Here is a 41,300-nt window from a genome sequence, read left to right as displayed (position 1 = left end):
CCAAGTGGTAAGGCAGCGGGTTTTGATCTCGCCATCCGTTGGTTCGAATCCAGCCGCCCCTGCCATTTTCCTGTAAAAAGATAGAACGTTCATTTGCAAGTTCGTGTTAATTTACCTTGACATAACCATGCAAAAATATTAAAGTTCTGCCGCATTAGGGGTATCGCCAAGTGGTAAGGCAGCGGGTTTTGATCCCGCCATTCGTTGGTTCGAATCCAGCTACCCCTGCCATCTCATTCCATACATGCCAACCGCCAAGGGTGCTTCATGCCCAATCTTGTCGTTTTTAGTGGAAACGCTCATCCACAATTCGCTCAAAAAGTCGTAAGCCATTTACACATTCCGTTGGGAGCTGCTTCTGTAGGCCGTTTCTCTGATGGTGAAATTGCAGTAGAAATTACTGAAAATGTACGTGGTAAAGACGTCTTTATTGTTCAGCCTACCTGTGCACCGACCAACGATAACCTGATGGAAATTCTGGTTATGGCTGATTCATTGCGCCGTGCAAGCGCTGGTCGTATTACTGCTGTCATTCCTTACTTCGGTTATGCTCGTCAAGACCGTCGTCCACGTTCTGCTCGTGTGCCTATTACTGCTAAAGTTGTTGCTGACATGCTCACCACTGTCGGTATAGACCGTGTAGTGATGATTGACCTGCATGCCGACCAGATCCAGGGTTTCTTCGATATTCCTGTAGATAATATCTATGGTACCCCTGCACTGCTTGCTGATCTTCGTCAACAGTCACATCATAACCTGATGGTGGTTTCACCTGACGTAGGTGGTGTTGTACGTGCACGCGCAGTTGCAAAACAGATGGGTGATATCGATCTGGCCATTATTGACAAGCGTCGTCAAAAAGCCAATGAATCACAGGTAATGCATCTGATTGGTGATGTAAAAGACCGTGATTGTGTCATTGTTGATGACATGGTTGATACTGCCGGTACGCTTTGTAAAGCAGCTGATGCATTGAAAACTTTCGGTGCCCGTAAAGTGGTTGCTTATGCAACTCACCCGGTATTATCTGGTAAGGCACTTGAAAACCTGAAGAACTCTGTGATTGATGAGCTGGTCGTATGTGACACAATTCCTCTTTCACAAGAAGCACTTGAGCTTGGCAAAATTCGTCAGGTATCGGTAGCTAGCATGGTTGCTGAAACAATTCGTCGTATCAATAACGAAGAATCTATTAGCGCAATGTTCGATAGTTACTTATAATAGCGCAGATTTTTTATAAACCCTGGCATAAGCTGGGGTTTTCTATTCACCAGACTGGTCGCAAGTCTGGTTTAACTTAAACTCAATGAGGAATATCTCATGGCTAATTTTACATTAAACGCTCAAGCGCGTGCTGCAGACGTACAAGGGAAAGGTGCGAGCCGCCGCCTTCGTCATGCTGCTCAACTTCCAGCAATTATCTATGGTGGTGATGCTGAACCTGTAGCAATTACCCTAGAACTTCGTCAGCTTGTAAAAGCTTTAGAAAACAATGCTTTTTTTGAAGAAGTTATTGAAATTGTTGTAGGCGACAAAACTGAAAGCGTAAAAATTCAAGCGCTTCAGCGTCACCCAGCTAAAAATACACCTATGCACGCTGATTTTAAACGCGCATAAGTGCTAAAAGGCAAAATTAGTGTCTAACATTTCACTGATTATTGGTTTGGGCAACCCAGGTACTGAGTATGCCCAAACCCGCCATAATGCCGGATTCTGGTTTGTCGAACGTCTGGCAGAACAATATGGTATTACTCTTAAAAATGATCCTAAATTCCATGGAATTAGCGGTCGTGGTCAAATCGAAGGACAAGATATCCGACTCTTGTTACCCACTACATTTATGAACCGTTCGGGGCAGAGTGTGGTACCCTTCGCAAAATTCTATCAAATTACTCCCCAGTCAATGCTAGTAGCGCATGACGAACTCGATATGAATCCTGGTATTATCCGGCTGAAAACAGGTGGTGGCCACGGCGGACATAACGGGCTTCGGGACATTACTCCGCATACCGGTCCTGACTTCCATCGTTTGCGTATTGGTATTGGACATCCAGGTTCTAAAGAGCGTGTTTCAGGACATGTCCTCAGCAAAGCCCCGCGCAGTGAGCAAGAGCTTATGGATGATGCGATTAGCCATACATTAAGTAAAATCAAGTTACTGGTTAATGGTGAAATACAGCAGGCCATGAACCAGATTAATGCTTACAAACCGGGCTGATAAAAACCTGCATTACTGAATAATCCATCTTGCCTTGACGCTCATTTAAGAGCAAAATGCGCAGCAGTTGCTTTATTGCACTCTGTATCAAGTGATTGATTTAACCCTAAGACCTATCCTGGTCGACCAAGGAGACGCTAGCCATGCTATCTCGTTTATTAAAATGCAAAATTCATCGTGCGGTAGTAACTCATGCTGAACTTCATTATGAAGGTTCTTGTGCAATTGATGGCGTTCTGATGGATCTAGCTGGCATCCGCGAATATGAAGAAATCCATGTATGGAACGTAACTAATGGCAAACGCTTTGCCACTTATGCAATTCGTGGTGAAGAAAACTCAGGGATTATCTCTGTAAATGGCGGTGCAGCCCATCAGGCAGATGTTGGAGATTTAGTTATCATTGCCACCTTTGGTGATTTTACCGAAGTTGAAGCCAATGCGCATAAACCGCGTCTCGTCTATGCCAATCCTGACAATACGGTAAATCACACTGCTAACTGTATACCGGTTCAGGTCGCTTAAAGTAAAAAAGATAATCTTAAAAAGCCCATGTATGGGCTTTTTTATATTTATAGCTGCACTTTACAGAAAAAGTATCTTAAATTTCATACAGTAATAACATACCCAAAAGGCATTTAGACTAATTTATTCTAAATATAGAACCGATCGTTCTATAGAAAAACATGATTATTCACTTAAAATTGCATTATAATTGAGCTACATCGCTTCAGGGCGGGGTGAAATTCCCCACCGGTGGTAAAGTTGTTTCAATATAAAATCAGCAAGCCCACGAGCGTATTACCTATTTAAAGTACTACGCAGATTTGGTGCAATTCCAAAGCCGACGGTATAGTCCGGATGAAAGAAGACGAGATTACCCTTATGTATATTTATATAGGGGTCGTTATATATTTCATATCTGTCCTGAAATGTTCCACTGTATTTTCATTTACGTGAGCGTTTCATATGTCTAGTTTAATTCAACCCGAACTGTTTTTTTCCGCTTTATCTCCTGCTGAGCAACGTATTCAGCAAGCTCTAGAAGATATTCGCCAGGGTAAGCCTGTACTGGTCATGGATGATTTTGACCGGGAAAATGAAGCTGATCTGATTGTAGCTGCTGAAACCCTCAATGTTGAAACCATGGCTCGCATGATTCGCGATGGTTCTGGCATCGTCTGTTTATGTCTTACCGAACAAGCTGCAGATCACTTAGAACTTTCGCCAATGGTGAAGCACAATTCCAGCCATTTTCATACTGCTTTTACAGTAACTATTGAAGCAGCTCAGGGGGTGACGACTGGCGTTTCAGCAAAAGACCGGGTAACTACTATTCATGCTGCAATTAAAGACGGCGCTGTGGCAAGTGATTTAAATCGTCCTGCCATGTTTTTCCCTTGCGCGCACGAGACGGCGGTGTGCTGGTTCGTCGCGGACATACCGAAGGTAGTATAGATCTGGCATGTATGGCTGGCCTTAAACCGGCAGGGGTGTTATGTGAGCTGACCAATCCTGACGGAACTATGGCTACAGGTATTCAGGTACTGGCATATGCCCAGACTCATCACCTTACCGTAATTACCATAGAAGAGCTGGTTCAATACCGCATGCAACATCAAATCTAAAACTTAACAGACTTTTAGAATAGCCTCTCAGGAGGCTTACTCATCATCTTCCATATACAGCAGATTTTGTCGTATATCCCCTGCCCGTAACCAAGCCAGTTCATAACTGGCTTTAGCCAAAGCCAATACTTTTTGCTCAAATAGTTGCCATAATGGTTTGATCTGCTCAGCACTGATACCCAAACCACTCTCTTCAGCCAGATTCTTATTTTTTTCACAGATTTTAAGTGCATGGTATAACTTGCGTCCCTGACTTGCATTTTCCAGCAGACGTACCCGTTTTGATAAAACAAACTCCTCGACTTGTGCCAGCTGGGCCATCGGGAGCATAGGTACTAAAATCTGGTCCAGCTGGGCATCAAGTCGTTGCCACACTGCCATACGCTCTTCAACTGTATACGTATTCCACTGGATCACTTCATGATTAAAACGCCGGCATCCCCGACAGACCTGATCACCAAATACAGTTGAACAACGTCCAGCACATGGTGTCAGGGATGGGATACGGCGTTCAGTATTCAAGACATGCTCCTTTCAATAAAAACCATAACAGCCATATGGTTTTCTCGCTTCTTCATAAAATTCGCGCTAAAATACGCGCCTTAATTTCCTATCTTAATACATTTGGAGTCTTCCATGAACGCTACTGTAGAACAGCTTGCACCTGTAGAACAGCAAGCGACCACTGACTGGGTTGTTGCCGCACTATATCAATTTAAAGAAGTTCAAGATCCAGCCGATCTTCAGCAGCGTCTTCTTGATCTGGTGCAAGCTATGAACTTATGTGGGACTCTTATTGTAGCAGGAGAAGGTATTAACGGGACTGTAGCAGGCGACCGCAATGCTATTGATACTCTTCATCAGTTTTTGCTAGGCGAAGGGTTTAACGAAATGGAATATAAAGAGTCCCATAGTACGGACAAACCATTTCGTAAAATGAAAATCAAGCTAAAAAAAGAAATCGTAACGCTCGGTGTACCGGTAAAACCACGTGACCTGGTCGGCCATTATCTTGACCCGAAGGAATGGAATGAGCTCATTGCACGCGATGATGTAATTCTGATTGATACACGAAACGACTATGAGTATAAGGCGGGTACATTTAAGGGCGCAATTGACCCTAAAACTGAAACTTTCCGTGAATTTCCCGAGTACGTAAAAAAGAACCTTGAACAGCATAAAGACAAAAAAATTGCGATGTTCTGTACCGGGGGCATTCGATGTGAAAAATCAACTTCATTACTTTTACAAGAAGGTTTCAATGAGGTTTACCATCTCAAAGGCGGTATTTTAAAATATCTAGAAGAAACACCACCGGAAGAAAGCCTCTGGGAAGGTGAATGTTTTGTCTTTGATGGGCGTACTGCAGTTACTCATGGCATAGAAGAAGGACAGCACAGTAAATGCCATGCATGTGGATGGCCATTAACGCCTGAGGAAATTGAACTGCACAGCTATGAACATGGCGTATCTTGCAAGTACTGTATAGATAAAACGACAGAAAAACAGAAGGCAGGTTTCCGTATGCGACAGTCTCAAATTGCTGCAGCAAAACGTAAACGTCTATAATTCTTTAATGTAATCTATATGTTAAAAACCGCATTAGTTTTGATGCGGTTTTTACGTTTTATCACATTCACTCGCAAACCCGCTATAGTTTTCTACATTTTCACTATCTGAAGCTTATTGTATTGCTCATTGATCTTGCTAATCTACACACTGTTAGGTTTTGTTACCTTCTATTCACCATAAAAAATTTATAAGTCTATAGATATTACTCTTATAGGCAAATATGTGAATAAAACCATTTAGATTCATTTGCAGGAAGGCCAGATTTATGGAAATTAGTGAGCATACTGAATATCCAGCTTCTTCAAGCATCCATTCTTTACAGTCTAATCAGATTCAGGCTGAGCTAGAAAAACAACCCCATATTTTTATAGTCTTATTAGGTGCAATGATCGGTATCATCTTTGCGCTGTTTATTGCCTATCATTTGGAAGGAATGTTTCTTTCCTTACTCTGTATTGGTACGCTGCCTTTGTGTTTTGCCTACTTCTTGCGAAAAGTCTATATTCATACTTTAGTCAATTATCAGGAATAAACTCATCTACTTACATGATTTAGACAGAATAAAATAAAAGATTGGTTTTCACTGCAAAGTATAAATACCTAAACTGAATGGCGTGAGCTGATCTATGAATCTTGATGAGTGGGTTATTTCAATCATGGAACAGTTAGGCTATCTGGGAATAGCCTTACTGATGTTTCTGGACAACATTTTTCCTCCTATCCCTTCTGAAGTTATTATGCCGTCTGCCGGTTATGTGGCGTCAAAAGGTGAATTGCTTCTAGTGGGTATCATTATTGCTGGTAGCTGTGGTTCATTACTGGCAGCGGCCCTACTCTACTGGATTGGCAGAAAAATTCCTCAGGACAGACTGCTTAATCTGGTAGACCGGTACGGTAAATATCTTTTCATCAAGAGAGCTGATGTTATTAAAGCCTTGAAATGGTTTGAACATTATGGGCATCGGATTGTATTCTTGGGTCGCATGGTGCCTGCTGTACGCTCACTGATCAGCATTCCCGCAGGCATGAGCCGAATGCCATTCTGGAAGTTCATGCTTTATAGTGGGCTGGGCACAGTGATCTGGACGACATTTCTTGCATGTGTGGGTTTCTATCTGGGTGAAAATCAGGACAAGATGCATGCGCTGATGAGTAATGTCGGCAATATGGTCTTGGCTATTGTTGTAATTATTGCACTCTGTTTTGTATTTAAGCGCTACTGGAAGAAAAAACATTTCTCTTAGCAGCATTTCTTATCATAGTCGAACTTCACAGCTATAATTTTAGTCTGCTAAATTTTGACGAAATTCCCTGTGAATTATAATTATACTCATGATAATTATCTGATTCTGGTAAAAAACTATAAAAAAACACCCTGCATGAGGGTGTTTTTCTTTAAGAGAAACTATTCTGGCGTATGGTACATCAGATAGAGTTCATTGAGATTCTCTGGAATTTCCTCTGCCAATTCATCCATCAACTGGCCATTACGACGGAAAGATTCCATCTGCGGATCTTCTTCATCAACGCCACTGAACACCATAATCGGCAAGGTTAAGTCCACCAACTGATCTTCAAACTCTGGCGTAAACCAGGCTTCCTCATTTAAGAACATGGCATCGACAAAACCAACTGACCAGTCGCCCAAGCTGGATTCTACATCAGCTTCCTCAATTTCAAAGGGAAACTCGATACCCTCTTCATTGGCAAGATTTTGCTGAAGTGAAGTCAACCAGAGCTTGATTTGGGTAATAATTTCTGCTGGCACTTTCTTGTGATTATTATCAAACAGCTCTTCAAGCCAGCGATCAAACTTCGGGCCAACCGCAATAGCACATAAAAAACCGTGAGTTGCTGCAAAATCTAGACCATACTCATTTTGGTCACCATCTAGATACTCGCTCAACAGGTCTAAATCTAAAGCACTCATCTTGAATCCAAATTAATAAATTAAGCCTAGAATAGCATTTCTCGACGGGATGCCCAATCGGGTTTATTCGTCATCGTCGAGATCATCGTCATCAAAATCGTAATCAAAATCTTTCAGTTCTCGTTCCAGGCGACGTTGAGCTAGCAGGTCATCGATCAGACGACGTTTTTCCAATGATTCTTTTGCGCTGATTTTACTCGACGCCTCATCAAAGCTGACATCATCATCACCGTAGTTATCATCTAATTCAAAATCTGTAGAAGACACTAAAACTACCTCGTAGTAGAAAAATGTGAATGGGCCTAGGCGCTATTTATCTTTCTTCATTTTAATTGTCAAGATTTATTTGTTTTTTTTGAGAATTCCAGTTAAATAACTCTTTTTTTTAACGGCAAAATTGTGTATTTATGGAGGACTAACTGAGTGATGGGTTTAACCTGACAAAATTTAGGCCATTCACTTGAAAAAAATAATTTTAGCCCAACATTCAACAATAATTGTGAAATGAAATCTATTTATAAAATCATGCTTGACTGATCAAATCAGAAAATTTTGATGCGATTTGTGCTATCATGCACGGTTTTTCACTGCCACAGATTCAACGAAGAGTAAGCAAAGATGAGCGATATGCATTCCCCTACTTCTCAAGTAGCGGCTCTGATTAGCCGAGGCAAAGAACAAGGTTACCTAACTTACGCTGAGGTTAACGATCATCTCCCAGACTCAATCACTGAAAGTGAACAGATTGAAGACATTATCCAGATGCTTCAGGATGTGGGTATTCCTGTACACGAACGTGCTCCTGAATCTGATGATGCGATGTTTGAGGATAACGCCGAAGCTGCCGATGAGGTAGCCGAAGAAGAAGCTGCAGCTGTTCTTGCTTCAGTTGAAAATGAGCCAGGCCGTACTACAGACCCTGTACGTATGTATATGCGCGAAATGGGTACTGTCGAGCTTTTAACCCGTGAAGGCGAGATTAGCATTGCTAAACGTATTGAAGAAGGTATTCGCGACGTTCTTCACTCTATTGCTTACTGGCCAAATGCAGTTGAAGTTGTATTAAAAGAATATAAAGATTATCAAGAAGGCGAACGTCGTCTGGCCGATATTCTTTCAGGCTATCTTGATCCGGAATCTGATGAAGAAATTCCTGAAGTGATAGAAGATGCTGTACTGGAAGAAGATGAAGATGAAACTGCTTCGAAATCGACCAAGGAAGTTAAACTTGATGACGATGAAGAAGAAGAGGAAGAATCTGAATCAGATGATGATTCAGAAGCAGATTCGGGCCCGGATCCTGAAATTGCCAAAGTTCGTTTCACCGAGCTTGAGACAGTCTGGCAAGAAACTAAGTCAGTAATTGAAAAGCATGGTCGTGATAGTGCAGAAGCAAAGGCTGCACTTGAGGCTCTGGCATCTGTATTTATGATGTTTAAGTTTACTCCGCGCCTCTTTGATATTATTTCTGAAATGATTCGTGGTACGCATGAGCAAATCCGTACTTCCGAACGTGAAATTATGCGCTACGCAGTTCGTCGTGGCCGTATGGACCGTACCCAGTTCCGCACCTCCTTTCCAGGACAGGAGTCAAACCCGGGCTGGCTTGATGAACAAATGGCAAAAGCATCTCCAGATATTAAAGGTCATCTAGAAAAAGTTCGTCCTGATGTTTTGGCATTCCAGCAGAAGATTGCTGATATTGAGAAAGAACTTGGTCTGAACGTTATTGATATTAAAGATATCTCTAAACGTATGGCAATTGGTGAAGCTAAAGCTCGTCGTGCCAAGAAAGAGATGGTTGAAGCCAACTTGCGTCTGGTAATCTCGATTGCCAAAAAATATACCAACCGTGGACTGCAATTCCTGGATTTGATTCAGGAAGGTAATATTGGCCTGATGAAAGCCGTAGACAAGTTTGAATACCGTCGTGGCTATAAGTTCTCAACTTATGCTACCTGGTGGATTCGTCAGGCAATCACCCGCTCAATTGCCGATCAGGCACGTACCATCCGTATTCCGGTGCACATGATTGAAACAATTAACAAGATCAACCGTGTATCACGTCAGTTACTTCAGGAAATGGGCCGCGAGCCAACACCGGAAGAGCTGGGTGAACGTCTGGAAATGGATGAGGTGAAGGTACGTAAGGTACTTAAAATTGCCAAAGAACCTATTTCAATGGAAACACCAATTGGTGATGATGAAGACTCGCATCTGGGAGATTTCATTGAAGACCAGAACATTACCTCTCCGGTAGATGCTGCAACTTCAGAAGGGTTAAAAGAAGCAACACGTGAAGTTTTAGAAAACTTAACTGAACGTGAAGCTAAAGTTCTGAAAATGCGCTTTGGTATCGACATGCCAACTGACCATACATTAGAAGAAGTGGGTAAACAGTTCGACGTTACCCGTGAACGTATCCGTCAGATTGAAGCCAAAGCTTTACGTAAATTGCGTCATCCATCCCGCTCTGAGCACTTACGTTCATTCCTGGAAAATGACTAACCGGGCTGGGACCGGTTTGAAATATAACCCGCTGCCCTCATATTTTAACTAACTGTTCAAGACGCCTGCTTCAGCAGGCGTTTTCTATCATTTTGAGGTGTCTTATGCTTGACCGTACCCCATCGCGTGAGCTGCGTGAAGAACTTTGGGTTTTCCCGATGGATTATCCTATCAAGCTCATCGGCAATGCTGGCGATGAACTGCGCATAGCAGTAATTGAAATTCTGCTTAAACATTTCCCTGATTTTGATGAAGCAACCTTAAAGATACAACCATCACGTACAGGAAAATACCACTCTCTTACTGCCCAGTTACGTTTTGATGAACTGGAGCAGGTTCATGCACTTTATGCAGACCTGGCCGCTTGCCCTTATATTAAAACCGCGCTTTAATTCAAAACCAGATATGAACAATATCTGGTTTTTTACTTTCTGATAGGGTCATTTTACTATGGCGGAACAAGTAACTGAATCTAAGCCCGCATTAACTGTACGCTGTTTTAAAGGATTACAGGACTATACCCCAACTTTTGAAGCCATGAAGCGCTTCACCGAGCAGCGGGATAAAGATACGCCCGATGAATTATGGTTATTGCAGCATAATAATGTTCTTACTCAGGGACAGGCTGGGAAACCTGAACATATCCTCCAGCGTCCAGATATGCCAGTAGTGCAGAGTGATCGTGGCGGTCAGGTAACCTGGCATGGCCCAGGTCAGCTAGTAGCTTATTTCATGTTTGATTTGAATCGATTGAAATGGAACGTGCGTACGCTGGTCAGTTTTGCCGAACAGTTCATGGTCGATCTGCTTAAAAAGTATGGAATTGAAGCATATGCCAAGCCAGATGCGCCGGGTGTCTATGTTGCTGACCGTAAAATCGGTTCTTTGGGATTCAAGATTCGTCGTGGCCGTAGCTATCATGGACTGGCATTAAATATTGACTGTCAACTGGACGGCTTTCATTGTATTAACCCTTGTGGTTATGCCGGTCTGAAAATGGTACGGTTAAATGATCTGCTGGATGACTACCCTACCTTTGAAAAACTGTGCCAGGACTTCATTGAATATCTAGACAACACCCATTACTTTAGTGAACTGCAAGTCAATAATGAATAAATGACTTTGCGAATGTTATAAAATACATTAGAGTATTTACTCTAAATAATAATATTTTTCAATAAAGGGATAAGCGAGTGATTTCTATAAACTCTGTAAAACCCGCTTTGCAGCAGGCTTATGTCAGGCTGATGATGGATATCATTGGACGCGGACTGGTCATGGCCAGTCAGGTTGACCATGAAATTCAGCAGGAAGTTGCAAAATTTCCAGAAGGATTTGTGTTGTCGATGACCGTATATCCAAATGGTCCGGCCTTTGTGGCACAAGTGACAGCAGAACGGCAACTTAAACTGTTAAATGATTTTAATGGCAAACCCGACCTGACCATCATGTTTAAACACCTGAGTCATGCATTCTTAGTTTTTTCCTTTCAGGAAAGTACTGCACAATCGTTTGCAAATGACCGTATGGTTGCCGATGGCGATGTAAGTTATGCAATTCGTCTGGTACGTTGCCTCAACAAAATGGAATCTCTGATCTTGCCAAAACTGGTTGCAGAGTTTGCAGTAAAACAATATCCGGCCAAACTTGGCTTAAAAGAAAAACTTAGTGGCGCTACCAATATTTATTTAAAAGTTGCCCAGTCCTATTTCAAACGGAGTACTTAACATGGCTAAACCTTATTATGAATTTTTCTGTCCAGTTAAAGTAATTGCAGGAAATGCCGCGTTAGAACATATTCCTTTTGAACTGGCTACTTTAGGCGCCAAGCGGCCGATGATCATCACTGATAAAGGCGTACGGGCTAATAATTTATTACAGCCGATTGAAGCAGCTTTTGAGTCAACTGACGCTGTGATTGGATGTATTTTTGATGATGTGCCACCGGATTCAAGTCTGCAGACTGTGCGTAATGCGGCACAGGCATACCGTGACAATAACTGTGATGCCATCATTGCTGTTGGTGGCGGTTCAGTGATCGACACCTCCAAAGCTACCAATATTTTAGTCTCTGAAGGTGGCGATGACCTGCTGAAATATTCCGGTGCACACAATCTGCCGAAAGCTTTAAAGCCATTTTTTGTAATTCCTACTACTTCAGGTACAGGTTCTGAAGTAACCATGGTAGCTGTTGTATCTGACACAGAAAAGAATGTGAAACTGGCTTTTGCTTCTTATTATCTGATGCCACATGCAGCTATTCTTGACCCGCGCATGACTTCCAGTTTGCCCCCCCATCTGACGGCCATGACCGGTATGGACGCACTTACACACTGTGTCGAGGCATACACCTGTCTCGCCTCCAATCCTCTAAGTGATGCTTATGCTGTCGCCGGTATCAAAAAAATCAGTGAAAACCTGTTTAAAGTTCTGGATCAGCCCAATAATGCACAAGGTCGTCTGGAATTGGCACAAGCCTCTACCATGGCTGGTATTGCATTTTCTAACTCTATGGTCGGTCTGGTTCACTCGCTTGGGCATGCACTGGGCGCGGTAGCTCATTTACCGCATGGTTTATGTATGAATCTGTTTCTGCCTTATGTACTGGAATATAACAAAAGCATTAATGGCAATAAAATCGGTGAGCTGCTGTTACCGCTTGCAGGTGCAGATACCTATGCCCAGACACCAGCAGAGCTGCGTGCAGACAAAGCTATTGCAACTATCCTGACCATGCGTGACCATCTATATAGCCTGACTAAACTCCCGAGAACCCTACGTGAAACTGGTAAAGTCACTGAAGAACAGCTCGATGAGGTGGCAGAAAAAGCCTTAAATGATGGCTCGATTATCTTTAATCCGAAAGAAGCCACTCTAGATGACCTGCGTGCGATTTTACAAAAAGCTTGGTAAAGGCTGGTTTATATAACTTTTGCGTCCAAAATTTAGACCAATTTTGGACGTTTTTCTTTTAAAACAGAAGACGACCTATCTGGGTAATATTTTAACTAACTAAAAAAATGCTAAAAAATCCTGCAAAGCTACTGACAATATAAATCATTTAAGATAGATTGGCGCGCACTTTGCTTTATTTCGTAGGGGGGATCGTTCGTCTCAAACGATCCTTAAATATAGCTGATCCTTGATCAACGATTATGAGGATAACGCCGTTGACTAATTTCACTGGGACGCAATCGGCAGCCAAACTGCAAAAAACGCTAGGCCTCTGGCACATTATTATTATTGGTTTGGCCTATATTCAGCCTATGACCTTGTTTGATACATTCGGTCTGGTATCTGAAGAAAGTCATTATCATGTACCTACTTCCTACATTATTGCCCTGATCGCAATTCTGTTTACCTCGATCAGTTATGGTCATATGATCCGTCGCTATCCATCTTCCGGGTCTGCATATACTTATGCCCAGAAATCCATTCATCCGAATGTCGGCTTTATGGTGGGCTGGTCATCCTGGTTAGACTATTTATTGTCACCGATGGTAAATATTATTCTGGCGGTCATTTATCTGGAAGCTTTATTTCCGGATGTGAATCACTGGGTATGGGTAATAGGCTTAACTGCCTTTATGACCGGTGTAAATCTGCGTGGTGCCAGATTTGTAGCGAATTTCAATAGTATAATCGTGTTTATACAGTTGGGCGTAATTGCCTATTTCACCTGGATGGTCTACAACCTCCTGATTGGTGGAGTAAATGCTGATGGTACTCTGGTCAATGCAAAATACCAGTTATGGAGTCTGGAACCGTTCTGGAACGAGATGACTAGCCTGGGTGCTTTAATTACCGGTGCAACTTTACTCTGCTTCTCATTTACCGGTTTTGACTCCTTAAGCTCACTGGCTGAAGAAACAAAAGATACTGAACGCACTTTGCCTAAAGCAATTTTCCTGACAGCTTTAATTGCAGGTGTGATCTTTATTATCAGCACCTACTTCATGCAAATCTATTTCCCGAATGATCCGAAGACTTACTTTGAAGATGTAGCGGCAACCCAGCCAGATATCCTGCAAGCTGTAGGCGGCGTGGCTTTCAAGACTGTTGTCCTTTATTTTGCAATTGTAACAGTCATGGCTTCAGGAATTTCAGCACATGCTGGCGTATCCCGCTTGATGTATGTCATGGGACGTGATGGAGTAATTAATAAAAAGATCTTTGGTCATATCAGTCCTAAAAGCTTCACTCCGTCTTACAATATTATGATTGTAGGTGCAGTTGCCTTAACTGCTGGGTTCATGGACCTGGATATTGTGATCTCAATGATCAGCTTTGGTGCGCTGACAGCATTTACATTTGTCAATCTGTCCGTAATTTCGCGTTACGCACTACGTGATGGCCGCAGCAAGAACCTCAAAGATATTTTTAACTTTGTAGTTATTCCAATGCTCGGTTTTATCAGCATTTTTGCAATGTGGCTAGAGATTGAAGAAACAGCATTGAAATATGGTTTATGGTGGGCCATGTTTGGTATTTTATACTTAGGTTATAAAACTAAAGGCTTTAAATACCCTGCTCCACAGCATAATGAATATGATGATCGCTGATCATAAAATATAAGAAAAGGAGGCGCATTGAGCGCCTCTTTTTTATAGGTTAATTTAGGTTAAAGCGGTTGAAACCCCTGCTGGCGCCATGCTTCATATACAATAACAGCAGTCGCATTTGATAAATTTAAACTGCGTGATTCGGGTGCCATTGGTAAACGAATCCAATGCTGTTCTGGAAACATCAGGCGTACCTGCTCAGGCAAACCACGAGTTTCCGGCCCCATCAGCAAAGCTACCGGACGGTTAAGATCAGCAGTATGCGGCGTTTCAAAGCCTTTAGTGGTTAATGGATAAACCGCATCTATACCAATTCCTTTGGTCTGCAAGTGTGCAAGGCATTCTTCAATATTTTCCCAGATCTGCATACGAGCCCATTCATGATAATCCAGCCCTGCACGTTTAAGCTTTTTATCATCAAGTTCAAAACCTAACGGTTTCACCAAATGCAGTTGAGCGCCAGTATTGGCACACAAACGGATAATATTTCCTGTATTTGCAGGAATTTCGGGCTCAAATAACACAACATGAATCACAAATATCTACTCTTTAAAATGGTACAGTTAAGTATTACTGCCACTGCAACTGTTCACGTAAACGAACAACTTCACCAATGATCGTTAAGGTCGGAGCCTGAATCTGATGTTCTGAAACTTTAGAGACAATATCTGCCAATGTGCCGATTACTACTTTCTGCTCTGGTGTAGTACCTTTAGAAACGAGTGCAACCGGCATATCTGGGCGCTGGCCATGTTCTATCAGTCTTTCACAGATTTTCTCAAGTCCTACCAGACCCATATATAGTACTAGTGTCTGATTCTCATACACCAGCTCTGACCATGGCAGTTCCGGTGAACCTTCCTTTAAATGCCCCGTCAAAAAACGTACACTTTGAGCATAATCGCGATGAGTTAATGGAATACCGGCGTAAGCAGAGCAACCAGATGCCGCAGTAATACCCGGCACGACCTGAAATGCGATACCTGCTGCAAACAGCTCTTCAATTTCCTCACCTCCACGTCCAAAAATAAACGGGTCACCTCCCTTAAGACGGCAAACCCGCTTTCCTTGTTGTGCGTACTTTACCAATAAGGCATTAATTCCTTCTTGCGGTACGGCATGGTGGGAACGCGCTTTACCAACATACACCTTTTCTGCATCACGTCGGCAAAGTTCCAGAATAGGTCCAGAGACCAGACGGTCATAAATGACTACATCGGCCTGTTGCATCAAACGCAGGGCCTTTAAAGTAAGTAATTCTGGATCACCGGGACCTGCCCCGACCAGGTAGACCTCACCTTTTGGCGTTTTCCAGGTTGAGAGGGCCTGCTCGATTAGCTGCTCTGCATCGGTCAACCTGTCATTAAACACCTGTTCTTTAAGCGGACTGGCATACAACTCTTCCCAAAATATTCGGCGCTCATCAGGATTGACTATTACTTCCTTAACGCGACTACGCCATTTTCCAGAGAATTCAGCCAGTTTACCCATTCCATAGGGAATAGCCGCTTCGAGCTGGGTTCGAATCTGGCGCGATAATACTGGTGATGTCCCGTTACTGGCAATCGATATTACCAAGGGTGAACGGTCAATAATTGCTGGCACCATAAAACGGCAATGTGGAGGGTCATCGACACTGTTCACTAAAACATGATCTGTCTCACAGTCCAGAAAAACCTGCCGGTTTACCTCTGCAACATTAGTTGCGGCAATAACCAGACGATACTGCTTTAATTTAATATCAGCCGGATAACTTAGTGCAATATGCTGTCCGGCTGTTTGCATGACAATCTCTGCCAGTGCCGGGTCAATATCGGGTGCCAGTACATCAATGATGGCACCTGCCTGAGAGAGCAAGACCGCTTTGCGGTAAGCAATCTTTCCTCCTCCTACAATCAGACAAGGTTGCTGCTGCAACTTTAAAGAGATTGGAAAAATATCCACAAATTTTACCCTCATATCACTGCAATATTTTATCATCATCCCTTTGAACCGGGATGTTAAAAAGTAAATAAATAGCAAAAAACTTGCCATTTTTGGTTTATCAGCTGGTGCAAAAATGGATAAAGCTTGAACTCAATTTGGATAGTCAAATTTCCTGATGATGTCGATGATAGATCTAATTATTCAGGAGATTACTATCATGGCTGGATCTTATATTGACGTCCAAACAGCAACAGGTTCGTTTAAAGCATATCTTTCCGTTCCAGAAGCAGGCCAAGGCCCAGGCCTGATTTTGTGCCAGGAAATCTTTGGTGTAAATGAAGTGATGCGCCAAAAAGCAGACTTTCTGGCGGAAGAAGGTTACACCGTAATCGTGCCAGACTTATTCTGGCGCATTCAGCCTAATGTTGAACTCGGTTATACCGATGACGATTGCCAGAGAGCATTCGACTTATATACCAAGTTTGATCAAGACACAGGTATTGAAGATATTCAGTCTACTATCAATACCCTTAAACACTTAGAAACTGTAAATCAGGAAACAGGTATAGGTTTAGTCGGTTATTGCTTAGGCGGGAAACTCGCTTATCTGGCTGCTTGCCGTATTCCGGAATTAGGTTGTGCAGTGTCGTACTACGGCGTAGGTATTGAACAGAATCTTGATGAAGCGAAGAATATCAACTCTAAGCTAGTTTTGCATTTTGCAAAACTTGACCAATTCTGTGATACCAACACACGGGAAAAAATTCTTTCTGCATTAAAAGATAATACAAAGATCGAAACCTATGTCTACCCAGGCGTAGATCATGCATTTGCTCGTCCGAACAGTATGCACTATGACAAACCAAGTGCATTAATGGCACATGAGCGCAGTATTACGGCACTCCGCAAAGCGATTGGTCCACACTATGACCTCGCTGCCCTATGGGAAGAACACGTCCGTTTCGAATTTGATACGCGAAATGTGCCAGATACGATGGCAACCATGGTTGCTGAACCTTATGTAAATCATATCCCAACTTTAACAGGTGGTGTGGGTTATAAACAACTTGCACGCTTTTATCAGTACCACTTTATACATAACAATCCGAAAGACATGAAATTAACTCCAATTTCACGCACTGTCGGCTCTACGCAAGTGGTGGATGAATTCATCATGAGCTTTACCCATGATGAAGAAATCGATTGGTTAATTCCAGGAATTAAGCCAACAGGCAAATATGTCGAGATTCCGATGCTCGGAATTATCAAATTCCGTGGACCAAAACTTTGCCATGAGCATATCTACTGGGATCAGGCAAGCCTGCTTGTACAAATCGGGGTACTAGACCCAACCGGCCTACCAGTTGCAGGTATTGAAACTGCGAAGAAACTTCTGGATGAAACGCTCCCCTCAAATGAATTGATGCCCACTTGGCCGTCAAGTGAAAACAAACCTGTTGGCGAATAAGGAATAAGGTTCTGACTCTTCGAGCCTCTATGAAGGAATATGATTATGCTGAATGTAATGACCCCAGTAATACAACTTGAACCACGGTCACTTCGCCAACTACTTGGTCAATACGCCACAGGTATTACTGTAGTGACTGCCCTGGATGTGAATCAAAGAAAAATAGGAATGACAGCCAACTCCTTCACATCAGTTTCACTTGATCCCCCGCTTATTCTCTGGAATATCGCAAAGTCAGCAACCCATTTTGAAGATTTCAAACAGGCAGAATACTTTGCAATCAATATTCTTAATGAAGATCATTATTTAGAATCAAAACATTTTTCTAAATCTGCGGATGACAAATTCGAAGGACTTGATGATGTAGATGAGTACATGGGCATACCAATTTTAAACAAGTCCCTCACGACTTTTGTGTGTCGTCAGTATGAACTGCATGAAGCGGGTGATCATTACATCATCGTTGGTCAAATTGAAGCGTGCCGCAATCAAATGGGTAATCCACTGGTATTCCATAACGGACAGTATAAACAGGCTAATGTACACCAGGCTTTTGCTGGTGTGTAACCCGGCTCATTTGTTTAAAGGATTTTTAGAATGAAACAACATCACTTTTTTAAAGATAACCGGTTTTTATTAGGTTCATTTGCTTCAAACTGTTCAGGTGGCATGACCGTTTCAACACTTGAAGATCGTTGGAATGCAAGTTGGGAGAAGAATTTAGAACTTGGTAAAATGCTGGATGAGGCAGGGATTGACTTCATGCTACCGATTGCACGCTTTACTGGCTATGGGGGGCAGACAGATTTCCAGGGTACAATTTTGGAAACCATGACGTGGGCAGCTGCTTTACTAGCCTTGACAAAAGATATTACTGTCTTGGCAACAATTCAGACAGTACCTAACCATCCTGTAGTTGTTGCCAAACAGATTGCAAAATTATCTGAAATCAGCCAAGGTCGTATTGGTTTAAATATTGTCGCCGGATGGAACAAACCTGAATATGAAGCTTTAGGATTATATTTACCCGATGACCATGAAACACGCTATGGGTATGCACAAGACTGGTATGATTTAATTAAAAAAGTATGGACCAGTGAAGAAAAATTTGATTTCGAAAGTAAGTTTTTCAAAACTAAAGGAACTTATGGAAAACCGAAACTCCTAGTCCACCCTCCAATTTTTAATGCAGCAGGCTCTAAAAATGGTCGTGAGTTTGCAGTAAACAATGCAGACTTCCTGTTTACGCCAGCCTCTGATTTAGGCCGGAGTAAAACTGAAATTGAAGAATTAAAACAAACAGGTCTTAAAGTGAATCGCAAGGTTAATGTGATGACCTGACCTTTTCACACGTGATTTGCCGTCCAACGCAAGAAGAAGCCCAGGCTGAATGGGATCGTCAACTCAACAATGCCGACGTGGTAGCTGTCGATAACTTGATGAGTCTAATGTTCGCGCATGCTCAAAGTTTTCCAAAAGAAGTTCAACAATCGATTCGTGAGGTCATGAGTGTTGGCCATGGGGGTTTTCCTCTGCTAGGGACCCCAGAACACGTTGCTCAAGGCATTATTGACTTACATAAAGCAGGCTTCAGGGGTACAACGCTTTCTTTCCTTGATTATAGCCGCGAGTTTCCATACTTCCGTGACCATGTTTTACCCATACTGGAAAAATATAATATTCGTTAACCCCCTAAACCGACACATTTACTGTCGGTTTATTTTTTTAAGGAGGATTTTATTGTGAAATTTTTATTACATGAGTTAAGTGCAGGTGTCTTATGCTGCTTTCTTACGACAACTACATTGGCGGCTAATTGGAGCAATACCTCTTTAGTAGCCAGTTATGGAAGAGACTTTTCTGAACCTTTTAAAAATGATGCACAAGGTAATGCGATTGATATTGAAAAGTACATATTTAGTTTGGTTCACTTAAGTGGCTATACCTATGGGACCAATTTTTTCCAATTAAATATGCACCAATCATCCAAATACCAATAAAGCATCTGGTCATGGAGCTCAAGAAGCTTATGTTATTTATCGGCACACCTTGGATATTCCAAGTATTACACAACACAAAATCGAAGATTCTGCCTGGTTAAAAAGCTATGGCTTCACTGTTGGTTTTGACTGGAATACCAAAAATGATGACTATGGTTCTAATCGTCAAATGTATGTTGCCGGTCCAAGTATCACCCTAAATGTACCTGGTTATTTAAATCTAAGTTTACTGGGCTATTATGAAAGCAATGATGCCAATGTTTTAACCAGTAAATACACGTATGATCCATATCTTGCCTTACAAGTACTTTGGGATTTTCCAGTAATGCAAAGTAATTGGAATTATCAGGGAATTGGTGTTTGGATGAGTCCTAAAGGCAAAAATGAAACCGGTGGCAAGACGGCAAGTGAAATTTTTGTCGATATGTCACTCATGTATTCTTTATTGAAAGACAAATCTGTTCACCAGCCAAAATTGAAAGCTGGAGTTGCCTATCAATACTGGAAAAACAAGTATGGTAATAATGAATCAGGGGTAGCAGGACGGGGAGCAACAGCAAGTAGCCCCATGCTTCGACTTGCCTATCACTTTTAAATGATAACTTACCTGCACTCTAATGAATTACCAGATCAGTATTTTTATATTATTTTGATTTAAATAATTTTATTTAAGATGAGATAAAACACAAAAGCAAAGATTATGGATTGATTTTTGCATAGAGAATATCAGCAAGCTAAGGATAGAGGTAATTATGTATAGTCAGCAACATAAGTCTATTTCTAGAATTCAGTCTCACACGCAGAATATTCATGATGCCAGGCACTGTCTTGATTTAATTATTGGTCCACATGATTTAGTTGACTCGAATAAATATAAACCTCTAGATTTTAGTTTTCATGGTTCACAGATCGGTCGTATGATTATTGGTGACTTAACTTACGGTAAAGATATTATTTTTAAAACCCATGACCAAGAGGATATGAACTATTTTTGTATTACGCGCCCTAAAAATGGACGTCCCCTATTTAAAAAAGATGGTGCTATTTTCTATGCATGTCATGATCAGGCTTCAATTGTTTCTCCTGAAGATAAATTTGAATTAATCATCGATAAAAACTGTATTCAAACCTTCATTTCTTTTTCAAAAACTTTTGTTGAAAAAATCTTATCCGATTTAATTTCTCAACCCGTAATACAACCTCTTATTTTTGAGAATGTAATGGATAGTCACAATCCCAAAATTAAAGCCTGGTGGGATTTAATCGATAGCATTAAGAACTTTACGCATAATTTTACCAATGCCTCTTTCTTTCAAGAAATGCGGTCAGATTTTAAATATATTATTGTCAAATCATTATTATTGTCACAGCCAAACAATTACAGTGATTTGATTTATAAAAATACTCTGGACTACCCCGATTTCCTTAATCGGTTATTAGAATTTATTCAAAAAAATATACAGCAAAAAATTGAAATTTCAGATCTGGAATACGCTTCGGGTTTAAGTAAAAAGAAATTAAATACAATTTTTAAAAAATATTTAAAATGCAGCCCGAATGCCTATATCCGACATTACCGACTTAAATGTATTTATAATGAAATTTCCCAATCAAGCTATAAGATTAATATTACTGAGATTGCATACAAATGGGGAGTCACGCATTTAGGTCGCTTTTCTATTGAATATAAAGAAGCATTTGGTGAAAAACCTAGCGAGACTTTAAAGAAAATTATAGAACGCTAATTAGCACATCATAACTTAGGTATTAATTCGAATTTATTGATTCATAAAAAAAGCTAAATCAGATGATTTAGCTTTTTGAATTGATCAATTAATCAATAAATTCTTGTCCGCCCATATATGGACGTAATACCTCAGGAATTTCAATCGAGCCATCAGCACGTTGGTAATTTTCCATCACAGCCAATAGCGTACGTCCAACAGCCAAACCTGAACCATTTAATGTATGCACAAATTCGGTTTTTTTCTGGTCTACACGGTAGCGGGCCTTCATACGACGAGCCTGAAAATCCCCCATATTAGAACAAGAGGAAATCTCGCGATAGGTATTTTGGCTAGGCACCCAAACTTCCAGATCATAGGTTTTAGTAGCACCGAAGCCCATATCTCCACCACATAGCAAAATTTTGCGATATGGTAAACCCAGTGCCTGCAAAATGCCCTCTGCATGGGCAGTAAGTTCTTCAAGTGCCTGCATGGATGTTTCAGGCTTAACGATCTGTACCATTTCCACTTTATCAAACTGATGCTGGCGGATCAGGCCTCGGGTATCACGGCCATAAGAACCGGCTTCACTACGAAAACATGGCGTGTGCGCTGCATATTTCAATGGAAGGCGAGCAGTATCAATAATCTCGTCACGCACAAAATTCGTTACAGGTACTTCTGCAGTCGGGATCAGGTAATATTCTTTTTCCCCCTGCAATTTGAATAAGTCTTCTTCAAATTTTGGTAATTGGCCTGTGCCACGCAGGGAATCAGCATTTACCAGATAAGGTACATACGCTTCGGTATACCCGTTTTTAAGGGTGTGCGTATCAAGCATAAACTGGGTTAAAGCACGTTGCAGCCGCGCCAGAGGACCTTTAAGTACACTAAAACGTGAACCGGTTAATTTGGTGGCAGTTTCAAACTCCAGTCCACCCATCCACTCGCCCAGGTCTGTATGATCCTTGATTTCAAAGTCAAACTGACGTGGAGTACCCCATGTTAAAATTTCAACATTGTCACTTTCATCTTTGCCTGCTGGTACAGACTCATCTGGCAGATTAGGAATATTCATTGATTTGGTTTCAAGCTCGGCTTGCAGTTCAGCCAGTGCCAGTTCAGCAGCTTTGATTTCATCACCAATTGCTGACATACGTGTCATAATCTCTGATGCGTCTTCACCTGCTTTTTTAAGCTGACCAACCTGCTTTGCTCCGGCATTACGTTCTGCCTGCAAATTTTCAGTCTTCTGCTGGATTTCCTTACGGCGCACTTCCAGAGCTGCCCATTCTTCCACATCAAGCTGAACACCGCGTTTTGCCAATGCTAAATTTACAGCCTCAATATTATTTCTGAGTAATTTCGGGTCAATCATAGCCAATCATAAATAAGGTAAAAAACTGGCTATAGTGTAAGCTCTTCAAGGCAAAAAATACAGACAGCACAGGAAGTTGTTCGGATGATTCGCATAATAAGCCCACAATTTCAACTATAGTACCCTTCCTTTCTATAGCGGATATATAAGAGAAATTGTAATGAAAAAGCTGCCCCAAGGCAGCTTTTTAAATTTAAAAGAATTTATTTACTGGTCAATAATATCGGTGCCTTTTGGCGGAGTGAAATTAAAGGTAGAGGCCGGGATAGAAGCATTAACTTTTACATTGCTAAATTTTACATAGGTGGTCTGGCCAAGTGAATCTTCTAAAATCATCAGGCTTGGAGCTTTGTTGGTACCAAAGCTAATAGTCAGGCTCTGAAAAGCCCCTTCATTATTCTTTGGATAAAGGGTGTAGTAGGTTTTGGCTTTATTTGGTTGCGTTACCCGATAAGACTGCATAATTTGGCTGGTATTACCAGAGAGCAGTAACGCTGGTGTATTTGAGACCTGTTCATCTAAAGACTGACGGACTGCCTGCTGAAGATCGGGGTCATAAATCCAGACTGTTTTACCGGTAGTAACAATTGTCTGTTTAGACGGGCTGCTGGTTTCCCAGAAAAATTTTCCAGGACGCTCAACTTTCATTGTACCTTTAAAGGTCTGGTTCATATGTTGAGCTGTCAGGCCTTTCTGCTTTTTAGGCGCATTGCCACTAACTTTAGTGGTCTGTTCAAAATTGGCGCTCAGACTTTGTATACCTTTGAGCTGCTGAACCAGATTTGCAGTTGCCTGCTGCTCCGATGCCGCCACAGGCGCAGCGATAACAGAGGTACTGATTACTGGCGCCAAGGTGGCTGCACCCACTGTCATAGCACATATGGTTTTACGAAGCATATTCATATAATCACCTTTATATTTGCCTGATCTCATTTATTTGAGTTTCATCTTAACTGACAAACTCTGGCCTAATCATTGAGAATATAAGATATTTTGTTATGTTCTTCATGCAGTTTGTTGAAATTTATCCATCATGATGAAGATTTTTTCTATAACTTTAGATATAAAAAAAGCCCACATTTATAGTGGGCTTTTCTCAAACAGTTTAAACTTATACAGCTTCAACTGTTACGTAGCGACGGCCAAATTGACCTTTCACTTCGAATTTTACTACGCCATCAGCAGTAGCAAATAAAGTATGGTCACGGCCCATACCTACATTTGCACCAGCGTGGAATTCTGTACCACGTTGACGAACGATGATGTTACCAGCAGTCACAGTTTGACCACCATAAATTTTAACACCTAACATTTTTGGGTTTGAATCACGACCGTTACGTGTCGAACCACCGGCTTTTTTGTGAGCCATGTCTCTTACTCCTCGTAATTAGCCTGAAATACCAGTAATTTTCAACTCGGTAAACCATTGACGGTGACCTTGTTGTTTACGGTAATGTTTACGACGACGCATTTTGATGATGCGGATTTTGTCGTGACGACCATGGCCAACTACTTCTGCAGTTACTTTAGCGCCAGCGACTACTGGAGCACCGATTTGAATGCTTTCGCCGTTCACAACCATTAGTACGTCATCAAACGTAATAGTTGAGCCAGTTTCAGCTTTCAACAATTCAACTTTAAGGGTTTCACCCTCAACTACACGGTGCTGTTTACCACCGCTTTGGATTACTGCGTACATGATGTACTCCAATCATGCCCGTGTCGTCGTGCCGGCAAAGGGATATACCGATCTTAAGACGAGCGCCACTGGGGTTATACAAGGCCAAAGATTTTAAGTGAAAACCGATCAAACAACAAGTAATTTACCCAAAATATTCAGACGACATTTGTATACACACTATTCTTTTTCCCTTACCGGTATTTTCAGTGATTTTTCTTTGCATTTTTAAGGCCACGCTGTATCTTGTCTGGCGCAACAGCATCATGGCAGCAGTTCTTTAGAAGAATATACTCAAAGGCAGCGGACCTTAAACTAAAGGCTCCCGTCTGGTTTAAGCCCTAGAATTTTGGCTACCTTCCTGGCTGCTTTAGGATACAATAGCTTTAATTTTTTAAGTATCAGCTATCTAAAGGCTGGTCACGGTGTTTAGACGTCTCACTGTTTAACTGTGCATCCGATTACTTTCGCAAGAGGTTCTTCTTCATATGGCCATCGATTTCAAGCAAGATATTCTCGCTCCTGTTGCTCAAGATTTTGCAGCGATGGACCAGTTTATTAATGAAGGAATCAGCTCCAAGGTCGCACTGGTCATGTCAGTCAGCAAGCATGTCGTTGAAGCAGGTGGAAAGCGCATGCGTCCGATTATGTGCTTACTGGCCGCTTATGCCTGTGGTGAAACCAATTTAAAGCATGCACAAAAGCTGGCGGCCATTATTGAAATGCTGCATACGGCGACTCTGGTACATGATGATGTGGTAGATGAGTCTGGCTTACGCCGTGGCAGACCAACAGCAAATGCGACATGGAATAACCAGACTGCGGTACTAGTGGGGGATTTTCTGATTGCCCGGGCATTTGATCTGCTGGTTGATCTGGACAATATGATCTTGTTAAAGGACTTCTCTACAGGAACCTGTGAGATTGCTGAGGGTGAAGTATTGCAGTTGCAGGCACAGCATCAGCCAGATACGACAGAAGCTGTTTATTTACAGATTATTCACGGTAAAACCTCACGGTTGTTCGAACTGGCGACCGAAGGCGCTGCAATACTGGCAGGCAAACCTGAATACCGTGAACCTTTACGTCGTTTTGCCGGACACTTTGGCAATGCTTTTCAGATTATTGATGATATTCTGGATTACACTTCAGATGCTGATACGCTCGGCAAAAATATTGGCGATGACTTGATGGAAGGCAAACCCACCCTGCCGCTGATTGCAGCAATGCAAAATACTCAAGGTGAACAGCGCGACCTAATCCGTCGCAGCATTGCCACTGGCGGTACTTCACAGCTTGAACAAGTTATTGCGATTGTACAAAATTCGGGAGCGCTGGATTATTGCCATAAGCGTGCTACTGAAGAAACCGAGCGAGCATTACAGGCACTAGAAATATTACCTGAGAGTACTTACCGGCAGGCGCTGGTTAACTTGACCCGCTTAGCTTTAGACCGAATCCAATAATATTATTAAAAATTTTATGCATTTAAACTTTCAAGATCTTTTTCTCAGAATGCACCAGCAGCTTGAGCAACCTCAAGCTGTATTAGATGAAAATATTCTTATTGAGCTGGTTAACCGTCTACGACCCGCTGATACCAAAAATACCGAAGAAATTGAAAGAAAATTTCGGGCATTTATTCAGTCGCTTTTAATTACCCCGGCCGCTGCCTGTACATTTCAAACTTTTGTTCTACGTATTATTAATCATTACCGGCAAACCGCACTTTATGCTGACAGCGGCATTTTATCGTTAGATGGTTTCTGGAATCAGTTTACCCAGCGTTTAGGTGCACACTTTTTGCCGCTGATCAATGATGAAACCCAGCTGACCGATCTGCTGCACCGCGTCTTTCATCAGCGTACCGACAAATACTGGCTAGAAAATATTGATAGCCAGGACTGGCAACTGTTCTTTAGCTTGATTAGCCGCAGTAATGGCAATATGGCAGAGAAGCAGTCAGTCCGTGATGAAATGATCCGTGGATTACTGTTTTATCTTACCGGATTAGTGGTATTGGACTCTATCCGGAGTTTATTAATGCCTATCCTGAACTGACCGAATACGAATCCCCCTTTCTGGTTCAGAATCGGGAAGTCGTGGAATTTATTGTCCGCTATAAAAAGCTGCTTCAAAATCTGGACCAGTTTGCCGTGATGGAGCCACCAGATGCATCACAGGCATTTGTGATGTTTGAACAGTGCCGGGATGTCGTGCTCAAGATTCGCCGGTCTACCAAGCGTATTGGGGTAAGTTTAAGCCTCGCCTATCTGCTTTCCCTGCTTGAGCAATGTGTGGACCGGATTGAATTGCTGCTGCATATCGTCACTGTAGAAGATATTTATACTTATGATGCACTCAGCCAGCTGCTGAGTGAGCTGGTCAAGGCACATTATAGTGAAAAAAGTGTACGGGCTTTATTGACCACTACCAGTGAGCTGATTGCCTTACAGGTAACTGAGAATGCCAGCCGGACCGGTGAGCATTATGTAAGTACCGATAAAAAGGGCTTTTTTTCAATGTATAAGGCCGCAGCAGGTGCAGGGGTAATTATTGCCACAATGGCAACCCTTAAAATCCTGATGGCGCGTCTGGCCATGGCTCCGCTCATGCAGGCCTTTATGTTCAGCATGAATTACTCTTTAGGCTTCGTACTGATTCATGTCTTGCATTTTACAGTAGCGACCAAACAGCCAGCTATGACCGCAGCAGCGCTCGCTGCCACGGTACAGCATAAGAAAGGCTCTCGCACCGCACAAATTGCAGAACTGGCAGCCCTGATTATTAATATTATCCGGACTCAGTTTATTGCAATCTTGGGTAATATCTCGATAGCCATACCAACCGCAGCGCTGATTACCCTGCTATGGGAAGCCGGGATGCAAGAACCTCTAATGACCCATATGAAAGCTACCAAGCTTTTGCATGACTTGAATCCCTTTACTTCCCTTGCTCTGCCCCATGCAGCAATTGCCGGTGTTTGCCTGTTCCTCTCGGGACTGATTGCCGGCTATTTCGACAATATGGCAGTTTACCGTAAAGTAGGACCACGCCTGAAAGCGCATCCCCAATTAAAAAATCTGATGGGACAAGACCGCCTAGACCGTTTTTCTGCCTATATTGAACGTAATCTAGGAGCACTTGCCGGTAACTTTCTATTTGGGATTATGCTGGGCAGTATGGGAACACTGGGTTTTATTTTAGGATTACCCCTAGATATCCGGCATATTGCCTTTGCATCGGCCAATTTTATTCAGGGTCTGATGAATATTAATGGCGGGCCAGATCTTGGCCTCATCATTGTTTCTTTTCTGGGCGTCCTGCTTATTGGCTTAACTAACTTGTTTGTCAGTTTTAGTCTCACCATTATTGTAGCTTTACGTGCACGACGGGTTCGTTTTGAGCAATGGAAACCTTTGGCAAAGTTAGTTTTGACACATTTTATGACCCGTCCTAGTGATTTTTTCTGGCCCCCTAAAATTGAGGAAGCGGCAAATTCTGTAGATAACTCGCTGTCTAAACCAGAAAAATAACTTAATTTTGTTGCGTTTATGTGATATTGCTTCTAACTGCTCAGTTAAAAATAAGATAATTCTAGAGACTTGAAAAAAAGTGTACCAGTCAGTACACTTTGCTTCAATTTATGGCTCCTAACTGATCAGTTAGAATACAAGGTTGCTGCATGCCCTACCTGTTCTTGCTTATTGCTTGCCTTATGCTTGTCCTTAGCGGACTGGTATCTTACATCCCTGCGCTTCAGGAATGGGATGTGGCACAAGTAAAGTGGTTCAGCCAGCACCGAACAGAATCCCTTAATATTGTTGCAATGTTCTTATCTAAAATAGGTGGTTCAGTTGTCATAGGATTTGTTGTACTGCTTTGGTGCTCAAGACTGGCATGGTATAAAAAATATAAAACCGTTATTTTTATTAGTTTCGGAATGATCGGCAGCGGCACGCTGGTCTGGTTATTGAAATGGTGGATTGCAAGGCCCCGACCCTTAGAAATATATCACCTGGTTCAGAGCTACGGCGCCTCATTTCCAAGTGCCCATAGTGCATATGCTGCAAGCTTTGCTTGTCTGTTGCTCTTCTTACTTCGCAAGCATCGTTATTATGTTTGGATTTTCCTTGCTGCGAATAGCTGGTGGATTATTATGGGAATTTCACGGGTTTATCTCGGGGTTCATTACCCAACCGATGTTTTAACGGGTTGGAGTATTAGTTTTATTTGGATCTCTCTGCTTTGGCTATGGTTTCGTCATAATCAGTCAGGCAAAAATAATTTATTTTTAGATAAAAATCTAAATGAGGTGGAACAATGACATCGGCAAAGCTTTGGGCACCGGCCCTTACCGCTTGTGCTTTAGCAACAAGTATCGCACTTGTGGGTTGTAGCAAAGATCCAAAGGATGCACAAACAGGCGCGGCTGCTCAACAAATGCCACCACCTGAAGTAGGGGTCCTGGTTGCTCAGCCACGAAGTGTAGAACAGTCTGTTGAACTCTCTGGACGTACCTCACCCTATCAGATTTCTGAAGTACGGCCACAGGCAAGCGGTGTAATCCAGAAACGTCTGTTTACTGAAGGAAGCTATGTCCGTCAGGGGCAGGCTTTATATGAAATTGACTCGCGTACCAACCGCGAAAATGTAGCAAGTGCTCGTGCTACATTGAACCGCCAGCAGGCAAACCTGAATGTTCTGCGTGTAAAAGAAGGCCGTTATCGTCAGCTGGTAGGTACCAATGCGATTTCAAGACAGGAATATGATGATATTGTAGCTCAGGTAAAACTGGCACAAGCTGATGTTAACGCCTCTCAGGCAGAACTGCGTAATGCAGAGATTAATCTGGGCTACTCTACTGTACGGGCTCCAATTTCAGGTCAATCTAGCCGCTCTTCAGTTACAGCAGGCGCACTGGTGACGGCCAGCCAGACTGAACCTTTAGTTACCATTCAGCAGCTTGATCCAATTTATGTCGATATTAACCAGTCAAGTGCTGAACTGCTGCGTCTGCGTCAACAGCTGAACCAGGGTAACCTGAGCAGCAGTAACAACACTAAAGTTAAACTGCGCCTTGAAGATGGAAGCGAGTATCCGATTGAAGGGAATCTTGCATTTTCTGGCGCCAGTGTTGATCCAGAAACCGGCACAGTGACTCTACGTGCAGTATTCTCCAACCCGAATCACTTGCTGTTACCGGGTATGTATGCGACTGCAAAAATCGTACAGGCAGTGATTCCAAATGCAATGCTGATTCCACAGGCTGCAATTACCCGTCTTCCGACAGGACAGGCGGTTGCCATGATCGTAAATGCTAAAGGCCTTGCAGAAAGCCGTCCGGTACAAACTGCCGGTGTGCAAGGTAAAGACTGGATTGTGACTAGCGGTATTCAGGCAGGTGAACGTGTCATTGTAGAAGGCATTGCCAAAGTTAAAGAAGGCCAAAAAGTGAACCCTAAACCTCTACAGCCTCAGGCAGCGGCCCAGGGAAGCAATAACGCAAAACCAGCTCAACAGGCCAAACCACAAGCTGAACAAAATGCTACTTCAAATACATAAGGGGTAGACTGAATGGCTCAATTTTTTATTCATCGCCCCATATTTGCATGGGTGATTGCGCTGGTGATCATGCTGGCGGGGGGACTTACTCTCACCAAAATGCCGATTGCACAGTATCCGACGATTGCTCCACCGACCGTGACGATTGCGGCAACTTACCCGGGCGCTTCTGCTGAAACTGTTGAAAATACAGTGACCCAGATTATTGAACAGCAGATGAACGGTCTGGACGGGTTACGCTACATTTCTTCAAATAGTGCCGGGAATGGTCAAGCGTCTATCCAGCTGAATTTTGAACAAGGTATTGATCCGGACATTGCACAGGTTCAGGTTCAAAACAAACTGCAGTCTGCAACGGCTCTGCTTCCTGAAGATGTACAGCGCCAAGGCGTGCGGGTAACCAAATCTGGTGCCAGCTTCTTGCAGGTCATTGCATTTTATTCACCTGATGATTCCCTGTCAGATGCTGATATTAAAGACTACGTTAACTCAAATATTTCTGAACCTTTATCACGTGTTGCAGGTGTGGGTGAGGTACAGGTATTTGGTGGCTCTTATGCCATGCGTATCTGGCTCGATCCTGCCAAACTAAGCAGTTTTCAGCTGACTCCAAGTGATGTAGCTAACGCCATCCGTAGCCAAAATGCTCAGGTGGCAGTGGGTCAGTTAGGCGGTGCGCCACTGACTAAAGATCAGGTGCTAAATGCTACAGTTACTGCACAAAGCCTGTTGCAGACTCCTGAAGAATTTAGCAATGTATTTTTGAAAAATACTGCAAGTGGTGCACAAGTCCGTATTGGTGATGTCGCCAAGGTGGAACTGGGCAGCGCAGATTACGGTTTTATTTCAAAATATAATAATAAACCAGCGGCCGGTGTAGCCATTAAACTTGCGACAGGCGCCAACGCACTCGACACTGCTGAAGCAGTCGAGGCACGCTTAAAAGAGTTACGTACCAGCTATCCTCAAGGGATGGTAGACGTGCTGGCATTTGATACTACTCCGTTTATCAAACTTTCAATTGAAAGTGTGGTTCATACACTGGTTGAAGCAGTCATTCTGGTCTTTATCGTGATGTTCCTGTTCTTGCAGAACTGGCGCGCCACTATTATTCCAACACTTGCTGTTCCGGTTGTTGTTCTAGGTACTTTTGCTGTAATTAATATTTTTGGTTTCTCGATTAATACCCTCACCATGTTCGCCATGGTACTAGCAATCGGTCTGCTTGTAGATGATGCGATTGTTGTGGTGGAGAACGTTGAACGTGTTATGGCAGAGGAGCATCTTGATCCGGTTACTGCCACAGAACTTTCAATGAAACAAATTTCTGGTGCCCTGATTGGTATTACATCAGTGCTAACCGCAGTATTCGTACCCATGGCGTTCTTTGGGGGCACTACCGGGGTCATCTATCGGCAGTTCTCGATTACTCTGGTTACCGCAATGATCCTGTCGTTAATTGTAGCGCTTACCTTTACGCCGGCGCTCTGTGCGACACTGCTCAAACAGCACGATCCAAATAAAGCACCAAGCAATAATATTTTTGCCCGCTTCTTCCGCTGGTTTAACCATAAGTTTGACCGGATGTCTCACCGTTATCAGAATGGTGTAAGCAAACTCCTGCATCACCGTATTATTTCTGGCGTGTTTTATGTTGTGGTGATTGGCATACTGGTGCTGCTGTTCCAGAAACTGCCTTCTTCATTCCTTCCAGATGAAGACCAAGGTGTAGTCATGACGCTGGTACAGCTTCCACCTAATGCATCACTAAGCCGTACTGAACAGGTAGTTGACACCATGACCGGCTTTTTCCTTGAGAATGAAAAGGAATATGTCCAGTCTGTATTTAGTGTTGCAGGCTTCTCGTTCACTGGTGTAGGACAAAATGCGGGTCTGGCATTTATCAGATTAAAAGACTGGAGTGAGCGTACTACCCCTGAAGCACAGATTGGTGCAATTATCCAGCGTGGTATGGCACTGAACGTTATTGCTAAAGATGCCAGCTACGTTATGCCTTTACAATTACCTGCCATGCCTGAACTGGGTGTGACTGCGGGCTTTAGCTTCATGCTGAAAGATGCAGGTGGTAATGGCCATGAAAAACTGATGGCTGCCCGTAATGCAATTTTAGGTATGGCTGCCCAAGACCCGCGCCTGATGGGTGTGCGTCCAAATGGTCAGGAAGATACGCCACAATATAAAATTTCGATTGACCAGGCTCAGGCCGGTGCAATGGGAGTAAGTATTGCTGATATCAACAGTACTATGAGTATTGCGTGGGGCGGGTCTTATATTAATGACTTCGTAGATCGTGGCCGTGTAAAACGTGTCTATGTACAGGGTCAGGCAGACACCCGGATGATGCCTGAAGATCTGGACAAGTGGTATGTGCGTAATAACCAGGGCCAGATGGTCCCATTCTCAGCCTTCGCAACTGGTGAATGGACTTATGGTTCACCTCGTCTTGAACGTTATAACGGTATCTCATCGGTTAATATTCAGGGTACACCTGCCCCGGGTGTGAGTTCTGGTGATGCCATGCTGGCAATGCAGGAAATCATGGCCAAGCTGCCAAGTATGGGTATGCAGGGATATGATTATGAATGGAGCGGTTTATCACTTGAAGAAAATGAAGCCGGCTCGCAAACTGCTGCATTGCTTGCCCTTTCAATCCTGATCGTATTCCTGTGTCTTGCTGCACTTTACGAGAGCTGGTCTATTCCATTCTCGGTACTCATGGTTATTCCATTGGGTATTGTGGGTGCCGTAATACTGACGTTCTTAGGTATGATGATTTCGAAAGATCCTAACCTCTCGAATAACATCTACTTTAAAGTTGCAATTATTGCGGTAATTGGTCTGGCTGCGAAAAATGCTATTCTGATTGTCGAATTTGCAAAAGACCTGCAAGAAGAAGGTGAAGAACTGTTAGAAGCTACGCTGCATGCCGCAAGAATGCGTTTGCGTCCAATTATCATGACCACATTAGCATTTGGTTTTGGTGTACTGCCGCTTGCCCTATCTTCAGGCGCCGGTGCAGGCAGCCAGCACTCGGTGGGTTACGGTGTTTTGGGTGGCGTCATCAGCTCAACATTACTGGGTATCTTCTTTATTCCAGTATTCTATGTATGGATCCGTAGCATTTTTAAACAGAAACCAAAAAACAGAAATAATCAGGAGCAAATATCGTGATGCAAAATTTCTGGACTTTAACAGGTCGCGGTTTTGCTTTGTCTGTTCTAGCGCTTGCCCTGACTGCATGTCAGAGCATGCGCGGTCCGGAGCCAGTCGCTAATGCCAATATTCCCAACAATTATATTGAAGCAGATAGTGGAACCTCGATTGCGGCACAGGGCTATAAAGACTTTTTTTCAGATGAACGCCTGAAATCGGTGATTGATCTGGCCCTGACCAATAACCGTGACCTGCGTACGGCGACCCTGAACATTCAGCGAGCCCAGCAGCAGTTCCAGATCTCTGAAAATAACCAGCTCCCTACCATTGGTGCCAGTGGTAGTGTACTACGCCAGGACAACCTGAACAGTCAGGGTCGTGGTCCGACTACTTCATACAATGTAGGGCTGGGTGTAACAGCTTATGAGCTGGATTTTTGGGGTCGTGTCCGTAGCTTGCGAGATGCAGCACTAGACACCTTCCTGGCTACGCAGACTGCTCGTGACTCTACCCAAATCAGCCTGATCAGTCAGGTGTCACAAGCCTGGCTCAACTATTCATTTGCCAGTGCCAATCTGGACCTGGCTGAACGTACACTGGCTGCCCAGCTTGAATCCTACAATCTGAACCGGAAACGTTTTGATGTCGGGATTGATTCTGAATTACCCGTCCGTCAGGCACAGATTTCTGTTGAGACTGCTCGTAATGACGTAGCGAATTATCGCACCCAGATTGCACAAGCCCGTAACCTGCTCAATTTACTGGTGGGTGAACAGGTTCCTGACAACCTGTTGCCACCAAAGCGTATTAGCCGTGTAACGAACCAGAATGTCCTGTCAACCGGTCTGCCAAGTGATCTGCTGGTTAACCGTCCGGACATCCGTACTGCTGAATATCAGCTGAGTGCCGCTGGAGCCAATATTGGGGCTGCACGCGCACGCCTGTTCCCGACGATCAGCCTGACTGGTTCGGCTGGCTATGCCTCAACTGACCTGAGTGACCTGTTCAAATCAGGTGCATTTGTCTGGTCGCTTGGCCCAAGTCTGGATATTCCAATCTTCGACTGGGGTACGCGTCGTGCCAATATTGCTATTACTGAAACAGATCAGCAGATTGCCCTGTCAGATTATGAGCGTTCAATTCAGGCTGCATTCCGTGAAGTTAATGATGCACTGGCTGTTCGTAAAAATATTGGTGACCGTGTCGCTGCACAGCGTCGTCTGGTAGAAGCCACCAATACTTCCTATCGTCTGGCAAATGCACGCTTCCGTGCCGGTATTGACAGCTATCTGACTGTACTTGATGCACAGCGTGCTTCATATGCAGCCGAGCAAGGCTTGTTGCTCCTTGAACAGGCCAATCTGAATAATCAGGTAGAACTGTATAAATCTCTAGGTGGTGGGGTTAAAACCACCAGTTCTGATTTGATTGCTCGCCCGGCTTCAACTGCTGAACAAAAAGCAAACCGTGAAGCGAAAGCTGTACAGTAAGCATAATTTATAAGAGAGCCCACTTCGGTGGGCTTTTTTATTGCTTTTCAAGTCCAAATTTTCTATCTTCAACTATGAACAAAAGGAAAATAAGATGTTATTAAGCAATCTAGAATCTGTTCCGGGTCACCACATTACCAGGCAAATTGATGTGGTCTATGGCAGCACGGTCCGTTCTAAGCATGTCGGACGTGACTTTATGGCTGGGCTGAAAAATATTGTAGGCGGAGAACTTAAAGGTTATACCGAATTATTAGAAGAATCCCGTCAGGAAGCCATGAACCGCATGATTGAAAAAGCCCAAAATCTGGGTGCCAATGCAATTGTCGGGATTCGTTTTTCTACCTCAAATATAGCACAAGGTGCTTCTGAACTGTTCGTATATGGGACTGCAGTCACCGTAACTCCAGTTGCACCTTCAATTCCAGATCCGTTCTCTTCATAAAATCACACAGGATGCCGGGTTATGGACGCTTTGATTTTTAAGATCGGAATTTTTATAGTGCTGTTCATGGTTGGCTGGGCATTTGGGCGCCATGTCGAATACAAACATCTGCGTGAACTCGAAGAAAAAGAAAATATGCTGGCACATATTACTGTTGATAATCAGCGCTTTCATACCACCTTGAATACCGGACAGCTCGTCTCGAGCAATGTAGTCATCTCACACGACTATTTTAAATATGTGATTGCCAATATTCAGAATTTTTTTGGTGGCCGGCTCACTGCTTATGAAAGTATTGTAGAAAGAGCTCGGCGTGAGGCAATTATACGTTTAAAGCAAGAAGCTCAGCGTACAGGAGCAACCCATATCATGGGTTTACGCCTGAGTACCACTGAACTCGGAATGCAGGGTGGCATGGTTGAAGTATTTGCCTACGGCACAGCAATTAAAACCACATAAATCATTTTTAGCAGGGGGACTGAACAGGGTTTGCAGTTCTCTCCCAGCCCTCCAAAAAAGAAGCACAGGTCACTTTACTTTCATTTTACGGATCATTTTATATAGCAGCTTGGGTGATAGGCGAGATACCAGTACGCCCAGCTTTTCCTTGTGGCCTCCTACGACAATATATTCTTCCCCGGCCAATAAGGCCTCAACCGTAATTTTGGCAAACTGTTGTGGTTCCAGACCATTTTCTATGGCTTCATCTTGATGACCTTGTGGCTTGCCTTCTCCATTTAAGGCATTAAATGACACATTGGTTTTCACAAAACCGGGGAAAATTACAGAAACGCCTATACCCTCCTGAGCAACTTCAGCACGCAGACTATTGGCCCACATATGGATTGCTCCCTTGGCCGCCGAATAGGACGCGCGATACTGAGTACCCAGTAGTCCTGCTACACTTGAGACAAAGGCAATCTGTCCAGACTTCTGCTGGATAAAAGTGGGCAAGACTGTTTTGGTCAGAAATACCTGTGAGAAATAATCGACTTCCATGATGGCACGTTCGGTCTGCATAGTGGTATCCTGAATCAAGGCACGCTGGCTGAGGCCTGCATTATTGATGAGCCAGTCAATGCGGCCTTTAGCGGCCAATACCTGATCATAAGCATGACGTACCTGTCTTTCATCTGTTATATCCATAGGAACAACCAGATGATCTTGTGCATTGGGCAAAGCCAGACGAACTTTTTCCAGCTCATCATAACGGCGCGCGCTCAGGACCAGCTTTGCTCCTAAAGCTGCACATTCTTGTGCCAGCGCCTTACCCAGACCTGAAGATGCGCCAGTGATCCAGACGATTTTATTGTTTAATTGCGGACTTGCCATTTTTCTCTGCCTTTTATTGCTGGTCAGTTAACAACTTTTTATTAGGCTTTTTGCATAAAGTCCATGAAATGTTCAATATATGCATTGGCCTGTTCCTTTTGGAGCTGAGTCCCAATTTTTTCCAGACGTTTATAGCCTAAATGGGTAGTCATATGAATTACGCCACTTAAGGTCTTGTCAATAAATACATTAAATTTAAGCTGCTTCTTCGGTTCACGGATCAGGCAGGTCACGCCAAGATCAATAATATGAATAAGCAAGGCAAAAGCTCGTGGCACTGCACTCAGCTGGCCTGCACGAATCTGTTCAACGGTCTCCAGTACATCCTGCATGAGCTGCATATGTACGTCATAGCGGATCCAGATTTGCCGGTCATGTTCACAGATCAGTCCTGCAAAATAGTTGACCAGTGGCAGCAGGCGCTCATTACTAAAAAATGAAATCGCCCAAGGCAGGTATTTACGTAAAGTTTCCAGTATTTGCCTGACCACCTGCCGGTTTTCTTTAATTTCTTTTGTATCCTCAGCGTTTATGCTATTGGCCTGCTTTAAAATCAGTTCACTAAAGGCCTGCTCAATAATTTCACAGGCAATTTCGCTGAGTACCCCACCCAGCATTTCAGCCTGACTTGCTTTTACCCCGGCATTTAACTGCATGCGAATAACTTCAAAACGGCTGTAAGAGGATTCACTCAATTTGAGAAATACAGCATAGCTCATGAAGGTTGTTTCCTTATTTTTCACTACTTATATTTTCTATCTGAATGCTTAAAGGCCTCGATACGGCCTTAAAGCAGCTTAAATCTACCGTGTTTCAGCATAAATACAAAATTATTTGTCGGGTTTTACTGCATTAAAAACAGATATTTTTTTGCTACAATGAGTACAATTTTTTATTGGCTTTTGATCTCTTAAAACTATGACCGATTCAGCTCAGAATATTGCAACAACCTACGATCCAACCGAGATCGAGAAAAAATGGTACCAGACCTGGGAAGAGCGTGGCTATTTCAAGCCATCTGAAAAAGGTGAGTCATTCTGTATTATGATTCCGCCGCCAAATGTCACTGGTAGCTTGCACATGGGTCATGGTTTTAATAATGCCATTATGGATGCCCTGACTCGCTATAACCGTATGTCAGGTAAAAATACGCTTTGGCAGCCAGGTACGGACCATGCTGGTATCGCAACCCAAATGGTGGTTGAGCGCCAGCTGGCAGCACAAAATATTAGCCGTCATGACCTGGGCCGTGACAAGTTCATCGAGAAAGTCTGGGAATGGAAAGAACAGTCTGGTGGCAATATTACCCGTCAGATCCGTCGTCTGGGTTCTTCGGTGGACTGGTCACGTGAACGCTTTACCATGGATGACGGTTTATCCAATGCAGTTAAAGAAGTCTTCGTAAAACTGCATGAAGAAGGCCTGATCTACCGTGGTAAACGTCTGGTGAACTGGGACCCGAAACTGCAAACGGCCCTGTCTGATCTTGAAGTTGAATCGGTTGAGGAAAAAGGTTCTCTCTGGCACTTTAAATATTTCTTTGAAGATAAAACGCTGCGTACCCAAGACGGCCATGATTACCTAGTGGTCGCCACCACACGTCCAGAAACCCTACTGGGTGATACGGCAGTTGCTGTACATCCTGAAGATGAACGCTATGCGCACCTGATTGGTAAAAATATCGTATTACCGATTACTGGCCGTTTAGTACCTGTGGTTGCCGATGAATATGTAGAAAAAGATTTTGGGACCGGCTGCGTAAAAATCACCCCTGCACATGACTTCAATGACTATGAAGTAGGCAAGCGCTGCGAACTGCCCATTATCAATATCTTCAACAAAAATGCAGAAGTACTGGCTGAGTTTGAATATATTGCCAAAGCTGGGGAACAAATTTCTAAAACCATCCCTGCCCCAGCAGATTATATTGGTCTAGAGCGTTTTGAAGCACGTAAGAAACTGGTTGCACACGCCGAAGCCGAAGGCTGGTTAGACCAGATTCAGCCTTATGACCTCAAAGCACCACGTGGTGACCGTTCAGGCGTTATTGTTGAGCCATTGCTGACTGACCAATGGTATGTAAAAATTGCCCCTCTTGCGAAGCCGGCCATCGAAGCAGTGCAAGACGGTCGGATCAAGTTTGTTCCTGAGCAGTACAGCAATATGTACATGGCGTGGATGAACAACATTCAAGACTGGTGTATCTCGCGTCAACTGTGGTGGGGTCACCGTATTCCGGCCTGGTACGATGCTGAAGGCAATGTCTATGTGGGCCGTGATGAAGCAGAAGTTCGAGCAAAAAACAATATCCCTGCCGATGTTCAGTTAGACCAAGACGAAGATGTACTGGATACCTGGTTCTCATCTGGTCTTTGGACATTCTCGACTTTAGGCTGGACTGGCGATGAAGCCAAAGATAAAGCCAACTATTTCTTAAATACTTTCCACCCGACTGATGTACTGGTGACAGGTTTCGACATCATCTTCTTCTGGGTTGCCCGCATGATCATGCTGACCATGCACTTCATGAAAAATGAAGATGGTACGCCTCAGGTGCCGTTCAAAACTGTGTATGTACATGGTCTGGTACGTGATGGCGAAGGTCAGAAGATGTCTAAATCTAAGGGTAACGTACTTGACCCATTAGACTTGATTGACGGTGTGGATCTTGAAACTTTGGTACAAAAACGTACTACAGGTTTGATGAACCCGAAACAAGCGGCGAAGATTGAAAAATCGACGCGTAAAGAATTCCCCGAAGGTATTCAAGCTTACGGTACTGACGCAGTTCGTTTCACATTCTGTGCGCTTGCCAACACCGGACGTGACATCAAGTTCGACATGAAGCGTGTTGAAGGCTACCGTAACTTTGCCAACAAGATCTGGAACGCAACGCGTTTCGTGATGATGAATGTCGAAGGTCAAACCATTGGTTCAGAAGCACGTCAAGACCTTTGGGAATTGCCTGAACAGTGGATCGTAAGCCGTCTGCAAAAAGCGGAACAAGCAGTGCAAACAGCATTTGCAACCTACCGTTTAGACTTGGCTGCGCAAGCGATTTACGAGTTCATTTGGAACGAATACTGCGACTGGTATGTAGAGTTAACTAAACCAGTATTGAACGATGCGAACGTATCTGATGAGCGTAAAGCTGAAGTTCGTCGTGTTCTTCTTGCGGTGATGGAAGCGTCTTTACGTCTTGCACATCCGTTAATGCCGTATTTGACAGAAGAAATCTGGCAAACGCTTGCACCGAAACTTAACATTTCGGGCGAAACGATTATGCTTGCACAGTACCCTGTTGCTGACCAAGCACTTATCAATGACCAAGCTGAAGCAGATATGCAATGGCTTCAAGGTTTGATTGGTGCGGTTCGTAACATCCGTGGTGAGATGGGTTTAGGGAATGCGCGTTTGTTGCCTGTTCTTCTGCAAAATACTACTGATGCTGAAAAAGCACGTATTGACCGTATTGAGCCGTTGTTTAAAGCATTGGCAAAAGTTGAGAGCATTACATTCTTAACTGATGACGAACAACCACCATTGTCTTCTTCATCTGTAGTCGGTCATGTATCTGTATTCGTTCCAATGAAGGGCTTAATTGATCCTAAAGCGGAATTGGGTCGTCTACAAAAAGACTTAGACAAGGTTCAAAAGCAACATGACCAAATTGCAACTAAACTTGCAAACGAAGGTTTTGTAGCGAAAGCACCTGCTGCTGTGGTTGAAGGCGAGAAAGTGAAACTTGCTGAATTTGCTGATCAGTTAGCGAAGATTAAAGCGAATATGGAGCAGATTGCGGCGCTTTAATTTATTGCTAAATTATTAAAAATAAAGCTAAAATCCCCTCATAGTTGAGGGGATTTTTTTAGTTAAATAAGTCTCTAATAATACGTCTAGAACTAGATTCAAGCTTAAATTTTTTCATCCGATCATAATAATTTGGAACTGATACACCGTGCTGCCGATACTCAAATATCTCTTCTTGGATATCTTTTAACATGTTATTAATACACTTAGGGTCATCTGAATCCACTATATGCTTTTGTAAAGCACTAAATTTCTTATTAGCATTTTCTAACAATACAATGGTCTTATAATTACTTAAAATATTTTCTCCTAAGAAAAAATACAACGATAATAATATTACAAAGATTTCATAAATTTTCTTCCACATTGGATATTCACTGTAAGTGATAAACATGAATATACTTAATGCAATAAAAATTAGTAAGCTTATAAAAATCAATACATTAAAAAGTATGTAATCTTTACGCACTGAATCCGTCCAAAATAGATTCTGTTTTTGAGCCGCCAATATATCTTTCGGGTAAGTTAAATTTTGAATTTCATCGTTATACCAATTGCGAAGCTTTTCGATATTTTCATCTTTTTTATGCTTGCAATATAGGTGCTCTATTTCAGTTTTATCTTGTTTAATTTTCCATTCAAAGGATAAGTCAAAAATATTAGTGTCAAATTTTTGCTGTATATTTGCACCCAAAATTTGGTATTGAGAAGATTTTTTCATCAAAAAACCTCCCATTACTAAAACAAATAGATCTATCAAGAAACGTAAAACAGAATATTGATCTGTTGCATCAATATAAGAATTAAGAACTAAGAAGCTTATTAAAAATGGCACAAAGACCAAAATTCGATAACCTGATCGATATAACTTAGCCTCATTATAACTTTGT

At 42.9% G+C, this 41,300-nt stretch carries 38 protein-coding genes, 1 tRNA gene, 3 pseudogenes and 1 riboswitch (1 of these 43 only partly in view); of the genes and pseudogenes, 30 read left to right on the top strand and 12 right to left on the bottom strand.

All coding sequences use genetic code 11. The features are described 5' to 3' along the window. Nucleotides 1–156 precede the first annotated feature (156 nt). The 6 genes and pseudogenes from J502_RS05440 to ribB all read left to right on the top strand — a co-directional run bounded on the left by J502_RS05440 (nt 157) and on the right by ribB (nt 3,845). Nucleotides 157–231: transfer RNA gene (locus tag J502_RS05440), tRNA-Gln, on the top strand. Nucleotides 232–267: 36 nt separating this feature from the next. Beyond that, on the top strand, nt 268–1,221 hold the full coding sequence (locus tag J502_RS05435; RefSeq protein ID WP_005015785.1) for a ribose-phosphate pyrophosphokinase: 954 nt from the start codon (nt 268–270) through the stop codon (nt 1,219–1,221). A 99-nt stretch (nt 1,222–1,320) separates the two neighbouring features. Further along, nucleotides 1,321–1,617 carry a 50S ribosomal protein L25 gene (gene rplY, locus J502_RS05430; protein WP_005015793.1) on the top strand — a complete coding sequence of 99 codons (297 nt, stop codon included), beginning with the start codon at nt 1,321–1,323 and terminating at the stop codon, nt 1,615–1,617. A 19-nt stretch (nt 1,618–1,636) separates the two neighbouring features. After that, complete coding sequence (gene pth, locus J502_RS05425; protein ID WP_005015797.1) at nt 1,637–2,218, top strand: aminoacyl-tRNA hydrolase; 582 nt, start codon at nt 1,637–1,639, stop codon at nt 2,216–2,218. Between the two features lie 143 nt (nt 2,219–2,361). Continuing rightward, nucleotides 2,362–2,742 (top strand): aspartate 1-decarboxylase, encoded by a 381-nt coding sequence (gene panD / locus J502_RS05420; RefSeq protein WP_005015800.1) that lies wholly within the window; start codon nt 2,362–2,364, stop codon nt 2,740–2,742. A 198-nt stretch (nt 2,743–2,940) separates the two neighbouring features. Next, a riboswitch (FMN riboswitch) is annotated at nt 2,941–3,094 on the top strand. Between the two features lie 92 nt (nt 3,095–3,186). Then, nucleotides 3,187–3,845, top strand: a pseudogene (gene ribB / locus J502_RS05415) (3,4-dihydroxy-2-butanone-4-phosphate synthase). Between the two features lie 36 nt (nt 3,846–3,881). Here ribB and J502_RS05410 read toward each other — a convergent pair. Continuing rightward, a complete protein-coding gene (locus J502_RS05410; RefSeq protein WP_005015805.1) occupies nt 3,882–4,367 on the bottom strand; it encodes a DUF1289 domain-containing protein in 486 nt (161 codons plus the stop codon). Nucleotides 4,368–4,481: 114 nt separating this feature from the next. Between J502_RS05410 and trhO the strand changes: the two genes are divergently transcribed. The 3 genes from trhO (at nt 4,482) to J502_RS05395 (ending at nt 6,661) form a co-directional block, all read left to right on the top strand. Further along, a complete protein-coding gene (gene trhO / locus J502_RS05405) occupies nt 4,482–5,414 on the top strand; it encodes an oxygen-dependent tRNA uridine(34) hydroxylase TrhO (RefSeq protein ID WP_005015807.1) in 933 nt (310 codons plus the stop codon). A gap of 268 nt (nt 5,415–5,682) precedes the next feature. Beyond that, the gene (locus J502_RS05400) at nt 5,683–5,949 is read left to right on the top strand and encodes a hypothetical protein (RefSeq protein WP_005015809.1); all 267 of its coding nucleotides are present in this window, start codon (nt 5,683–5,685) and stop codon (nt 5,947–5,949) included. 94 nt (nt 5,950–6,043) lie between these two features. Beyond that, complete coding sequence (locus J502_RS05395; RefSeq protein ID WP_005015819.1) at nt 6,044–6,661, top strand: DedA family protein; 618 nt, start codon at nt 6,044–6,046, stop codon at nt 6,659–6,661. Nucleotides 6,662–6,822: 161 nt separating this feature from the next. On the opposite strand, the gene J502_RS05390 is transcribed toward J502_RS05395, so the two are convergent. Further along, nucleotides 6,823–7,347, bottom strand: coding sequence for a YecA/YgfB family protein (locus J502_RS05390; RefSeq protein ID WP_005015821.1), 525 nt, complete (start codon nt 7,345–7,347; stop codon nt 6,823–6,825). A 63-nt stretch (nt 7,348–7,410) separates the two neighbouring features. Continuing rightward, entirely contained in the window at nt 7,411–7,614 is a 204-nt protein-coding gene (locus J502_RS05385; protein WP_005015822.1) for a PA3496 family putative envelope integrity protein, read from the bottom strand. Nucleotides 7,615–7,965: 351 nt separating this feature from the next. On the opposite strand from J502_RS05385, the gene rpoD reads away from it, so the two are divergent. The 6 genes from rpoD to J502_RS05355 all read left to right on the top strand — a co-directional run bounded on the left by rpoD (nt 7,966) and on the right by J502_RS05355 (nt 14,417). After that, nucleotides 7,966–9,855 (top strand): RNA polymerase sigma factor RpoD, encoded by a 1,890-nt coding sequence (gene rpoD / locus J502_RS05380; protein ID WP_005015823.1) that lies wholly within the window; start codon nt 7,966–7,968, stop codon nt 9,853–9,855. A 104-nt stretch (nt 9,856–9,959) separates the two neighbouring features. After that, nucleotides 9,960–10,247, top strand: coding sequence for a YbeD family protein (locus J502_RS05375; protein ID WP_005015824.1), 288 nt, complete (start codon nt 9,960–9,962; stop codon nt 10,245–10,247). Nucleotides 10,248–10,305: 58 nt separating this feature from the next. Beyond that, nucleotides 10,306–10,971 carry a lipoyl(octanoyl) transferase LipB gene (gene lipB, locus J502_RS05370; RefSeq protein ID WP_005024972.1) on the top strand — a complete coding sequence of 222 codons (666 nt, stop codon included), beginning with the start codon at nt 10,306–10,308 and terminating at the stop codon, nt 10,969–10,971. Between the two features lie 77 nt (nt 10,972–11,048). Continuing rightward, nucleotides 11,049–11,582 (top strand): hypothetical protein, encoded by a 534-nt coding sequence (locus J502_RS05365; RefSeq protein WP_005024971.1) that lies wholly within the window; start codon nt 11,049–11,051, stop codon nt 11,580–11,582. Between the two features lies 1 nt (nt 11,583). Beyond that, nucleotides 11,584–12,768: an iron-containing alcohol dehydrogenase gene (locus J502_RS05360; protein ID WP_005015831.1), complete on the top strand. Its 1,185-nt coding sequence runs from the start codon at nt 11,584–11,586 to the stop codon at nt 12,766–12,768. Between the two features lie 257 nt (nt 12,769–13,025). Continuing rightward, nucleotides 13,026–14,417 (top strand): APC family permease, encoded by a 1,392-nt coding sequence (locus J502_RS05355; RefSeq protein ID WP_005015833.1) that lies wholly within the window; start codon nt 13,026–13,028, stop codon nt 14,415–14,417. Between the two features lie 59 nt (nt 14,418–14,476). On the opposite strand, the gene J502_RS05350 is transcribed toward J502_RS05355, so the two are convergent. Both J502_RS05350 and cysG read right to left on the bottom strand, forming a co-directional pair. Further along, nucleotides 14,477–14,953, bottom strand: coding sequence for a tRNA (cytidine(34)-2'-O)-methyltransferase (locus tag J502_RS05350; RefSeq protein ID WP_005015835.1), 477 nt, complete (start codon nt 14,951–14,953; stop codon nt 14,477–14,479). 34 nt (nt 14,954–14,987) lie between these two features. Continuing rightward, a complete protein-coding gene (gene cysG / locus J502_RS05345) occupies nt 14,988–16,361 on the bottom strand; it encodes a siroheme synthase CysG (RefSeq protein ID WP_005024968.1) in 1,374 nt (457 codons plus the stop codon). 199 nt (nt 16,362–16,560) lie between these two features. On the opposite strand from cysG, the gene J502_RS05340 reads away from it, so the two are divergent. The 6 genes and pseudogenes from J502_RS05340 (at nt 16,561) to J502_RS05315 (ending at nt 21,556) form a co-directional block, all read left to right on the top strand. Further along, nucleotides 16,561–17,811, top strand: a complete 1,251-nt coding sequence (locus tag J502_RS05340) for a dienelactone hydrolase family protein (protein ID WP_017400954.1) — start codon at nt 16,561–16,563, stop codon at nt 17,809–17,811. A gap of 45 nt (nt 17,812–17,856) precedes the next feature. Further along, a complete protein-coding gene (locus tag J502_RS05335) occupies nt 17,857–18,378 on the top strand; it encodes a flavin reductase family protein (protein WP_005024959.1) in 522 nt (173 codons plus the stop codon). A 30-nt stretch (nt 18,379–18,408) separates the two neighbouring features. Next, nucleotides 18,409–19,499, top strand: a pseudogene (locus tag J502_RS05330) (LLM class flavin-dependent oxidoreductase). Nucleotides 19,500–19,553: 54 nt separating this feature from the next. After that, nucleotides 19,554–19,811, top strand: a complete 258-nt coding sequence (locus J502_RS05325) for a hypothetical protein (protein WP_034683373.1) — start codon at nt 19,554–19,556, stop codon at nt 19,809–19,811. Between the two features lie 49 nt (nt 19,812–19,860). Further along, nucleotides 19,861–20,406, top strand: coding sequence for a hypothetical protein (locus tag J502_RS05320; RefSeq protein WP_034683372.1), 546 nt, complete (start codon nt 19,861–19,863; stop codon nt 20,404–20,406). Between the two features lie 157 nt (nt 20,407–20,563). After that, entirely contained in the window at nt 20,564–21,556 is a 993-nt protein-coding gene (locus J502_RS05315) for an AraC family transcriptional regulator (protein WP_034683371.1), read from the top strand. 88 nt (nt 21,557–21,644) lie between these two features. Here J502_RS05315 and serS read toward each other — a convergent pair whose 3' ends face one another. From serS to rplU, 4 genes are all read right to left on the bottom strand, one after another. Then, nucleotides 21,645–22,916, bottom strand: a complete 1,272-nt coding sequence (serS, locus tag J502_RS05310) for a serine--tRNA ligase (RefSeq protein WP_005015859.1) — start codon at nt 22,914–22,916, stop codon at nt 21,645–21,647. Nucleotides 22,917–23,123: 207 nt separating this feature from the next. After that, nucleotides 23,124–23,819, bottom strand: a complete 696-nt coding sequence (gene lolA, locus J502_RS05305) for an outer membrane lipoprotein periplasmic chaperone LolA (protein WP_005015860.1) — start codon at nt 23,817–23,819, stop codon at nt 23,124–23,126. Between the two features lie 208 nt (nt 23,820–24,027). Then, nucleotides 24,028–24,285 carry a 50S ribosomal protein L27 gene (rpmA, locus tag J502_RS05300; protein ID WP_005015863.1) on the bottom strand — a complete coding sequence of 86 codons (258 nt, stop codon included), beginning with the start codon at nt 24,283–24,285 and terminating at the stop codon, nt 24,028–24,030. A gap of 18 nt (nt 24,286–24,303) precedes the next feature. Further along, a complete protein-coding gene (gene rplU / locus J502_RS05295) occupies nt 24,304–24,615 on the bottom strand; it encodes a 50S ribosomal protein L21 (RefSeq protein ID WP_005015865.1) in 312 nt (103 codons plus the stop codon). A gap of 467 nt (nt 24,616–25,082) precedes the next feature. Between rplU and sdsA the strand changes: the two genes are divergently transcribed. The 8 genes and pseudogenes from sdsA to J502_RS05255 all read left to right on the top strand — a co-directional run bounded on the left by sdsA (nt 25,083) and on the right by J502_RS05255 (nt 35,727). Then, the gene (gene sdsA / locus J502_RS05290; RefSeq protein ID WP_005015869.1) at nt 25,083–26,060 is read left to right on the top strand and encodes an All-trans-nonaprenyl-diphosphate synthase; all 978 of its coding nucleotides are present in this window, start codon (nt 25,083–25,085) and stop codon (nt 26,058–26,060) included. A gap of 16 nt (nt 26,061–26,076) precedes the next feature. Beyond that, a pseudogene (locus tag J502_RS05285) lies at nt 26,077–28,130 on the top strand (site-specific recombinase). A gap of 149 nt (nt 28,131–28,279) precedes the next feature. Beyond that, nucleotides 28,280–28,921 carry a phosphatase PAP2 family protein gene (locus tag J502_RS05280; RefSeq protein ID WP_005015876.1) on the top strand — a complete coding sequence of 214 codons (642 nt, stop codon included), beginning with the start codon at nt 28,280–28,282 and terminating at the stop codon, nt 28,919–28,921. Further along, nucleotides 28,918–30,159, top strand: a complete 1,242-nt coding sequence (locus tag J502_RS05275; RefSeq protein ID WP_005015877.1) for an efflux RND transporter periplasmic adaptor subunit — start codon at nt 28,918–28,920, stop codon at nt 30,157–30,159. The genes J502_RS05280 and J502_RS05275 overlap by 4 nt, the downstream gene beginning before the upstream one ends. Before the next feature lie 12 nt (nt 30,160–30,171). Further along, nucleotides 30,172–33,351, top strand: a complete 3,180-nt coding sequence (locus J502_RS05270; protein ID WP_034683370.1) for an efflux RND transporter permease subunit — start codon at nt 30,172–30,174, stop codon at nt 33,349–33,351. Then, complete coding sequence (gene adeK / locus J502_RS05265) at nt 33,351–34,823, top strand: multidrug efflux RND transporter AdeIJK outer membrane channel subunit AdeK (RefSeq protein WP_005015880.1); 1,473 nt, start codon at nt 33,351–33,353, stop codon at nt 34,821–34,823. The genes J502_RS05270 and adeK overlap by 1 nt, the downstream gene beginning before the upstream one ends. Before the next feature lie 94 nt (nt 34,824–34,917). Continuing rightward, nucleotides 34,918–35,268 carry a YbjQ family protein gene (locus J502_RS05260; protein WP_005015884.1) on the top strand — a complete coding sequence of 117 codons (351 nt, stop codon included), beginning with the start codon at nt 34,918–34,920 and terminating at the stop codon, nt 35,266–35,268. 21 nt (nt 35,269–35,289) lie between these two features. Beyond that, the gene (locus J502_RS05255; protein ID WP_034683369.1) at nt 35,290–35,727 is read left to right on the top strand and encodes a YbjQ family protein; all 438 of its coding nucleotides are present in this window, start codon (nt 35,290–35,292) and stop codon (nt 35,725–35,727) included. Between the two features lie 69 nt (nt 35,728–35,796). Here the strand turns inward: J502_RS05255 and J502_RS05250 are convergent, their stop codons facing one another. Further along, nucleotides 35,797–36,600, bottom strand: a complete 804-nt coding sequence (locus tag J502_RS05250) for an SDR family oxidoreductase (protein WP_005015888.1) — start codon at nt 36,598–36,600, stop codon at nt 35,797–35,799. 41 nt (nt 36,601–36,641) lie between these two features. Continuing rightward, nucleotides 36,642–37,319, bottom strand: coding sequence for a hypothetical protein (locus J502_RS05245; protein ID WP_005015890.1), 678 nt, complete (start codon nt 37,317–37,319; stop codon nt 36,642–36,644). Between the two features lie 199 nt (nt 37,320–37,518). Here J502_RS05245 and J502_RS05240 point away from each other — a divergent pair, with 199 nt between their 5' ends. After that, on the top strand, nt 37,519–40,410 hold the full coding sequence (locus J502_RS05240) for a valine--tRNA ligase (RefSeq protein WP_005015891.1): 2,892 nt from the start codon (nt 37,519–37,521) through the stop codon (nt 40,408–40,410). A gap of 58 nt (nt 40,411–40,468) precedes the next feature. On the opposite strand, the gene J502_RS05235 is transcribed toward J502_RS05240, so the two are convergent. Then, nucleotides 40,469–41,300, bottom strand: partial view of an S-4TM family putative pore-forming effector gene (locus J502_RS05235; RefSeq protein ID WP_005015894.1) — the 3' portion only. 62 nt of this gene lie beyond the right edge of the window; the window shows 832 of its 894 coding nt (coding positions 63–894); the start codon falls outside the window, past its right edge; its stop codon occupies nt 40,469–40,471.

This window comes from Acinetobacter sp. 1294596 (genome assembly GCF_000582925.1).
GTDB classification, from domain to species: domain Bacteria; phylum Pseudomonadota; class Gammaproteobacteria; order Pseudomonadales; family Moraxellaceae; genus Acinetobacter; species Acinetobacter radioresistens.
The sequence above is the reverse complement of the archived record's forward strand: the minus strand, read 5'-3'. Positions and strand labels throughout refer to the sequence as shown.

What these genes read in the sequence shown, in the direction of transcription:
- J502_RS05435 (WP_005015785.1), top strand. Translation starts at nt 268, where the DNA reads ATGCCCAATCTTGTCGTTTTTAGTGGAAACGCTCATCCACAATTCGCT.
- rplY (WP_005015793.1), top strand. Translation starts at nt 1,321, where the DNA reads ATGGCTAATTTTACATTAAACGCTCAAGCGCGTGCTGCAGACGTACAA.
- panD (WP_005015800.1), top strand. Translation starts at nt 2,362, where the DNA reads ATGCTATCTCGTTTATTAAAATGCAAAATTCATCGTGCGGTAGTAACT.
- trhO (WP_005015807.1), top strand. Translation starts at nt 4,482, where the DNA reads ATGAACGCTACTGTAGAACAGCTTGCACCTGTAGAACAGCAAGCGACC.
- J502_RS05400 (WP_005015809.1), top strand. Translation starts at nt 5,683, where the DNA reads ATGGAAATTAGTGAGCATACTGAATATCCAGCTTCTTCAAGCATCCAT.
- J502_RS05395 (WP_005015819.1), top strand. Translation starts at nt 6,044, where the DNA reads ATGAATCTTGATGAGTGGGTTATTTCAATCATGGAACAGTTAGGCTAT.
- J502_RS05390 (WP_005015821.1), bottom strand. Translation starts at nt 7,347, where the DNA reads ATGAGTGCTTTAGATTTAGACCTGTTGAGCGAGTATCTAGATGGTGAC.
- rpoD (WP_005015823.1), top strand. Translation starts at nt 7,966, where the DNA reads ATGAGCGATATGCATTCCCCTACTTCTCAAGTAGCGGCTCTGATTAGC.
- J502_RS05375 (WP_005015824.1), top strand. Translation starts at nt 9,960, where the DNA reads ATGCTTGACCGTACCCCATCGCGTGAGCTGCGTGAAGAACTTTGGGTT.
- lipB (WP_005024972.1), top strand. Translation starts at nt 10,306, where the DNA reads ATGGCGGAACAAGTAACTGAATCTAAGCCCGCATTAACTGTACGCTGT.
- J502_RS05360 (WP_005015831.1), top strand. Translation starts at nt 11,584, where the DNA reads ATGGCTAAACCTTATTATGAATTTTTCTGTCCAGTTAAAGTAATTGCA.
- J502_RS05340 (WP_017400954.1), top strand. Translation starts at nt 16,561, where the DNA reads ATGGCTGGATCTTATATTGACGTCCAAACAGCAACAGGTTCGTTTAAA.
- J502_RS05335 (WP_005024959.1), top strand. Translation starts at nt 17,857, where the DNA reads ATGCTGAATGTAATGACCCCAGTAATACAACTTGAACCACGGTCACTT.
- J502_RS05315 (WP_034683371.1), top strand. Translation starts at nt 20,564, where the DNA reads ATGTATAGTCAGCAACATAAGTCTATTTCTAGAATTCAGTCTCACACG.
- serS (WP_005015859.1), bottom strand. Translation starts at nt 22,916, where the DNA reads ATGATTGACCCGAAATTACTCAGAAATAATATTGAGGCTGTAAATTTA.
- lolA (WP_005015860.1), bottom strand. Translation starts at nt 23,819, where the DNA reads ATGAATATGCTTCGTAAAACCATATGTGCTATGACAGTGGGTGCAGCC.
- rpmA (WP_005015863.1), bottom strand. Translation starts at nt 24,285, where the DNA reads ATGGCTCACAAAAAAGCCGGTGGTTCGACACGTAACGGTCGTGATTCA.
- rplU (WP_005015865.1), bottom strand. Translation starts at nt 24,615, where the DNA reads ATGTACGCAGTAATCCAAAGCGGTGGTAAACAGCACCGTGTAGTTGAG.
- sdsA (WP_005015869.1), top strand. Translation starts at nt 25,083, where the DNA reads ATGGCCATCGATTTCAAGCAAGATATTCTCGCTCCTGTTGCTCAAGAT.
- J502_RS05280 (WP_005015876.1), top strand. Translation starts at nt 28,280, where the DNA reads ATGCCCTACCTGTTCTTGCTTATTGCTTGCCTTATGCTTGTCCTTAGC.
- J502_RS05275 (WP_005015877.1), top strand. Translation starts at nt 28,918, where the DNA reads ATGACATCGGCAAAGCTTTGGGCACCGGCCCTTACCGCTTGTGCTTTA.
- J502_RS05270 (WP_034683370.1), top strand. Translation starts at nt 30,172, where the DNA reads ATGGCTCAATTTTTTATTCATCGCCCCATATTTGCATGGGTGATTGCG.
- adeK (WP_005015880.1), top strand. Translation starts at nt 33,351, where the DNA reads ATGCAAAATTTCTGGACTTTAACAGGTCGCGGTTTTGCTTTGTCTGTT.
- J502_RS05260 (WP_005015884.1), top strand. Translation starts at nt 34,918, where the DNA reads ATGTTATTAAGCAATCTAGAATCTGTTCCGGGTCACCACATTACCAGG.
- J502_RS05255 (WP_034683369.1), top strand. Translation starts at nt 35,290, where the DNA reads ATGGACGCTTTGATTTTTAAGATCGGAATTTTTATAGTGCTGTTCATG.
- J502_RS05250 (WP_005015888.1), bottom strand. Translation starts at nt 36,600, where the DNA reads ATGGCAAGTCCGCAATTAAACAATAAAATCGTCTGGATCACTGGCGCA.
- J502_RS05245 (WP_005015890.1), bottom strand. Translation starts at nt 37,319, where the DNA reads ATGAGCTATGCTGTATTTCTCAAATTGAGTGAATCCTCTTACAGCCGT.
- J502_RS05240 (WP_005015891.1), top strand. Translation starts at nt 37,519, where the DNA reads ATGACCGATTCAGCTCAGAATATTGCAACAACCTACGATCCAACCGAG.